The sequence below is a fragment of the Noviluteimonas lactosilytica genome (assembly GCF_020866925.1).
GTDB lineage: Bacteria > Pseudomonadota > Gammaproteobacteria > Xanthomonadales > Xanthomonadaceae > Noviluteimonas > Noviluteimonas lactosilytica.
In genome coordinates, this window is record NZ_JAJGAK010000001.1 from 1 (window position 1) to 55,895 (window position 55,895).

The following is a 55,895-nucleotide window of genomic DNA, read 5'->3' on the forward strand; positions in this document are numbered from 1 at the left end:
GCGTAAAAGACGCGCGGGTTCGCTTGTCCGCTTCAGCTCATCGCGAAAGGTCCCGCGGCCGCTCATAAGGCGCGCGCTCAAACGTCCCCTTCTGGCCGATAGCGGACATTCCGCTCGGCCTGCCTAACGTGCATCCGCACGGTCCCAAAAACTCCCGAGGCTTTCCAGTGCAGCGCGATCCCAAATCGCTTCTAGCTAAGTCCAGTCGGCTTCTCGGATGGGCGAGGCAAGAATTTCAGACAATGATCGTAGCGGGGGAGTCCCGCGACACTGAGTCGATGGAACGCGCATTCTTTTGCGAGCTGATGTTTATCAACTCCGCACGTGAGGCGCTACTTGAAGCGTCGACTTTAATCGACGGCGAATTCACCAGGAACCGCATTGAGGATGAGCGCAGTAGGGAAGGAACGCTACTTCACTACTTTTGGCGTGCACGAAACGCCGATATGCATGACGTGATTAAGTGGGACAGCAACACCGCCGCTCTCCATGTCGAGATTGTCGGGCAGCCAGCTCCGGGGATTTATTTGATGGGTGACGCAACGAACGAATTGGATGCGCGAGTCTTGTTCGCCTACAACGCCTGTTCGATAGACGAGGCGATGGCTCGGATTGCCAGAAAAGAAAGACCTGATCCGGCGCGTGAGGAAATTGCAGGGCTCAAAATCGCAATACCCCAGTACTCAATCGATCTCGAAACATTTTCTTATTTGGACGCGCGAAAGAAGCCACCTATGCAGCATGTGCCCGCTCCAACCGAACACTTCGGGATTCAAATGGAGCCGCTTGCACTAGAGGGATGTTTTTACGTCCTCAAGTTCTACAACGAATGCGAGCTTGCCCTCGGGAGCGCGATACACATGCACCTTCCTAGGCTTCGGTTCCCAAAAGAGTACGAAGAAACCACGCTAACTTCAGGCTGGCGACGCTCCGACATTCGCAGAAATTAAGCTGAAGCGGCTGAAGGATTCAGTCGTAAGAAGTGGGCGGAGGAATGCGCGACTGATTCCCTGGGCGATGGCCTACCAGCTCTGCGTGGTTGAGTTTCGCGCCGCACTGCAGGCATTCGACGACGCCTGATGGCGCATCCGTTCCGCGTGCGAGCATGAAGATTGTGCCGCCGCAATGGGGGCAGGCCAGACGCGCTTCGGGCGGCGGGCGATCCACGGGAATATGGTGCGCCGGTCACGTTGGCGTGTCATCCCGTGACTTTCGGTAACCACGCAGGTCGTCGAAGAGGATCGCGTTTCGCGAGAGCACGCGGGTTTGGGGCGGCCCCTAAACTACTCGCCGAATAATGCGCAAGCCCGTTGACAGCCTCCGGCGGCGGGGCGTAGCTTCGATTTTCGAAGGCCACAATATGTAGTGGTGGTGGCTTTCGCCGGAGGAGGTATTTGTGCTTTCCGGCGCCCTAAACGACACAGCCCCCGGTTGTCATCCCGGGGGCTGTGGAAGGCGGGGCCTTCTGTGTCGCTTTGCCCGTGTGGCGAAATTGGTAGACGCGCCGGACTGTCAATCCGGTGACCTCCTCGGGTTTTGCGGGTTCGAATCCCGCCGCGGGCATTCTCACTATCAAATTTGATGTCAACCCTTGTCAACCCCTGTTGACACCTTTTGGCGGGTTCAGGAGGGGTTTGTCTACCAGGTCCAAAAACAGTCGGGCCTGCCGCCACATGGTCAGGAGTACCGCGCAGGTGAACCTAGGCTAATGCGGGGACTGCGGCTCGGGCGGCGGCGCAGTGTCAGCGTCGTTGGCGGCTGGCCCATTGTTGCTAACCGGGGAGCGTCGCTGCCGCGACTTGAGTTGGTCCTCGCGCCAAACGCCGCCGCATAGCAGGCAGACGAAGCGCGGGCCGACGTGGAGGGTGCCACCGAACAGGCGGAAGCTCACGCCACTGCAGGCTGGACATGCCAGGGAGACGCTCGGGGAATCGTGATCGGTAGCCATGCTTGAATGCTGGCGAAGAACCCGTGGGACTGTCCACTGGTCGCCAGGGTACCTCTATGAAGCACTCAGGTCGCCACACCGGTAATCGGCCAACGGCACCACGACGACCTTGATGCGCGGCCCGTACTGCTGGGCGCGCTTGGCTTGTTCGGCGGCGCGGCGGCTGGCGAAACCGTCCAGACGCAGTTGCATGGCGTCGTGCCACAACAGGCCTTCGAGCCGCGTGCGGCTGATGCGCTGGCCATCCGGGGAAACGAGATGGCGGCCTCGCAGCCGCCATCCGTACCAGTCACCGTCGAAGTCGATCGGTTCGGTCATGTTCTTTCCTGCAGGCGAAAAGGCCAGCGTTGGGTGGCGGGGGTGCACAGCGCGAGAACGCCCAACCCCACCCACAACGTAAGATGCATTATGCGAAGTATCGGGTATGGCCGTTGAGGGGTCGACGACGCCTCCTCCAGGCCAGAACCCCGCTTCCCATGGGCGCTGGGAGCCCTGCGCGTCTTGCGTCAAAGATCCTTGCACTTGGCCCGCACCTTGTCGTCCAACGCACGCAGTTGTTCGAACGTGCGCGTCAGTCCGAGCGCTTCGAGTTTGCGATCGCGTTCCGCGCGCGCCGCTTTACAGGTTTCGCGTTGACGTGATCGGCCGTCGCGTTTCGCGCCGCCCGGTCTTCCAGACGAACTCCCGACCGAACTGCCGCTCGCCACGCGGCCTTTCGACTTCGCGTCCTTGGCCTTGGCCGGCGCCCCGGACGGCACGTCCGAGTCGCTGGCCGCCTCAGGCACCTCGAGCGTCTTCGTCAGCCGGCTGCCGGCGCCACACGGCGCGTCCTGCCAGGTCACGCCGCCTGCAGGATCGATGCAGCGGAACAACTCCGCACCCAGTCCCGACGGCGTCGCCGCAAACAACCCGAGAATCCACGCGACGCGTTGCATGAAGGCTTCCTTGCCGCCGCGCCCGGAAAGGAACCGGGCTTCCATTCGAAGTCGGCGGCGACGGCGCCCGGGGTGGAGCCGTCGTTGCTCCCAGGGGCACCTGAGCAGGGTTCCGGACGCGCCGTCGCCACCGGGGTCCAGATTGCCCGGGCCGCGCATCGTTGACTGTCAGGGAATTCCGGAACGCGTCGTAGGACTTCAGGCCGCGATCGTGACTTCGCCCGCCTCCACCCGCACCAGCGTCGCGACGCCGTGCCCCTGCTCGGCCAGGTATTGCACCCACTTGCCGAGGAACGTGTTCATGCGCAGCCGATGGCAGATCACCTCGGCCGGCGGCGGATACATGCCGATGACGTCCTGCCAGCGCCGCCCGACGTAACAATGCGTCGCCTCGACCTGCTTTGCATCGCGATACAGGCGCAGGTGCGCCGACGGATCGGGCTGTCCGGTCACCGGATCGTAGATCGCGTAACTCAGTCGCAGTTCGACGGTATACGCATGACGCTCGACGACATCGAGCACGACATCCAGGCCGTCGCCGACGCTGGAAACGTAGCGACCGACAGCGAGGTCCTGCGGTTCGAACAGGCGCACGAGGCGCACATGGTTCTCGGCGTACAGCCCCATGAGCCAGCCGAAGCGGCTCAATTTCGGGATGCGCGCGGCGCGTGGTGCGAGACTGCTCATGGCCCGATCCTACACGCGAAGAACCGATGCGGGCAGCATTGACGACACGCCCGCGCAGGCCTAACGTGATGCTTCCCCAACGACAGCCAACGCGCCCGAAAAATTGCGGCGCCGCTTCACGCTGTCCGAACATCCGGTTCCGACGATTTCGTCGGACACGCGCTCCGTCAGAACATCTCGCGATGGATGCCGAGGGTGGTCAGCACCTTGCTCGAGATTTCTTCGATCGACGTGTGCGTCGTGCTCAACGTCGTCAAACGCTCGTTGCGGAAGATGTGTTCGGCCTGCGCGACTTCACGCTTGCACGTGTCGAGCTGCGAGTACTTCGAATTCGGCCGGCGTTCCTGGCGGATCTGGTGCAGTCGAATCGGATCGATCGTCAGGCCGAACAACTTGTGTCGATGCGGACGCAATTTCGCGGGCAGTCGATCGGCTTCGAGGTCTTCTTCGGTCAGCGGATAGTTGGCCGCGCAGATGCCGTAATGCAGCGCGAGGTACACGCATGTCGGCGTCTTGCCCGCGCGCGACACGCCGACGAGGATGATCTCCGCGTCGTCGAAGTCCATGATCATGCCGTCGTCGTGCGTCAGCGCGTAGTTCATCGCGTTGATGCGGCGATGGTACGCCTCGAAGTCGACCATGCCGTGCGCCTGCCCCACGCGCAGCTTGCGCGTCTCGCCGAGTTCGCGTTCGAGCGGCTCGATGAAGGGCGCGAAGATGTCGAGCATCAGTCCCCCGCTCTCCGCGATGATCCGGTAGAGCTCGTTGTCGACGCAGGAATTGACCACGATCGGGCGCACGCCGGCCGCCTCCCCTGCTTCGCGGATGCGTTGTGAGGCTTCGCGGGCCTTGTCGGCGGTGTCGACGAAGGGGATGCGGTCGGTGGTGAACCGCGTGTCGGCGAACTGCGTGAGGAGGCTGTGGCCGATGGTTTCGGCCGTGATGCCGGTGCCGTCGGAGACGTAGAAGACGGGGCGTGTCGGGGTCATGTGCAGGCAGTGGCGACGCGGGGACTGTAAAATACCGCGCTTCGCGGCCGGCGCCGTCGCGCTGTTGCCGCGCCCCTTCCCCCTTCGATGTCCGGAGCTTCGCCTTGAGCCCCAATATCCTGTGGCTGCACGACCTGCGCCTGACCGACCTGGCCCAGGTCGGCGGCAAGAATTCCTCGCTCGGCGAGATGATCGGCAACCTCGCGAAGCTTGGCGTCTCGGTCCCCGGCGGCTACGCGACCACGGCCGACGCCTTCAAGGCCTTCATCGCCCACAACGACCTGCACCAGCGGATCTTCGACCGCCTGGCCACGCTCGATGTCGAGGACGTCCCTGCCCTCACCAAGGCCGGCGGCGAGATCCGCGGCTGGGTGATCGACGCCCCGCTGCAGCCGGACCTCGACCAGGACATCCGCGCCGCCTACGCCAAGCTCTGCGCGGAGAACGGTGGCGGTGATGTCGCCGTCGCCGTGCGCTCGTCCGCGACCGCCGAGGACCTGCCCGACGCCAGCTTCGCCGGCCAACAGGAAACCTTCCTCAACGTGGAGGGCGCCGACGACGTCGTGCGCAAGGTGAAGGAAGTCTTCGCCTCGCTCTACAACGACCGCGCGATCGCCTACCGCGTGCACCACGGCTTCAAGCACGAAGACGTGTTCCTCTCCGCCGGCGTGCAGCTGATGGTGCGTTCGGACGTCGGTTCGTCGGGTGTGCTGTTCACCCTCGACACCGAGTCCGGTTTCCGCGATGTCGTCTTCATCACCGCCAGCTACGGGCTCGGCGAGAACGTTGTGCAGGGTGCGGTGAACCCCGACGAGTTCTACGTCTTCAAGCCGACGCTGAAGCAAGGCAAGCCCGCGATCCTGCGCCGCTCGCTCGGCGCCAAGCAGATCCGCATGGTGTATTCGTCGCAGCCCGGCGAACGCGTTCGCAACGAAGACACGCCGGCGCAACTGCGCAACGCGTTCTCGGTCAGCGACGACGACGTGCACGAGCTCGCGCGCCAGGCGCTGATCATCGAACAGCATTACGGTCGTCCGATGGACATCGAGTGGGCGAAGGACGGAGTCAGCGGCAAGCTCTTCATCGTGCAGGCGCGCCCGGAAACGGTGAAGTCGCGCGGCCACGCCACGCAGATCGAGCGCTACACGCTCGGCCAGCGCGGCGATGTCGTCGCCGAAGGCCGCGCGATCGGCCAGAAGATCGGTTCGGGCGTCGCGCGCGTCGTGCGTTCGCTCGACGACATGGCGCGCGTGCAGCCCGGCGACGTGCTCGTCGCCGACATGACCGACCCCGACTGGGAACCGGTGATGAAGCGCGCGGCGGCCATCGTCACCAACCGCGGCGGCCGCACGTGCCACGCGGCGATCATCGCGCGCGAACTCGGCGTGCCCGCGGTCGTCGGCACCGGCAACGCGCTCGACACGATCCAGGACGGCGCGCAGGTCACCGTGAGCTGCGCCGAAGGCGACACCGGTTTCATCTACGCAGGCTCGCTGCCGTTCGAACGCACCACGACGGACCTGGCCAACATGCCGCCGGCGCCGCTGAAGATCATGATGAACGTGGCGAACCCCGACCGCGCGTTCGACTTCGGTATGCTGCCGAACGCGGGCATCGGCCTGGCGCGTCTTGAAATGATCATCGCCTCGCACATCGGCGTGCATCCGAAGGCGCTGCTCGAATACGACAAGCAGGACAACGCGACGAAGCAGAAGATCGACGCGAAGATGGCCGGCTACGCGAGCCCCGTCGACTTCTACGTCGATCGCCTCGCCGAAGGCATCGCGACGATCACCGCATCGGTCGCGCCGCACGCGGTGATCGTGCGCCTGTCCGACTTCAAGTCGAACGAATACGCGAACCTGATCGGCGGCTCGAAGTACGAACCGCACGAAGAGAACCCGATGATCGGCTTCCGCGGCGCGAGCCGTTACGTCGACGCGTCGTTCAAGGATTGCTTCGAACTCGAATGCCGCGCGGTGCGCAAGGTGCGCGACACGATGGGCCTCACCAACTGCTGGGTGATGATCCCGTTCGTGCGCACGCTCGACGAAGGCCGCAAGGTGCTCGAAGTGCTGAAGGAGTTCGGCCTGGAGCAAGGCAAGGACGGCCTGAAGATCATCATGATGTGCGAGGTGCCGTCGAACGCGCTGATGGCCGACGAATTCCTCGAACTCTTCGACGGCTTCTCGATCGGCTCCAACGACCTGACCCAGCTCACGCTCGGCCTGGACCGCGACTCGGCGATCGTCGCCGGCCTGTTCGACGAACGCGACCCGGCGGTGAAGAAGATGCTCTCGATGGCGATCTCCGCCGCGCGCGCCAAGGGCAAGTACGTCGGCATCTGCGGGCAGGGCCCGAGCGATCACCCGGATCTTGCGCTGTGGTTGATGGAGCAAGGGATCGAGAGTGTTTCGCTGAATCCGGATACGGTTGTCGATACGTGGTTGGCGCTCGCCAAGGCGAAGGCGTGAGTTAGGCGGGAAACGGGAAACAAGGAAAGGGAAACGGGAAACGAAGAGCGGGAAACGGGAAACCGGCCTTCACTTCGGCCGATAGTCTCTCGGCCGAAGCAGAGGTCCGTTTCCCGTTTCCCGCTCCTTGTTTCCCGTTTCCCTTTCCCTTCCCTTGCCTCACCCAACGATCCGATTCCGCCCCGCCCGCTTCGCCTCGTACAACAACTGATCCGCGCGCCGCACCAACCGCTCGTGGTGCGCGAATCCGGTGCGCTCGCACACGCCGCCGCTCAGCGTCATCCGCCAGCCGGGCGCGAATGCATCGCAGTCCATCGCTTCGATCGCTGCGCGTGCGGCTTCGCAACGGGCGCGTGCCTGTTCGAGTGTCGCGAACGGGAATAGCACCGCGAACTCCTCGCCGCCCCAGCGCGCCAGCATCGTGTCGTGGTCGAGCAGGCCGCGCAGCACGCGCGCGACTTCGCGCAGCGCTTCGTCGCCGGCCGCGTGCGAGTACTCGTCGTTGATGTGCTTGAAGTGGTCGATGTCGAGCAGCGCGAAACTCAGGGGCTGCTGCGTGCGCACCGCCGAATCGAACGCCTGCGCCAGGCGTTCGTCGAGGCTGCGCCGATTGTGCAGGCCGGTGAGTGCGTCCTCGCGCGCCTGGCGTTCGAACGCTTCCGATTTGTCGCGCAACTGGTGGACCAGGCGCGTCTTCTCTTCGTCGGCGACGAGCAGGCGCGACGTTTGATCACGCAGGTCCTGCGTGCGCGCTTCGACGGTGCGTTCGAGGTCGACCGCGCGTTGCCGCAGGCTGCGCGTGCGCCAACGCGTGTAGGCGACGATGAGCAATGCAAGCGCGAGCGCGGCGGCCGCGAGGAACCACGGGTGCTGCCAGAACTGCGGCTTGATCCTGATTTCGAGCGTCGTGACCTCGTCGTTCCAGCCCTGGCCAAGACCCGGCGCCGACGACGTGACGTGGAAGCGATACGTGCCCGGCCCGAGGTTCGTGTACTGCGCGACGCGCTGGTTGCCGCGTTCGATCCAGCCCGCGTCGATGCCTTCGAGTCGATAGCGATACCGCAGCAGGCGCGGCATCTGGAAACTCAACCCCGCGTAATGGAATTCGAGCTTGCGCGTGCCCGGCGGCAACTCGAGCTTCGCCTGCAGCGGCATCGCGCGATCATCGGCTAGCACCTGTTCGATCACCACTTGCGGCAACGTGCGGCGATAACTGTGCAGCACGGTCGGATCGACCATCGCCGCACCGCGCGCCGTCGCTACCCACAAGCGGCCCTGCGCATCGCGCATCGCGGCGGGGCCGGAACCGCCGTTGCACTGGCTGCTCGCAAGACCATCGGGTTCGCCGAATTGATCGGGGTTGAGCGTGCGTTGCCGGCCATCGAGCACCGCTTCCGCATCGCGACGCGACACGCGCACGACGCCGCGATTCGACGTGAGCCACAGCCCGCCCGCGTTGTCGTCGACGACCTGGAACAGCGTGTCGACCGGCAATCCCTGCTGCAATCCCAACGATGCCATGCGTCCGTTGCGCCAGCGCACGAGCCCGCGGTCGGTCGCGATCCACAACGTACCGTCGCTGTCTTCGTGGAAGCCGAACACGTCCTGCGCATCGTGCATGCCGTGCAGGTCGATCGGTTCGATGCGGTCCTGCACGACACGCGCCGCGCCGTTCGCCGTGCCCACCCAGACCGTGCCGTCCCGCGCGACGTGCAACGCGAGGATGAACTCGCGCGGCAAGCCGTCGTCCGCGCCGTACAACTTGAATGTGTCGCCGGTCTTGTGCACGAGGCCGCGTGAGGTGCCGATCCACAACGATCCATCGGGCCCATGCGCGAGTGCGCGCACCTGGTTGCTGCCGGGCATGTCGCCGTCGGTGTGGTGATGTTCGACGACCTTGCCGTCGCGCAGGCGAAGCAAGCCGCCGACGTACGTGCCGACCCACAGGCTGTCGTCGGATTCGGCGAGCAGGCTGAGGATCGAATCGCCCGGCAGACCCTGCGCACTCGTCAGCACATCGACGACCTTGCCGTCGCGCCAGCGATTGAGGCCGCGGCTCGTGCCGATCCAGATACTGCCGTCGCGGCCTTGCGTGATCGCGCGAACGTAGTCGTCGCTCAATCCCTGTTCGGTGTTGAACGTGGTGAACGGCGCATCGCGCAGGCGCAACAGGCCTGCGTTGGTGCCGGCCCACAGGCTGCCTTCGCGATCGGTGAACAACGCGGCGACGCGATTGTTCGGCAAGCCTTTCTGGCTGCTCAGCGTGTCGAGCCCGTCGGCGCCCAGGCGCAGCAGGCCGTGATTGACGGTGCCGACCCACAGATCGCCTGCAGCATCGCGCGCGATGCTCGGCACACCGTCGACGGGCAACTGCGACGACACGAGTTCGAAGCGCTCGCCGACGCGACGATAGGCGCCGCGTTCGGTGCCGACGTACAACGCGCCGTCGTTCATCTGCACGACGCGGAAGACCGGCGCCGCAGGCAAGCCATCCTTCGCATCGTACGTGCGCGGCGCGCGGCCTTCGACGAAATGCACGAGGCCCGCCGCGGTGGCGACCCAGACCGAATCGTCGCGATCGCGCAGCAGGCCGAAGGTGATGTTGGTCGGCAGGCCGTTGTCGTCTTCGAAGTGCTGGTGCGGGCCGGTCGGATCGATGCGCGTGAGACCCGCGCTCTCGGTGGCGACCCAGAGACGCCCGCGCTTATCCAGCACGGCGTCCATCACTTCATCCTGCTCGAGCCCCTGCTGCTTGCCGTACGTGCGCCACGCGCCGTCGCGCATCACGCTCACGCCGCCGCGCGAGGTGCCGATGACGAGCGCCCCGTCGGGTGCGACGCGGATCGAACGCACGCCGTTGTCGCGCAGTTCCGGCGTGTTGCGCCGGTCGATGACGTGGAATTCGAGGCCGTTGTAACGGACCAGTCCTTCCCACGTGCCGAACCAGAGATAGCCGTCGGGCGTCTGCGCGATCGCGTTGACCTGGTTGTGCGGCAGGCCTTCGCGCGTGGTCCAGGTTTCGCGGAAATAGGCATTGACGGGCTTGCCGGCCGCGAACGCGGCCGGGGCGATCAGCAGCAGCGCTACCAGTGCAAGGAACCGGCCCACCCTACCCCGTCGGCAGGCCCGACAAGGGGCCCATGTGCTTCCGATAGTAGGCCAACTCTGCAATCGAATCGCGCACGTCGGACAGGGCCGTATGTGCGGCCTGCTTGCGCACGCCCGACAGGACCGACGGCGCCCAGCGGCGGGCGAGTTCCTTGACCGTGCTGACGTCGAGGTTGCGGTAATGGAAGTGGCTTTCGAGCGCCGGCATCATCCGGTGCAGGAAGCGGCGGTCCTGGCAGATCGAGTTGCCGCACATCGGCGAAGCGTTGGCCGGCACCCACTGCGACAGGAAGGCCATCGTCCGGGCTTCGGCTTCCTCGATGGTGACGTGGCTTTCGATCACGCGCTGCCACAGGCCGGACTTGCGGTGCTGGGTGCGGTTCCACTCGTCCATCGCCTCGAGTACCGCCAGCGGGTGCGCGATGGCGAGCTCGGGACCTTCGGCGAGGACCTGCAGGTTGGAGTCGGTGACGACGGTGGCGATCTCGAGGATCGAATCGCGGCCGGTGTCGAGCCCGGTCATTTCCAGGTCGATCCAGATCAGGCGGCCTTCTTCCATGCTGTTCGCCATGCGTCGCGGGTTCCGCCATCGAGTGTTGGTGCCGCATCATAGCCCAGCCCCCTCGCCGAGCTTCCGCCGCCGCCGATGCCCCAGTTCCAGTCCGCCCTCGCCCACTACGCCATCCTGACCGCGATGCTCGCGCCCGCGTTGCTCATGGCCGCGACCGCCTCGTTGCTGGTGTCGGCGAACGCGCGGCTGGCGCGCGTGGTCGACCGCCTGCGCGCGCTGATGATCAGCTGGGAATTCGATGCGCCCGACCGGCAGGAACGCGAGGACCAGATCCAGCGGCACCGCCGCCGCGCGCACCTCGTGCTGCGTGCGTGCCAGTTGCTCTACGGCGCGCTGGGTGCGTTCGTCGGCACGAGCCTCGGACTCGCGGTGGATGCGTTCACCGGCTTCAAGCTCGGCGTGGTGCCGACCGCGCTCGCGGTGATCGGCGTGTTGTTCCTGCTCGCGGCGAGCATCGTGATGGGCAGCGAGGTGAGCCTGTCGGTGAGCAGCTTCGACCTGGAGATGGAGCAGGAGATGAAGCGGAAGATGCCGGCGGATCGCCCGACGAACGAATAGCAAAACAGGGGTCAGAGCACTATTTCCCCTCCCCCGGTTGGCGACGACCCAGATCTACCGTTCGTCGTAAACATTGCGCGCGATGTCGATCTGGCGCCCGCTCGTTCGTCGTCGAAGGTAAGGGCCAGGGCGGCCCGACAACGAGGAGACGAAACAATGCGCGTCATGGTGTTCGCGAAAGCAGACGAAAACAGCAACGCAATCGACTTCACCGCGCCGCCGACGCCAGACGCGCTGGAAGCATTCGCTGCGATGGATCGATTCAACGAAGAGTTGGTCGCGGCCGGCGTGCTCGTCGCTGCTGCAGGACTCAAGCCGACGGCCGAAGGCAAGCGCATCGTCGCCGATGGTTCCGAGCGGTTGATCTTCGACGGTCCGTTTACGGAAGCGCGCGAAGTGATCGCGGGCTTCTCGATCTGGGAAGTGAAGGACATGGACGAAGCGCTCGCGTGGGCGAAGCGCGCGCCCAATCCGATGCCGGGCACGAAGGCGACGATCGAGATTCGGCCGTTCTTCGAAACCGCGGACTTGGGTGAGTTCGTGTCGGCGGAAGATCTCGCAGCGCCGCGCGAAGGTGAGCGCGGGAAGCTGGGTGTCGCGTGATGCCTGGCGGGCGCTGTCGATGCAGAGGCAGCGCCCGATCAGGAGCGTCCGCCTCAACGCAGCCGCGTCACGTTGCCGTTGGAGTCGACTTCCACCATGTCGCCGACGCGGAGCTCGCTCGCATCGTCCACGCTGACGTTGATGAAACTGCCGCGCCCCAAGTTGACGCGCACCGTCGACCTGGTGGGTTGATTGGCGCTGGACGCCTGGTTGCCGATCGCGCCGCCGGCGGCCACGCCCGCCACGGTGGCGGCCCTGCGGCCGCGGCCACCGCCGACACGATTGCCGACCAGGCCGCCCACGACCGAGCCGGCGATGGTCGCACCGGCGCTGCCGCCGCTCTGGGCGCCGACGTTCTGCGTGATGCTCTCGATGGTGCCGCACATCGCACAGCGGAGATAAACGCCGTCGTCGCGTTCGAGCAGGCCGTTGTTGGCGGTCTGGGCATTCGCGACGCCAGTGCCGGCGAGCGCCAGCGAACTCATCACGATCACTTTGTACAAGGAGATGCTCTTCATTGTCGGGGCCTCGGTTTGGCCGAAAGTGAAAGGCACTGTCGCCAACAAGGTCGCTTCGCGCGTCCGCAATGTTTCGCGCTTTCGCTACAGTAGATTTACTGGTGCTGCGCTCGATCGACGCAGCGAATGCCAACGGATGAGCTTCGGGAGGCGCCATGTGCAGGAACATCCGCACGCTTTACAACTTCGAGCCACCGGCAACGCAAGACGAGATTCGCGCCTCGGCCGTGCAGTTCGTCCGCAAGCTCAGCGGATTCAACGCGCCTTCTAAGGCCAACGAGGCTGCATTCAACCTGGCGGTGCAGCAGGTCAGTGAGGCTGCGACGACGCTCATCAATTCGCTGACCACGTTCAGTCCTCCGAAGAGCCGCGAAGCCGAGCGCAGCAAGGCGGCGATGCTTTCGGCGAAGCGGTTCGGCAAGGCCGTTACGGAGTGACCGTTCACCGCCCTCTGGCCAGGTTGCTATCGCGTGTCACACCGCCAATCCGGCATCGCCTTCCAGGACCATCTGCCGCATCTGTGGTGATTCGCCCGCCCGCCACAGCGACACCTCGTGGCGAACGCGATAACGCAACGGCCCACCATCGACGCCCGCGCTGCGCTCGATCGGCCGCGGAATGCAGACGAAGTCCGTCACCATCGACGTGGCATCGACGCGCACCGTCGCGTAGCCGTGCCCGCCCATGTCGACGAACGACAAATGCGGCGACATCTCCGCATTACGCACGGCGTGCGCCTTCGCGAGGTCGCCACTGCTTGCGTACTCCAGCGCCGAACGCACGCCGTGATGCATCAGCAAGTTGACGGTCGGCTGCGGCGGACCGCCGCCGGGATTGGCGACGAACAGCGGGCGCAGCGGATCGTCCGGCTTCATGTTGTGCTCGTTCGCTTCGGCCGCGCCGACCGACGAGATCGAACCGACGACGAAGGTGACGCCCACGGGTTCGAACGCCGCGGGCGGCAGCGTCTTCGCGGCCACGCCCGCCCAGAAGCTGTGGCGATCGCCCGCCACGATCGCGAATCCGGTGATGCCCGCGTCGCGCACCGCATCGAAGATCTCGGCGCGCTCGTGATACGTGCCACCCCAGTCGTAGTTTGCGAGGATCGCGTAGCCGTCGGACCACTTCCCCATCGCGGCCGGCATGTTTTGTGGGTCGAGGCGCCAATCGGGCGTGCCGAGCGAACTGCCCCAGATCTTCCATGTGGCGGTTGCATTGCGCAGGCGTTCGAGGAACCACGCCTTCTGCTTCGCGCCGAGCATCGACTGCGGGGGTTCGTTCGCGCGGAAGTTGGCGATGGACTTGTCGCCGAAGGACAGCTTCGCCGGCGGGTGGCCGTTCGCGAAGTCGCGGCCGCTGTCGATGTGCATCGCCAGCGCTTCGGGGAAGAAGCTGAAAGGCGCGTCCTCGAACAACGGTCCGAGCTCATCGCGGTTCGACGGATCGGGCGAACGGAAGCTGCGCTGGTCGGTGATCACCAGGTCGATGTGCCGGCCCCAACGCAACGCGCGATACGCGATCAGGCTGTCGATTGCGGCGAGGTTGTTGGGCTCGAGTCCCAAGCCGTCGTCATCGAACTCGGTCACCTTGGTGTCGACCACGTGCGGCGCGTCGAAACTCGCGAGTGAGCCGCCCTGCGGCGTGACGCGCGCCGGCTGATATTCGAACCACGCCTGGTTCGCCGCGACCTTCAAGGTCTGCGCAGGCACCGGGCCTTCGCCGTATCCCGCGATCGATTGCCAGCCTTGCCACGAGAACTCGTGGTTGTCCCACATCGCCACGAACGGAAAGCGTGCGCGTGCATCCTGGATGTCGGGATCGAGCAGATACGCGTGGTAGAGCGCGCGATAGTCGTTCAACGACCCCGGCGCCGTGAAGCGATTGTTGGCGACGGCCCTGCCGTGTTCGAACTTGATCGGGAACGTGACAGTGCGGTCGTAGCGTTTGCCGTTCTTCACCTGCTCCGGGTATTGCACGACTTCGTAAACGAAGTCGCCCAGGTGCAGCACGAAGCCGAGCCGTTCGTCCGGCGCCGCGCGTTCGTCTTCGAAGATCATCTTGCGCCAGGCGTTCTGCGCGCCCTCGCAGATGGTCTGGCAACTGACGAACGCGAAGCGCGCCGGACGCGGATCGTCGGGCGCAGGCGCCGTCAACGTGCGACCGATCCGGCTGCCGTTGCCCTCCTCGTCGACGAAGCGATACCAGTATTCGCCGGCCGGCGGCAGATCGCCGACGAGCACGCGGCAGGTCCAGTCGGCCTGCGCCAGGATCGGCACCGCGGTGCTCGCGATCACGCGCGTGAACGCCGGATCCTCCGCCACTTCGACGATCAGCGTGGCGCGGTCGCGGCCATCGGCATACGGGCGGCGCGACCACAGCAGCACGCTGTGGTCGTCGGGATCGCCCGACGCGACGCCCTGCGGAAACAGGTCGCGCCGCTCGCGCCAAGCCGTGGAGGAAGGACGCACTGTCGAGCAACCCCATGCGAGGGTCGCGCCCAGCGCGGCGGCGAGCTTCAGGAACTCGCGGCGGTGAAGCGTTGGCATATCGGACCACCGTTTGCGGTTGTCGATGCGCCGCAACGCTAGACCTCGGAGATCGGCCCGTGAGCGTGCCGGAAGTAGTGCAAGAAGCAGGGGCTAAAAACAGGGGTCAGAGCACTATTTCGCGGAAATGGTGCTCTGACCCCTGTTTTTCAGCTCTGTTTTCCGCTTACACGGGCGGCTTGCCGCGCTTCTTCCGGAAGTAGTTCGTCAGCCGCGTACCCGACTCATCGGCGAGCACGCCACCGACGACTTCCACGCGATGGTTGTGCCGCGGGTCGGTCAGCAGGTCGAACACACTGCCTGCCGCGCCCGTCTTCGGATCACTCGCGCCGAACACCACGCGCGCAATGCGTGCATGCACCATCGCCATCGCGCACATCGCGCACGGTTCGAGCGTCACGTACAGCGTACTGCCGAGCAGGCGATGGTTGCCGACGCGCGCACCGGCCTGGCGCAGCGCGACGATTTCGGCGTGCGCCGACGGATCGCGTTCGGTGATGTTGCGGTTCCAGCCCTCGCCGATCACCTCGCCTTCCGCCGACACGAGCAACGCGCCGACGGGGATCTCGTCGTCTTCGTGCTCCGCGCGCTCGGCCAGTGCGAGCGCGCGTTGCATCCACGCGATGTCGGTGTCGGTCGCGTCCGTCATTCCCACTCGATCGTCGCCGGCGGCTTGCCGGAGATGTCGTACACCACGCGCGAGACGCCGCGCAGTTCGTTGATGATGCGGTTACTCACCTTGCCGAGGAACTCGTGCGGCAGGTGCGCCCAGTGCGCGGTCATGAAGTCGATGGTTTCCACCGCGCGCAACGCGATGACCCATTCGTAGGCACGCGCGTCGCCGACAACGCCCACCGACTTCACTGGCAGGAAGACTGCAAATGCCTGGCTCACCTTGTCGTACAGGTCGGCCTGGCGCAGTTCGTCGATGAAGATGTGGTCGGCCTTCGCGAGCAGGTCGGCGTACTCGGGCTTCACTTCGCCAAGGATGCGCACGCCCAGGCCCGGGCCCGGGAACGGGTGGCGATACACCATCGCGTGCGGCAGGCCGAGTTCGACGCCCAGGCGGCGCACTTCGTCCTTGAACAGTTCGCGCAGCGGTTCGACCAGGCCGAGCTTCATGTGCTCCGGCAGGCCGCCGACGTTGTGGTGGCTCTTGATGACATGCGCCTTGCCGGTCTTGCTGCCGGCCGATTCGATCACGTCGGGATAGATGGTGCCCTGCGCGAGCCACTTCGCGTTTTTGAGCTTGGTCGACTCTTCGTCGAAGATGTCGACGAACAGGTTGCCGATGATCTTGCGCTTGGCTTCGGGATCGCCGACGCCTTCGAGCTTGGCGAAGTAACGCGGCGCCGCATCGACGCGGATCACCTTGACGCCCATGTGCTCGGCGAACATCGCCATCACCTGGTCGCCTTCCTCGAAACGCAACAAACCGGTGTCGACGAACACGCACGTCAGCTGGTCGCCGATCGCGCGATGCAGCAACGCCGCAACGACCGACGAATCAACGCCGCCCGACAACCCGAGGATCACTTCATCGCTGCCGACCTGCGCGCGCACGCGCTCGACGAGGTCGTCGATGATGTTGGCCGCCGTCCACAGCGTGTCGCAGCCGCAGATGTCGACGACGAAGCGGCGCAGCAGCGCCTGGCCCTGGCGCGTGTGCGTGACTTCGGGATGGAACTGCACGCCGTACCAGCGCTTCGACTCGTCGGCCATCGCGGCGACGGGAATGCGATCGGTGCGCGCGGTGACGACGAAGCCCGGCGGCGCCTTCGCGACGTGGTCGCCGTGGCTCATCCAGACATCGAGGCGCGGCGGCGAACCGGGGTGGTCCTTCAAACCGTCGAACAACGCATCGTGCGCGACGATCTCGACCTGCGCATGACCGAACTCGCGCTGGTCCGCGGCTTCCGTCGCACCGCCGAGTTGCGCGGCCATCGTCTGCATTCCGTAGCAGATGCCGAGCAGCGGCAGACCCGCATCCCAGACTTGCTGCGGCGCGCTCGGCGCACCCGGCTCCGTCGTCGATTCCGGACCGCCCGAGAGGATGATGCCCTTCGCGCCGAACGTCGCGATCTCCGCCGGGTCGTGGTCCCACGCCCAGACTTCGCAGTAGACGCCGAGTTCGCGGATGCGGCGTGCGATCAGCTGCGTGTACTGCGCGCCGAAATCGAGGATGAGGATCTTGTCGCGATGGATGTCGTGGGTCGTCATGGGGGCTCGATACGAAAGCGCCGGCACGAAGCCGGCGCGTTGTGGATCAGGAAGCGCGGTAGTTCGGCGGTTCCTTCGTGATCTGCACGTCGTGCACGTGCGACTCGCGCGTGCCGGCGGCGGTGACCTTCACGAAGGACGGCTTGGTGCGCATTTCGTCGATCGTCGCGCAGCCGACGTAACCCATCGTCGCGCGCAGACCGCCGGCGAGCTGGTGCACCACGCCGCTGAGCGGGCCGCGATACGGCACGCGGCCTTCGATGCCTTCGGGCACGAGCTTGTCGGCGTCGCTGGCGTCCTGGAAGTAGCGGTCCTTCGACCCCTTCTCCATCGCGCCCAGCGAGCCCATGCCGCGATAGCTCTTGTAGCTGCGGCCCTGGAAGAGTTCGGTTTCGCCCGGCGATTCCTCGGTGCCGGCGAACAGGCCGCCGATCATCACGCTGGATGCGCCGGCGACGATCGCCTTGCCGATGTCGCCCGAGTAGCGGATGCCGCCGTCGGCGATCAGCGGGATGCGGTTCTGCAACGCCTCGGCGACCATGTCGACCGCGGTGATCTGCGGCACGCCGACGCCTGCCACTATCCGCGTGGTGCAGATCGAACCGGGGCCGACGCCGACCTTCACCGCGTCCGCGCCAGCGTCCATCAACGCGAGCGCCGCGTCGCCGGTGACGATGTTGCCGCCGATGACTTCGAGCTTCGGGAACGTCTTCTTCGCCCACGCCACGCGATCGAGCACGCCCTGCGAATGACCATGCGCGGTGTCGACGATGATCACGTCCACGCCCGCGGCGACGAGCGCTTCGATGCGCTGCTCCGTGTCGCCGCCGACGCCGACCGCGGCGCCGACGAGCAGGCGTTCGCTCGGGTCGTACGCGGCGTTCGGGTTGTCCTGCTTCTTCTGGATGTCCTTGACGGTGATCAGGCCGCGCAATTCGAAGCCGTCATTGACCACGAGCACTTTCTCGATGCGGTGCTTGTGCAGCAGCTGCAGCACTTCGTCATCGCTCGCGCCCTCGCGCACCGTCACGAGCCGATCCTTCTTGGTCATGATGTGGCGGACCGGATCGTCGAGCTTCTTCTCGAAGCGCATGTCGCGCCCGGTGACGATGCCCATCAGCTGGCCGTTCTCGACCACCGGCACGCCGGAGATGTTGCGTGCGCGCGTGAGTCGCAGCACTTCGCCGATCGTGGCCTCGGGGCCGACGGTGAAGGGTTCCTTGATCACGCCGGCTTCGAACTTCTTCACCCGCGCGACTTCCGCCGCCTGGCGTTCGACCGACATGTTCTTGTGCAGGATGCCGATGCCGCCGAGTTGCGCCATGGTGACGGCGAGGCGTGCTTCGGTGACGGTGTCCATCGCGGCCGAAACGATCGGCAGGTTCAGGCGCAGGTTGCGCGTGAGTCGCGTGGAGAGGGAGACGTCCTTCGGGAGGACCGTGGAATGCGCGGGGACGAGGGAGACGTCGTCGAAGGTAAGCGCTTCGGCCTGGATGCGGAGCATTGGGCTGCCCGTGTGCGGGAAGCGCGACATTCTAACCCGTTTCAGGCGTCCACTGATGCCTCTGCTGCCTCCAGTGTGTTCTGCATGAGCGTCGCAACGGTCATCGGCCCTACCCCACCCGGCACCGGCGTGATCCAGCTGGCCCGCTGCGCGGCCGCTTCGAAGCCGACGTCGCCGACCAGGCGCCCGTCGTCGAGGCGGTTGATGCCCACGTCGATCACGACCGCGCCGTCCTTCACCCATTCGCCGGGGATGAGGCAGGGGCGGCCGACCGCGACGACGAGGATGTCGGCGTTGCGGACCGAGGCCTCGAGCACCTGCGGGGGCGTGAACTTGTGGCAGGTCGTGACCGTGCAGCCGGCGATGAGCAGCTCCAGCGCCATCGGGCGGCCGACGTGGTTGGAGACGCCCACGATCGTCGCGCTTGCCCCGCGCACGGGGCGGTCGGTGTAGGCCAGCAGGGTCGTGATCCCGCGTGGCGTGCACGGGCGCAGGCCGAACTGGCGCAGGGCCAGGTGGCCGACGTTCTCGGGATGGAAGCCGTCGACGTCCTTGCGCGGGTCGATGCGATGGATCAGCTGGGTGGCGTCGCGGCGGTCCGGCAGGGGCAGCTGGACGAGGATGCCGTGGACCTCGGGGTCGGCGTTGAGCCTGTCGATGAGGTCGAGCAACTGCGCGTCGGTCGTGTCGGCAGGCAGGTCGTAGTCGATCGCGCGGATCCCGACCTTCTCCGCGGCGCGGCGCTTGTTGCGCACGTAGACCGCCGAGGCCGGGTCGTTGCCGACCAGCACCACGGCCAGCCCGGGCCGGGGCTTGCCCGCTTCCACGCGCGCGGCGACCCGCGCGGCCAGCGAATCGAGGAGGTCTTCGGCGATCCGCTTGCCGTCGAGGATGCGGGCGGGGGGCATCGTCATGCGCTGGCGACCGGCCATATGGTGGATTAGGGCCGGACATTATTGCCGACCCGTTGTAGCCTCGCGACATATCGTCCGGGCCCCGACATGACAGACCAGGATTTCGAGTCCACCCAGATCGAGGCTGCGGCCTTCCGCCGTCTCGTCGAACACCTCGTGCACGAACGTGCCGACGTGCAGAACATCGAGTTGATGACCCTCGCCGGCTTCTGCCGCAATTGCCTCGCCGACTGGTATCGCGAAGCCGCCGAACAGCGCGGCATCTCGATGACGAAGGATGAAGCGCGCGAAGCGATCTACGGCGAGCCGTTCGCACAATGGAAAGACAAGCACCAGCGCGAAGCGACCGCGGAACAACTCGCGGCCTTCGAAGCCGCGCAACGCAAGGGAGTGCAGCCATGACTCGCAAGAAGCTACTCACCGTCGCATTGCTCGCCACCCCTGCCCTCGCCTATGCGGGCCTGTGCGGATGGATGTACGCCAAGCAGCGCGAGTTGCTGTACTTGCCGCACATGACGAAGGTCGACGCGGCGCAGACCGATTTCGGCATCGCGCGCAACGGCGTGATGCTCAACGGCTGGCTGGTGAACATCGGGCAGCCTGGCGCGATCCTGTATTTCGGCGGCAACGCCGAACGCGTCGAAGATCGCCGCAAGGAGTTCGCGCGGTTGTTCCCGCACGCGAGCACGTACCTCGTGCCCTATCGCGGTTACGGCGCGAGCGAAGGCACGCCGACGGAAGCCGACATCCTCGAAGACGCACTCGCGGTCTACGACCAGGTGCAGGCGCGCCAACCCGGCGCGAAGATCGTGGTGATCGGACGCAGCCTCGGCAGCGCGGTCGCCAGTTACGTCGCGTCGAAGCGCCCGGTGGCCAAGCTCGTGCTGGTCACGCCGTTCGACAGCATGGCCAACGTCGCGCAATCGCACTATCCGTGGCTGCCGGTGCGCTGGCTGCTGCAGGATCGCTACGAACAGGCGACGTACCTGCACGCCTACAAGGGGCCGCTGATGATCGTGCGTGCGGGCCGCGATGACGTCGTGCCGGCGGAGAGCACCAACCAACTCATCGCGTCGCTCGGTCGCAAGGCGCGCGTGCTCGACCTGCCGCAAGCCGATCACTCGTCCGTCGCCACCGACGCGACGTATGCGCGCGCGCTGACTTCGTTCGTCGGCGCGCCGCGATGATCAACCAGGGCCAGTGTCCGAAGTGCGGGCAACGCGTGCTGCACGTGCGCATCGAATCGGCGGTCGCGACCGTCGACGAAACGGCGAAGGGCCGCGTGATGACCTTCTCGTGCATCCACTGCCACACCGTGCTCGGCGTGCAGATGGATCCGCGCGCGAAGCCGCGGTCTAAGCGCCAGGCGCCGGCGGAGGAGTAAGCGGCGCAGGTTGCGTCGCGGGCGCTTGCGGCGTCAGCGGCGTCGGCTGCGCCGGGCAACGTCTCATGTCGGGCGGCATCGGCAACGGACACAACGTGCAGCAGTTCTGCACGGGCGGCGGCACCGGCGTCTTCGGTTGGAGCTTGATCAGCGCGACCCAATCCTGTCGATTGAACGTGCACGCCGCGGATGAACCCGGCCGGCACAGCGCCGGCGCGCCCGTCTTGTGCGGCAGGTTCCAGAGCGTGCCCTGGCGATTGACGTGCAGCGTGCGCATCGTGACGCCCTGCAGCACGTTGCCGCCGACCGCGTAGAGCTTGCCGTCGTCGATCGACACGACGATGTCGCAATGCATCGCGAGCATGTCGGCGTTGCGTTCGACATACGCGCGCAGACCCGCGGGCCCGATCGGCATCGATTGCCCACGCGTGAAGCACAGCAGGTCGCCCACCGCGGGCACCTCGCGCTCGGGATCGGCCAGGCGCAACGGCGCGCCGGGTCCGCCGCGCATCGCTTGCCGCACGAAATCGAAATGGCTCGCCGAGGGCGCGAAGCCCGGCACGCCCGCGCGCATGTACGCGAAGGAGACGAACACCGCCGACCAAGGCGTGTCGACGACGAACGCACGACACGCCGCCGACCCCGGCCACGCATCGAGTCCGACGCCGCATTCGCTCGCGCCGGGGCGACCGCTCATGCCGTACAGCAGGCCGGTGCCTTTCCAGTAATCGACGACGCGCCGCCAGGCCGGCGTCGTGCGGTCGTTCAATCGGCTGTTCTCCGCTTCGGCGATGCTGATGCTCGCCAGGCGTCCGTTCTCGTCGAGGAACGGCGAGTACCAGAGGCGATGCTCGCCGCAGGCGATCGCGGCCACGCGCTGGCCCCAGGTCGTGGCCGGGGGTGTTGCGATGTCGCAGGGTTCGGCGGCACGCGCCGCGTTGCATGCAACGAATCCGAGCGCCGCCAGCAGCAGCGCCATCCCCCACTTCGATCGACCGCGGACAACGCCTTCCATGCCTTCCCCTGCTCCAGTGGCGGGGACCGACCGTCAGCCCCCGCTGCAAAACCTCGCATAGTCGATGTAACCGGGAAAATCACGCCCGGGAGGACAGACGGGGCAATCGGGGTCCGGCGACAGGCGCGTTTCGCGGAAGCGCAGGCCCAGTGCATCGATGTGCAGCAGGCGGCCCGTCATCGGCGTGCCGAGGCCGAGCAGCAGCTTGATCGTTTCGGTCGCCTGCAGCAGGCCCACGATGCCGGGCACGACGCCGAGCACGCCGGCCTCGGCGCAATTGGGCGCGGCTTCCGGCGGCGGCGGTTCGGGGAACAGGCAGCGATAGCACGGCGCGCTGCCGCGATGACGGCCCGCATCGAACACGCCGACCTGCCCTTCGAAGCGATGCACCGCGCCGTAGACCAGCGGCTTGCCCAGTTTCACGCAGGCGTCGTTGAGCAGATAGCGCGCGGCGAAGTTGTCGGCGCCGTCGAGGACGACATCGACGCCTTCGAGGAGGCGTTCGACATTGTCCGACGTCACGCGTTCGTTGACCGCCTCGATGCGCACGCGCGGATTGAGCGCGGCGAGCGTGTCGCGTGCGCTGTCCACCTTCGCCACGCCGATGCGCGCATCCGCGTGCAGGATCTGGCGTTGCAGGTTGCTGCGATCGACGATGTCGTCGTCGGCGATGCGCAGCGTGCCCACGCCCGCGGCCGCGAGGTAATACGCAGCAGGCGAACCGAGGCCGCCCGCGCCGATCACGAGCACGGTCGCCGCTTCGAGTTTCTTCTGCCCCGCGAGGCCGACTTCGGGCAAGCGCAGGTGGCGCGAATAACGATCGCTGAAATCGTCGTCGAGCTCGGGCGCATCCATCGGCAGGCCCGCGGCAGACCACGCGAGCGTGCCGCCGACGACCGATGCGAGATTCGTGTAACCGCGCGCGGCCAGTGCGTCGGCCGCGAATTGCGAACGTCGACCGCTCTGGCAGATCAGCAGGATTTCGGCGTCGAGCGCGGGGAGATGCGTGGCAGGGTCGGCTTCCAGTTCGCCGCGCGCGACGCCCAATGCACCGCGCGCGGTGCCCAGTGCGCGTTCGTGCGCGTCGCGGACGTCGACCAGGAGGGCGCCGGCTTGCTGTCGCGCAAGCGCGTCGGCGGGAGTCAGTTCGTGCACGGCCATTTGCAGATTATGCGCCTATTGAAGTGGGCGCCTATCGAAGCCGGCGCCTGTTGAAGCCCGGCGCCTCTCAGTAGGGCAGCACGTCGACGACATCGCCGACGGCCAACGATTGCGGGCCATCGGGCACGACGATCAGCACATCCGCCATTGCCGCGGCGCGCAGGCGATGCGAACCGGTGGCGGCGTCGGGCGTGACGCGCAGCGTGCCGTCCTCGCCTGCTTCGAGCGTGCCGCGCATGAACTCGCGGCGCGCATGTGGCTTGTCGATCGCGGCGGCCAGGCGTGCGCGGAATTGGCGGCGCGGTTCGGTGCGCCCCTGCAGGCCATCGAGCAGACGGCGGCCGAGCGTCGCATACGTCGCGAACACCGACACCGGATTGCCCGGCAAACCGAGGAACCGCGCGCGATCGAGTTCGCCGAACAACAACGGCATGCCCGGCTTCATGCGGACTTTCCAGAAATGCACGCGGCCGTGCTCGGCGAGCAGCGCGGGCACGTGGTCCTTCTCGCCCGCCGACACCGCGCCGCAGGTGATCACGACATCGAAGCTCGACGCCGCATCGCGCAGCATCGATTCGATGCGCACGGGATCGTCGGGCAGCGTGGGCCACGCGGTGGGTTCGAGGCCGTCGGCGCGCAGCAGGCCCATCAACAACTCGCGGTTGCTGTCGTGGATCTGGCCGGGGTCGAGCGGCATGCCGGGCGGCACGAGTTCGTCGCCGGTGGTGAAGACCGCGACGGTCGGGCGCGCGGAAACGGTCAGTTGATCGATGCCGAGCGATGCGGTGGTGGCCACGCGCGCGGGCGTGAGCACCTGGCCCGGCGCGAGGATCGCATCGCCGGTGCGGACGTCTTCGCCCGCGCGTCGCACGTTGGCGTGCGCGCGGATGCCGGCGGGGATCGCGATGTTCTCGCCATCGACGCGAACGACTTCGCGGATGACGACGGTGTCCGCGCCCTCCGGCATCGGTGCGCCGGTGGTGATGCGCACGCATTCGCCTTCGCCGACGCGCAGGCCGAGCGCGCGGCCGGCGAATTGTTCGCCGACCAGGCGCAGCGTCGTTTCACCCGCGGCGACATCCGCGTGGCGCACTGCGTAGCCGTCCATCGCGCTGTTGTCGAACGGCGGCAGCGGCATCGGTGCGATCACGTCCTGCGCGAGGATGCGCTGGTGCGTGCGCGCTATCGCGAGTCGTTCGGTCGGAAGGCGGTTCGCCGCGGCGATCGTGTCGACGATCGACCGGGCTTCGTCGAACGTGAGTTGGGTCGGGAAGGTGTTGTCGCGCATGGGGTCGTCGCGCATGTCAGGGCAGCGTGGCGCCGGCGGCCGCGAGGTCGTCGGGCGTGTTGAGGTTGCCGAAGCGCACGCCTTGGAGGCGGATGCGCGGCATCGACATCGTGTGTTGCAGGGATTGGATGGCCAGGTCGTCCGCGTCGCGCGAAGCCAGCGCCTTGCGCAGCGCTTCGACGTTCCAGAGCGCGACCAGCGGTTGCACGCCATCGTCGTCCTCGATGCTCGCGCCCTGCCCGCCGGCGCTTTCGAGCGTCGCGACCAGGCAATCGTTGACGAAGACGAGATCGACGGGAACGGTGAGCATCCACGGCGTCGTGCACGCGGCGGCGAGCGCATCGAGACCACCGATGGGGCCGAGGTCCGGCGTGCGATCCGGCACCGCGATGTAACCGAGGGATTCGAATCGCGCGAGATCGCGGTTCGCGCTGACCAGCACCTGCGACACGTCGCGTTCGAATCGCTGCGCGAGCCGCTGCACCTGCGGCACGCCGCCACGCACGATCCACGCCTTGTCGCATCCGCCGAGCCGCGTGCCGCGACCACCGGCGAGGATCCCGAGCGCGATGTCGCGCGGGGCGATCACCGTGGCGCGCTCGCTTGCACGGCGATCACTTGCCGCGTTTGACGTGCCGCATCAGGCGGCGCTTCTTCGCGACCTGGCGCTGGCTCAGCGGGCCCTTCGGCTTGTCCTTGTACGGGTTCTCGCCTTCCTTGAAGACGAAACGCACCGGCGTGCCCACGAGCTTGAAGCGCTTGCGGAAGAAGTTCTCGAGATACCGGCGATACGAATCCGACAGCGTGCGCAGGCGCGTGCCATGCACGATGAAGGTCGGCGGGTTCTCGCCACCCGGATGCGCGAAGCGCAGCTTGGCGACGTGGCCGCGCACGACCGGCGGCGGATTGGTTTCGTAGGCGACTTCCAGCGCGCGCGTGATCTCGGCGGTGCTGAACTGGCGCGTCGCCGAGGCGTGCGCGCGATGCACCGCCTTGAACAACTCGCGCAGGCCCGAACCGTGCAGCGCGGAGATGCGCACCGCTTCGGCCCAGTCGACGAACGAGAGCTTGCGCGCCAGCAGCGCTTCGGTCTGCTGGCGCTGGTAATCGGTCTGGTGGTCCCACTTGTTGACCGCGACGACGAGCGCGCGGCCGGAGTCGAGCACCGCGCCGAGCACGCTTGCGTCCTGCTCGGTCACGCCTTCGCTGGCGTCGAGCATGATCACCGCGACCTGGCACTGTTCGATCGCCTGCAGCGTCTTGACGATGGAGAACTTCTCCACCGCTTCCTCCACGCGCCCCTTGCGACGCAGGCCGGCGGTGTCGATCAGGCGGTACTTGCGACCGTCGCGCTCGAGGTCGACGGCGATCGAATCGCGCGTCGTGCCCGGCACGTCGGAGGCGATCATCCGTTCTTCGCCGAGGATGCGATTGACCAGCGTCGACTTGCCGACGTTCGGGCGGCCGACGAACGCCAGGCGCATGCGCTCCGGATCGTCGTCGAGGATCTCGGCGTCGCCGTCCTTCGGCAACACGGCGAGCGTGCGCGCGAGCAGCGTGTCGATGCCGGTCTTGTGCGACGACGACACCGCGAGCACGTCCTTGAAGCCGTAGCGCGCGAAGTCGTTGAGCGCGGCCTGGACGTCGAGGCCGTCGATCTTGTTGACGACCAGGAACGTGGGCGTGTCGATCTTGCGCAGCCACGCGAGGATCTCGTCGTCGAGCGCGGACGCGCCTTCGCGACCATCCACGATGAAGAGGACCACATCCGCTTCTTCGGCGGCCGCGCGCGACTGGCGCGCGGTGGCGCCGGCGAGGCCTTCTTCGATGCCGGCGATGCCGCCGGTGTCGACGAGCACGAACGGGCGCTCGGGATCCAGGCGGCACACGCCGTAGTTGCGATCGCGGGTGACGCCGGGTTCGTCGTGCACGAGTGCATCGCGCGTGCGCGTCAGTCCGTTGAACAGCGTCGACTTGCCGACGTTCGGGCGGCCCACCAGGGCAACGAGAGGAAGCATGCTGGGTTCGCCCGTTTGCCTTTATTGGAGGCGGAAGGCGCTGACCTCGCCGTCGATGTTCTGCACGAGCAGCACGCCGTCGGCGACGACCGGCGCGGCCTTGACCGCTTCGCCGCCCACGCGCATGCGCGCGGCGAACTGGCCGTTGTCCAGGCGCAGCCAATGCACGTAGCCGTCGAAGTCGCCGACGACGGCGTAATCGCCCTGCACCGCCACGCCCGTCAGGCTGCGACGCGCCAGGCCCGGCTGCGACCACAGCGAACCGCCGGTGGCCTTGTCGATCGCCCACACGGTGCCGGCCGGATCGGCGACGACGACGCGATCGCCCGCGCTGCCGACGCGGCCCGCGCCGCCGTTCTCGCGCTGCCAGATCGGACGGCCGGTCGGGCCGTCGATCGCCATCGTCTGGTTCTTGAAGCTCGAGGCGAAGATCGTCGTGCCGTCGAGCACGGGCGCGCCGTCGATGTCGGCCATGCGATCGAGTTCGCTGCGGCCTTCGGGCTGCGCGACGGCCTGTTCCCACAGCAGGCGGCCGTCCTGTTCGGACAGCGCGACGAGCGTGCCGTCGTCGTTGCCGACGAACACGAAGCCCGGGCCCACCAGGACCGAATCGTTGCCGCGCACGGTGAGCGACGGCAGGTCGCGCGACCAGAACCAGCGACGCTGGCCCGATGCGGCGTCGAACGCGGTGACGCGGCCGTCGTTGCTGCGCACGAACACGAGACCATCGGCGATGACCGGCGCTGCGATCACTTCGGCGCCGACCCGGCCCTTCCACTTCTCGGCGCCGCTCGCGGCGTCGAGCACGATCACTTCGCCGTCGAGCCCGCCGACCGCGACCAGGCCGCTGCCCGCGCCGGGACCGCCGGACAGGCGCACGCGCGGCTTGTCTTCGATTTCTTCGGGTTCGTAGACCCACTGCTGCGCACCGGTCTGGAGGTCGAAGGCGCGCACGCCGCCATCGATCGCGGCGACGAAGACGCGGCCGTCGGACACGACAGGCCCCTGGCGGACGCCGGTGTTGCCTTCGCCGTCGCCGGCATCGACCGACCACATCTTCGACACGTTGACGGTGGGCGTGAGGTCGACGAGTTCGGCGGGTTCGGCCGCCTTCTTGTCGTCCTTCGCGCCGAACCAGCCCTTGATCGTGGTGCAGCCGCCGAGGACGACGACGCAGGCGAGCACCAGCGCGACGCGCTGGATCGTGTGACGGTTGCGCATCAGCTACGGGCCTCCGGACCGGCCGGAGTGCCACCGACCTGGATAAGCTTGAGTTCGACGAGGCGCCGCGCAGGCGTCGCAACGTCCAGTTTCACCAGCGCCTGCGCGTATGCCGCGCGCGCTTCTTCGATCTTGCCGAGCGCGTAAAGCGCATCGCCGCGCGCTTCGATCGCGGCGGCGCCTTCGGGCTTGTCGCCGAGCAGCGCCAGCGCTTCCTGCGCCTTGCCCGCGTCGAGCAACAGGCGCGCGGTGCGCGAACGCACGACCGACATGATCGCCGCGTCCTTCGACTGCACGCCACGGAGCGTCGCGATGGCGGCGTCGCGGTCGCCCGCGTCGACCTGCGCACGCGCGAGCTGCATGCCCGCAAGCGCTGCGTAGTCGGAATCCTGTTTTGCGAACTTCGCGTATTCCGCGCTCGCCTTCTTGACGTCGTTCGCGCCGAGCGCGGCGACGACCGATGCGTACTGCTGGCCCATCTGGGCGCGCTGGCCTGCCTGGTGCTGCTGCCACCAGTTCCAGCCGCCGATCACGGCCAGGCCCAGTGCGATGCCGGCGATCAGGCCGGCGCCGTTCTGGCGCAGCCAACCGCGGACGCGTTCGCTTTGTTCGTGCTCGTCGAGCAAATGGTCGACCATGCTGCCTCTTGGGCTAAGGGGGACGAAGTGCGATGGACCGCACGCGAGCGCGTGCGTTGCACTACGCCGCAGCCCGGCTCGCGGACTACCCGCGCGTCAGTCGCGGACCGGCGCCAGGGAGCCGTCAGAGGATACCGTAAAGCGCGCGACGTTCGCTCGGCGGAACGGCGCCGTGTCCAGTGCGCGATCGCCGCGCTGGACCATCACCGCCGAGGCATTGCCCAGCGTGATGCGGCCTACTTCGCTGGACTTGAAGGTCCGGACCTGCCCCGCGGAGAGGAGGCCTTTTTCGAGCGTGCGGCCATCGGTCGCGAGGACCTGCACCCAGCTGTCGCCCGTGAGGCGCAGCACCAGTGCGTCGCCTGCGGCGGCCTGGCGCGGCGACAGCGTCGGCGTCATCGAGGCGACGACGGTGGGTTCCTGCGCGACGGGCGCGTCGTTCTGTCCCGGCGCATCGACGGCCACCGCCGCGCTGGGCGCCGGTGCGTCGAGCGACTGCACCGTCGCCTCGTCGTTGCGGCCCATGAGGTGCGGCTTGGTCGCCAGCCACACGGGCACGACGATCGCGGCGGTCAGCACGATGTAGACGAGGCGACGCGTGCCCTGCTCCACCAGGCGCTTCGTGCGCGGCGTGTAGCTGCGCGCCACGATGGGCGTGGGTTCGATGGGCGCGATGCCCGATGCGGCGATCGTGGTCGAGGTCACCAGGCCGAGCAGGCGCGAATAGCTGCGCAACTGGCCGCGCACGAAGACCGGCGCACCGAGGCGACTCCACTCTTCGGCTTCGAGCGCCTGCACGACGCGCACCGGCATCTTCAGGCGTTCGGACACGTCTTCGATCGACAGGCCCGCGGCCTCGCGCGCCTTGCGCAGACGCGCGCCGACACCCGGCTCGCCGCCGTGCGCGTAGGCGTCTTGCGCGTTTTTATCGGGTGCGTGCTCGTGTTCGCTTTTCATGGCGACTTCGATCCCCCTGCGTTCCCCAACGCAGCACCGGGGAACTCCTCCCTCAGGCGGCGACCGTAACGCGACGCCGCGGCGCTGTCGCCGAGTTTGTCTTCGATTTGTGACGCAAGTAGGAGCGCCTCGGCGCTCGCGGGTGCAGCGGACAAACGGCGCTCGGAGAACGCGCGCGCTTCCATGTAACGACCACCCTGGAAATTCAGTCGCGCGAGCGCGTCGAGCGCCACGGCATTCGTCGGATCCGCGTCGATCGCCATGCGCAGGTCGCGCTCGGCGCGCGTGCTGTCGCCGGCGTCGAGCGCGCAGCGGCCCGCGTTCGCCATTGCCGCGGCGGGCGTCGTGTAAGTCGGGTCCTGCAGCGCGCGGTCGAACCAGTCGAGCGATTCCTTCGCACGACCGTTCGCGCACAGCCAGGTGCCGTAGTTGTTGAGCGCGCGACCGTCTTTCGGTGCGATCTCGGTGGCGCGCAGGTAGTAACCGCCGGCTTCCTGCGCACGGCCCTGCGCGTCCACCGCGACGGCGACCATCGTGTTGGCCGCGGCGGAATTCGGATCGACAGCGAGCCCCTTGCGCGCGTACTTTTCGGCGGCGGCGAAGTCGCCGGTGCGCAGGCGTTCCTCGGACAGCGTCAGCGAATTGCGCGCGGTCTGGCGCTGCTTGCCCTCGGCGGTTTCGTGCACGACGACCGGTTCGGACGTGCGCTCGAAATCCCCGCGGGACGGGTCGGTCTTGATGAAAGCGACGCGCGAACAACCGGCCCCGGCAAGGGCCACCAGGACTGCGAGCGCGACGGCGTCACGCCGCCGCATCGCCGATCCCCTGTTCGGCAAGGCGCTTGCGGAAATCCGCCTGGCGCCTGGTGCGATCGAGCACCTGCCCCTTGAGCTGGCCGCACGCAGCGTCGATGTCGTCGCCGCGGGTGCGTCGCACCGTCGCCAGCACGCGCGCTTCCTGCAAGGTTTTCTGGAACGCGCGGATGTCTTCTTCCGGCGAACGCTCGAAGCGCGTGCCCGGGAAGGGATTGAAGGGAATCAGGTTGACCTTGGCCGCGTCCTTCATCTGCACGGCATTGTCGAACTTGTGCATCAACCGCGCCAGCTGCTTCGCATGCTGCGGCTGGTCGTTGACGCCCTTCATCAACGTGTATTCGAAGGTGATCGACGTGCCCTTCTTGCGCGCGGCGTAGCGCACGCACGAGTCCATGAGCTCGGCGATCGGGTACTTCTTGTTCAGCGGGACGAGCTCGCTGCGCAACTCGTCGTTGGGCGCATGCAGCGAGACGGCGAGCGAGACGTCGCAGACTTCACCGAGCTTGTCGATCATCGGCACCATGCCGGCGGTCGACAGCGTCACGCGCTTGTTGGCCAGGCCGAAGCCCAGGTCGTCGCGCATCACGTTCATCGCGCGCACGACGTTGTCGAAGTTGGCCAGCGGCTCGCCCATTCCCATCATCACGACGTTGGTGAGCTTGCGCTGGTGGTGCGGCACGTTGCCGAGGTGGCGCGCGGCCACCCAGACCTGGCCGATGATCTCGGCCGTCGACAGGTTGCGGTTGAAGCCCTGCGTCGCGGTCGAGCAGAACGTGCAGTTGAGCGCGCAGCCCACCTGCGAGGACACGCACAGCGTGCCGCGCCCCTTGTCGGGAATGAACACCGTCTCGATGGCGTTGCCGCCATCCATGCCGAGCAGCCACTTGTGCGTGCCGTCGGCGGAAGGCTTCTCGAACTGCACCTTCGGCACCACGATCTCCGCCGCCTCTTCGAGCTTGGCGCGCAGCGCCTTGCCCAGGTCGGTCATTTCGGCGAAGTCGGTGACGTAGCGGTGATGGATCCACTTCATCACCTGGTGCGCGCGGAAACGCTTCTCGCCGAGAGTCTCGGCGAAGAAGCGCTCCAGGCCCTCGCGATCGAGGTCGAGCAGGTTCTGCTTCTTGGCGATCGCGTCGTTCACTTAGCGGGCGTAGACGTCGGTGGCGGGGAAGAAGTACGAGACTTCGATCGCCGCGTTCTCGAGCGAGTCCGAACCGTGCACGGCGTTGGCGTCGATCGAGTCGGCGAAGTCGGCGCGGATCGTGCCGGCAGCCGCGTCCTTCGGGTTGGTGGCGCCCATCAGGTCGCGGTTCTTCAGCACCGCGCTCTCGCCTTCGAGCACCTGGATCATCACCGGACCGGAGATCATGAAGTTCACCAGCGCGCCGAAGAACGGACGCTCGCGGTGGACCGCATAGAAACCTTCGGCTTCCTGCTTCGACAGTTGCTTCATCTTCGCGGCGACGACCTTCAGGCCGGCCTTCTCGAAGCGGGAATAGATTTCGCCGACGACGTTCTTGGCAACGGCATCGGGCTTGATGATCGACAGGGTGCGCTCCAGCGCCATGTGGAAACTCTCCGGGCAAGGCGGGCCGCGACGGTATTCGCGCGGGCCCGAGGATAACAGAAAAACCCGCGACGGAACGCGGGTTTAGCCGATATGGCTGGCGGCAATTCTAGCCAATGCATGCGCGTCATGCACGCGTGGAACGCAACGTCGCGTGACCGACGGTTTGACGATACTCCTGCGTACGGACTAGGATCGAACACGCGTTTGAACCAACTGTTTGAACTCTTTCGAAAAATGACGACGACCGCGCACTTTTCCACCAAGGACCGCATCCTCGGCGCCGCCGAGGAGCTCTTCGCCCAATACGGTTTCGCCGGTACATCCCTGCGTCAGGTCACGAGCCGCGCGGACGTGAACATCGCGGCGGTCAACTACCACTTCGGCAGCAAGGAGAACCTCGTCAACGAGGTCTTCCGCCGCCGCATGGACGACATGAGCGAACACCGCCTCCGCGCGCTCAAGGCCGCGGTAAAGGAACATCCGGGCGAACTTGAACCGATCCTCGCCGCGTTCGTCGAACCGGCGCTGGCGATGGCGCAGGACCGTCACGGCGGCGGCGCGTTCATCCGCGTGATCGCGCGCGCCTACGCCGAGAAGAACGACGGCCTGCGCAAGTTCCTCTCCGATCAATACGGGCATGTCCTGCGCGATTTCGCCAAGGCGATCGCCGGCTGCATGCCGGGCCTGACCAAGGAAGCGCTGTACTGGCGCCTGGACTTCCTGTCCGGCGCGCTGACTTACGCGATGGCCGACTTCGGCCTGATCAAGCGGCCGTCGGGCGTCTCCGAGGCCGCGCATCGCGAACACGCGGCGAAGGAGCTGATCCGCTTCGCCGCGGCGGGTTTCAAGAGCTGATCCCGCACCGAGTTAACGCAACCCTTTAAGTTCCCCCTCTTTCGTTTTCCCTTTCAAGGGCTTACGCAACATGTCGAAGAAACTGCTTGTACGCCGGGCCGCCGTGCTCGGCGCTGGCGTGATGGGCGCGCAGATCGCCGCGCACCTGACCAATGCCGGCGTGGATACGGTGCTGTTCGATTTGCCGTCGAAGGAAGGTCCGCCCGACGGCATCGCGATGAAAGCCATCGCCAACCTCGCGAAGCTCTCCCCCGCTCCGCTCGCCGACAAGGCGCTCGCCGATCGCATCACCCCGGCGAATTACGACACCGGCCTCGAGTTGCTGCGCGACTGCGACCTGGTGATCGAAGCGATCGCCGAGCGCATGGACTGGAAGCAGGACCTCTACCGCAAGATCGCCGACTTCGTGCCCGACCACGCCGTGCTTGCGAGCAACACCTCGGGCCTGGGCATCAACGCGCTCGCAGGCGTTCTGCCCGAAGCACTGCGCCATCGCTTCTGCGGCGTGCACTTCTTCAATCCGCCGCGTTACATGCACCTGGCCGAGCTCATCCCGGCGACGACCACCGACGCCGACATCCTCGAAGGCCTGGAATCGTTCCTCGTCACCACGCTCGGCAAGGGCGTCGTGTACGCGAAGGACACGCCGAACTTCATCGGCAACCGCATCGGTGTGTTCTCGATGCTCGCGGCGATGCACCACACGCAGCGGCTCGGCCTTGGCTTCGACACGGTCGATGCGCTGACCGGCCCCGCGATCGGCCGACCGAAGTCGGCGACCTATCGCACCGCCGACGTCGTCGGTCTCGACACGATGGCGCACGTCATCAAGACGATGGCGGATACGCTGCCGAACGATCCGTGGCACGCGTACTTCGCCGCGCCCGAGTGGCTGCAGGCGCTCGTGGCCAAGGGCGCGCTCGGCGCGAAGACCGGCGCGGGTTTCTACACCAAGCGCGGCAAGGACATCCTCGTCGTCGACATCGCGCAGCAGGACTATCGCGCGAGCGCGGGCGACCTCGATGCCTCCGTCGCCGAACTGCTGAAGGAACGCGACCCGGCGAAGAAGTTCGCCGCCCTGCGCGCGAGCGAGCATCCGCAGGCGCAGTTCCTGTGGAGCTGCTTCCGCGACACGTTCCATTACAGCGCGTATCACCTGGCCGACATCGCCGACACCGCGCGCGACGTCGACCTCGCGATCCGCTGGGGTTACGGCTGGTCGCTCGGCCCGTTCGAAACCTGGCAGGCCGCGGGCTGGAAGCAGGTCGCCGACTGGATCGCCGAAGACATCGTCGCCGACAAGGCGATGAGCAACGCACCGCTGCCCGACTGGGTGTTCGATGGTCGCGAAGGCGTGCATGGCGCCGCGGGCAGCTTCAGCCCCGCGCGCAATGCAATGGTGCCGCGCTCGTCGAACCCGGTGTATGCGCGCCAGCGCTTCCCCGATCCGGTGCTCGGCGAGAAGTTCTCGCAGGGCCGCACCGTGTTCGAGAACGACGGCGTGCGCATGTGGGTCGACGAAGGCGACGACATCGCGGTGGTCGGCTTCAAGACCAAGCTGCAGACCGTCAACGATCACGTGCTCAACGGGTTGCAGGAAGCGATCGCGATCGCCGAACGCGATTTCCGCGGTCTCGTGATCTGGCAGCCGAAGGAGCCCTTCTCTGCCGGTGCGGATCTCGCCGGCGCGCTCGGCCTGTTGCAGGCCGGCGATGTCGCGGGCTTCGAAGGCATGGTCGCGAACTTCCAGCGCACCAGCCAGCGCATCAAGTACGCGCTCGTGCCGGTCGTCGCCGCGGTGCGCGGGCTGGCGCTCGGTGGTGGCTGCGAGTTCCAGATGCACGCGGCCCGCTCGGTGTTCTCGCTCGAAAGCTATGTCGGCCTCGTCGAAGCCGGCGTCGGCTTGCTGCCCGCGGGCGGCGGCTTGAAGGAATTCGCGGTGCGTGCCTCCGAGGCCGCAGGCCCCGGCGGCGATGTGTTCGCGCAATTGAAGACGGCGTTCGAATCGGTCGCGATGGGCAAGGTGTCGACCTCGGCGCTCGAAGCAAAGCAGTTGCAGCTCGCGCGCGCAGGCGATGGCGTCGTGTTCAACGCGTTCGAACTGCTGCACGTCGCACGCGCGCAGGCGCGCGCCCTGGCCGATGCGGGGTATCGCCCGCCGCTGCCGGCGCGCCGCATCCAGGTCGCGGGCGATGTCGGCATCGCGACGTTCAAGATGATGCTGGTCAACATGCTGGAAGGCCGCTTCATTTCGCCGCACGACTACGAGATCGCCACTCGCATCGCCACCGTGCTGTGCGGCGGCGCGGTCGATCGCGGCACGCTGGTCGACGAGGAATGGTTGTTGCGCCTGGAGCGCGAACATTTCGTGGCGCTTGCGCAGATGCCGAAGTCGCAGGAACGCATCGCGCACATGCTCAAGACCGGCAAGCCGCTGAGGAACTGACAAACATGAGCAAGCAAGTACAAGAGGCCTACATCGTCGCCGCCACCCGCACGCCGGTCGGCAAGGCGCCGCGCGGCATGTTCCGCAACACCCGCCCCGACGACATGCTCGCGCACGTGCTGCGCAGCGTCGTCGCGCAGGCGCCGGGGATCGATGCTTCGCGCATCGGCGACGTCATCGTCGGCTGCGCGATGCCCGAAGGCGAGCAAGGCATGAACGTCGCGCGCATCGGCGCGCTGCTCGCCGGCCTGCCGAACACGATCGCCGCGCAGACCATCAATCGCTTCTGCTCGTCGGGCCTGCAGGCCGTCGCGCTCGCGGCGGACCAGATCCGCCTCGGCCACGCGGACCTGATGCTCGCCGGCGGCACCGAATCGATGTCGATGGTGCCGATGATGGGCAACAAGGTGGCGTTGAGCCCCTCCGTGTTCGCCAACGACAACGAACACATCGCGATCGCCTACGGCATGGGCATCACCGCCGAGAAGGTCGCCGAGGAATGGAAGGTCTCGCGCGAAGACCAGGACGCGTTCGCGCTGGCCTCGCACCAGAAGGCGATCGCCGCGATGCAGGCGGGCGAGTTCGATGCGGAGATCTCGCCGTACGAGATCGTCTCGCACATTCCCGACGGCAACGTCATCAGGGAAGTGCGCCGCATCGTGAAGCTCGACGAAGGCCCGCGCCCCGACACGTCGCTGGAAGGCCTGGGCAAGCTCAAGCCGGTGTTCCGCAACGGCCAGTTCGGCGGAACGGTCACCGCAGGCACCAGTTCGCAGATGAGCGATGGCGCGGCGGCGGTGCTGCTCGCGTCCGAACAGGCGATCAAGGATTACGGGCTGACGCCGCTGGCGAAGTTCCGCAGCTTCTCGGTCGCCGGCGTGCGCCCCGAAGTGATGGGCATCGGCCCGATCGCCGCGATTCCGAAGGCGTTGCAGCAGGCGGGCATCACTATCGACCAGCTGGACTGGATCGAGCTCAACGAAGCGTTCGCCGCGCAGGCGCTGGCGGTGATTCGCGACAGCAAACTCGATCCCGCGAAGGTCAACCCGCTCGGCGGCGCGATCGCGCTCGGCCATCCGCTCGGTGCCACGGGCGCGGTGCGTACGGCGACGATCGTGCACGGCCTGCGTCGTCGCCAGCAGAAGTTCGGCATGGTGACGATGTGCATCGGCACCGGCATGGGCGCCGCGGGCATCTTCGAAGCGGTGTAACCGGGCTGACGGGCGGACTGGACAGGACGCCCGCCCCACGGTGAGATGGCGCGATGGAAATCCATCGCGCCGATCGTTCGTATCGCAACCGCAGCGCACTGCTGCTCGCAGTCGTCGTCGTGCTCTGCGCGGCGCTGCTTTGGCAATTGCAGGTGTGGCTGGGGAGCCTGTCGACGGCGCTGGCGGGCAGCGATGCCGTGACGCTCGCGCGATGGTTGCGCATCTTGTTCGTTGCGCTGGGCATCGGGCTCGCCGTGCCCGCCGCTGCACTCGGCGTGTCGCTGCGCCGGCTCGCGCATTCGAGCCGCATCGAAGGCCGCTTCCCGCCGCGTGCGCTCAAGACCTGGCGCGACGTGCGCGTGTTGCGCGACCGCCCTGCCCTCGAATGGGCGCGTCGCGTCGAAATCGCGGCGAACGTTGCGTTGCTGCTGTCCGCCGTGTTGTTCGCATGGTCGGCGTGGGCGTGGTGGCGGTTCTCGTAGGCGCCGAATCGTAGCGCCCGCCTCTCCCGCGCGTCAGTCGATCCGCGCCATGCGCGCCAGCAACACCAGGAAGATCGCCAGCACCAGCACCGAGGCGAGCAGCAACGCGACGATGCAGCCGGCGTACACCGCCACGAGCGCATCGCCCCATCCGCCCAGCGCGCCGATCGCGGCCGCGACCGCGGACAGCGCCATCAGCGACACGAGCACGAACGGGAAGAACGACACGCGCGGCGGATAGCCGTTGCGCGTGAGGCGACGTCCCGCGCGCGCCAGCACGCCGCCGAGGACGAAGGTGTAGATCGCGAGGATCGCGCTCGCCAGTCGATAAACGCGCGCATCGGACCAGTCGAACAACGACAGCCACATCGGCAGCAACGCGAGCATCAACGCGCCCATGCTCGTGCCGAGCATCCATGCGAGCGACCAGATGTCGCGCGGATGCCAGCCTTCCGGCGATGCGGTGCGAATGGCCGCGATCAATCCCGAGAAGCCGGCCAGCGCGACGCCGACCTGCGCGGTCGTGACGAGGAACTCGGTGACCGCCTGGGACATCGCGCCTCCCCGGCCCGCCTGCGCGTTACTTGAGCTCGACCACTCCGAGTTCGTCGAGCGCGTTCTGCATCGTGCGCGCGGCGGCTTCGCTCAGCTTCTCGTGGTCGAGCGCGTAGCGGATCGTGGCTTCGATCAGGCCGATGTGCGTGCCGCAATCGAAGCGCGTGCCGCGGAAGCGATACGCATCGACGGTCTGCTCCTTCAGCAGCGCGGCGATGGCGTCGGTGAGCTGGATCTCGCCGCCGGCGCCGGGCCGCACTTCCTCGAGCAACGCGAAGATGCGCGGATCGAGCACGTAACGGCCGACGACGGCCAGCGTGCTTGGCGCGTCTTTCGGGTCGGGCTTCTCGACGATCGCATCGATGCGGCCGTTGCGACCGGTGAAGTCCTGCGTCGCGACGATGCCGTAGCTCCCCGTCTTGTCCTTCGGCACGTCCTGCACGGCGAGGACGCTCGCGCCGGTGTCGAAGGCGTGGTCGGTCATCTGCTTCAGCGCGCCGGGGCCGCGATTCCAGATCAGGTCGTCGGGCAGCAACACGGCGAATGGTTCGTCGCCGATCACTTCCTTCGCGCACAACACGGCGTGTCCGAGCCCGAGCGCTTCGGCCTGGGTGACGAACACCGCGCGCACGCCTTCGGGCAGCACGTTGCGAACGAGTTCGAGCTGTTCCTGCTTGCCTGCGCGCTCCAGCTTGTGTTCGAGCTCGTAGGCCTTGTCGAAGTAATCGGCGACCGCGTGCTTGTAGCGATTGGTGATGAACACCAGGGTGTCGCAGCCGGCTTCGATGGCTTCATCGACGGCGTACTGGATCAGCGGCTTGTCGATGATCGGCAGCATTTCCTTCGGCACCGTCTTGGTCGCCGGGAGGAAGCGCGTGCCGAGGCCGGCAACGGGAAACACCGCCTTGCGCACGCGGCGCGGCGCGGCGGAAGACGTGGAGGCATTCGGGGTCATCAGATCCTGCGGGAGTGACGGGCGGGAAAGGCCACCACAGTGGCCGCGCGCGCGTGCACGGCGGGTGCAGGCGCGAATTCCGGCACCGCTTCGCGCAGCTGCTCGGACATCGCATCGAGGTCGTAGCGCGCACAGGCCTCGCGCAGTTGCGCGATCGAAATGCGCACGGCTTCGGCCGGCACCGCGCGCGGTTCGGCCTGGAGGATCTTCGGATGCGACGTCGGGCGATATCGCTCGTCGGCGTGGAAGAGCGTTTCGTGCAGCTTCTCGCCGGGGCGCAGGCCCGAGTACACGATGGCGATGTCGCGGCCCGGCTGCTTGCCCGCAAGGCGGATCATCTGCTCGGCGAGCAGGCGGATCGCGATCGGGTCGCCCATGTCGAGCGTGTACACCGCTTCGTGCGAGCCGATCGCCGAGGCCTGCAGGATCAATTGGCAGGCTTCCGGGATCGTCATGAAGAAGCGCGTGACTTCGGGATCGGTGACCGTCACCGGGCCGCCCTTGCGGATCTGTTCGCGGAACAGCGGCACGACGCTGCCCGCCGAATCCAGCACGTTGCCGAAGCGCACCGTGACGAAGCGCGTCGCACGGCGATCGACCAGCGATTGGCACACCATCTCGGCCAGGCGCTTGGTCGCGCCGAGCACGTTGACCGGATCGACCGCCTTGTCGGTGGAGATCAGCACGAAGGTGCCGACGCCCGCGTTCTGGCACGCCGACGAAACGGTGTCGGTGGCGAGGACGTTGTTGCGCACCGCTTCGCGCAGTTGTTCCTCGAGCAGCGGCACCTGCTTGTACGCGGCGGCGTGGAAGACCGCATCGGGTTCCGACAGGCGCAGCGCATGCGCGATGACCGCCGGATCGCCGCAGTCGCCGAGCAACTGCACGCAGTCCAGATCGGGGAAGTCGCGTTGCAGCGCGGCGACGGTGGTGGTGAGCGCGAGTTCGTCGATCTCGACGATCGCCACGCGGCGTGCGCCGTGCTTCGCGCACTGACGGCACAGTTCGGCGCCGATCGAACCGCCGCCGCCGGTGACCAGCACCGAGCGTCCACCGAGCCAGCCGCGGATCGCTTTCCAGTCGGGCATCACCGGGCTGCGGCCGAGCAGGTCCTCGATCGCGACTTCCTTCAGCTCGCCGGGCTGCGAACGGCCTTCGAGCATGTCGTCCAGGCGCGGCACCATGCGGAACGGCAGGCCGGTGTTCTCGCATGCGGCGACGACGCGCTGCAGCAGCGTGGCGTGCACGGACGGCATCGCGATGACGATCAGGCGCGCCGCGGTTTCGCGCGCGACTTCTTCGACCTTGTCGATTTCGCCGAGCACCGGCACGCCCTGCACCTTGCTGCCGCGCAGTTGCGCGGCATCGTCGAGGAAGCCGACGGGATCGTAGGCGCCGGTGCGACGCAGGTCGCGCACGAGCGCTTCGCCCGCACGACCCGCGCCGAGGATCAGCACGCGCACGCCCGCGGCACGATTGCGCGCGAGCGTGTGTTCCTTCCAGATGCGATACAGCAACCGCGGCGCGCCGAGCAGCGCGATCAACGCGAGCGGATACAGGAACAGCACCGTGCGCGGAACGGTGGCGAGTCGGTTGTAGAGGAACAGGCCGAGCGCGATGGCGATGACGCCGAGCACCGCGGCTTTCGTCAGGTTGTACAGGTCGGGCACGCTCGCGAAGCGCCACAGGCCGCGATACAGCCCCACGCGCCAGAGCACCAGGCCCTGCGCGATGAGCACGAGCAGCATCTCCGGCGACCACAGCGACGGAATCTCGACGGGCGTGCCGGCAAGGCCGTGGCGGACGAGCCGCAGGCCGTTCCAGCTCAGCCAGACCATGGCGAGGTCGTGCACCAACACGGCGGTGCGCGGAACGACCGACGCCCAATTGGGTCGCCAGCTCGTCATTCGGTGCTTTCCTTCACCCGCGGCACTCCTTTCCCCTGCAGTGACAGCCAGATCCCCGCACCGGCGATATACCACGCCGCGATGAATCCAGACACCTGCGCCGTGTCCCGGTCGCGACTGCCGAGCCAGGCCATCAACACGATCGAGGCGATGGTCCACCCCGCATAAGCGCACGTCACCGGCACGTGCGAGCCGAGCCGCCGGGCCCACGCCTGGTAGGCGTGTTGCGAGTGCGGCTCCCAGAAACGTTCACCGCGCACCACGCGGCGGCCGAGCGTCAACCCGGCATCGACGAGGAAGGCCGAAGGCGGCAAGGCCCACAGCCATGCATGCGTCAACGGCGCATCCGCGAGCCCATGGACGAGCAACGCGGCGAGCGCGAAGCCTAGTGTACCGCTGCCGACATCCCCCAGGAAAATCCGCGCCTTGGGGAAGTTGAACGGGAGGAAGCCGAGCGTCGCCGCCGCGAGCGCGGCAGCCCACCACGACCACGCATCGGCCTCGAGCACGACGATCGGCAATGCGACCAGGAGGGCCTGGCTGGTCGCGATCCCGTCGATCCCGTCCATGAAGTTCCAGATGTTGGTCAGCGCCATCGCCAGCACGAATGCCCCGCCGGCGAGGATCGGTTCACGGGTCGCGTGCCACGTGCCGGCGGCCAGCAGGGCCGCGGCGACGACCTGCACGCCCAGGCGCAGGAACGGGGAAAGCGGACGGTGATCGTCGATCAGCCCGACTCCGGCCACCATCACGAGGCCGGCGAGCATCGCGGCGAGTTCGACCCGGTCGACGACGACGCCCAGCAACCACACCCCCGCCAGCACAAGCACGACGACGATCCCGATGCCGCCGCCGCGCGGGGTCGGCACGGTATGGGCGCGACGTTCGCCCGGCGCATCCAGCAACTGGCGGCGCAGCGCGTAACGACGCGCGAGCCACGTGAGGCTTGCACTGACGAGCAGACTGGCGAACAACCACGCGCCGATCATCACACCACCGCGTAGTTCAGCAGCGGCTTGATCGATCCCCACTCCTTGCAGCTCGGGCACTGCCAGTGGTGCGCGCGTGCGCCGAAGCCGCAGCGATTGCAGCGGTAGCTCGGATTGCGCACGAGCAACTGGTCGGTGATGTGCTTGAGGTCTTCGAGCGTCGCGGCGGGATCGCCGCCGTCGGCGAGCGTCAGGTCGATCAGCGCCGCTTCGCCGCGCACCGACGGACGATCCTTGAGTTGCTGCGCGAGATACGCGCGCGCCGCGGACACGCCTTCGTCGGATTCCACCATGCGCGTCAGCGCGAGCACGGGGGCGACGCCGCGATAGTGTTCGATCATCTCGCTCAGGAAGCTGCGCGCACCGGACAGGTCGCCCACGTGTTCGTAGGCCGGCAGCAACTGCGGGAGGATCTCGGGGAGATAGTCGGGATCGATGCGCGCGACGCGTTCGAAGGCGCGGATCGCGGCGGCTTCGTTGCCGCCGTCGAGTTCGATGCGGCCTTCGAGGATGCCCGCGCGGACGGAGTTCGCGTCGGCTTCGTAGGCGCGCGCGACAGCGGCGCGCGCGGCTTCGTTCTCGCCCGCCGCGCGATGGCGGTCGGCGAGTTCGCATTCGAATTGCGCGACCAGCTTGCCCATCGGCTCGCCGGTGATGTCCTCGAAGCGCGTGGCGTTCTCGATCGCCTTCGACCAGTCGCGTTCGGCCTGGTAGATGCCGATCAGGTGCTTGAGCGCCTGCGGTGCGCGCATGTCGAGCCGAACGAGATCGCTGAAGACCGTTTCGGCGCGATCGAGCAGGCCCGACTTCATGTAGTCCTCGCCGAGCGCGAGCAGCGCCTGCACCTTCTGCTGGTCGGACAGGTCGGGACGCTGCACGAGCGCCTGGTGCAATCGGATCGCGCGGTCGACTTCACCGCGGCGACGGAACAGGTGGCCCAGCGCGACCTGCGTTTCGAACGTGTCCTTGTCGAGCTCGGCGATGCGCAGGAAGACTTCGATCGCCTTGTCGGGCTGTTCGTTGAGCAGGTAATTGAGGCCGCGGAAGTACGTCGTCGACAGGCGGCTGACCTGCGTGTCGCTGTGGCGTTCGCCACCGCGTCGGCCGATCAGCCAGCCGCTCGCCGCGGCCAGCGGCAGCAGCAGGAAGAACCAGAACCACTGGTCGACGAACTGGAGCATGCGTCAGGGGCCCTGTCGATCGGAAGGCGGGCGCGGCGCATCGACGCGCTCGGCGCGGCGCAGGCGATTGCGCAACGGAATGACGACGCTCGCCGCCAACGCGAGCCCGCCGGCGACGACGCCGATCAGCAACGACACGATCACGATCACGCCCAGCGAACTCGTCGCCTGCGCGAAGCCGAAGTCGAGTACGGCGGCTTGCGGATTGAGCGCGCCCACGACGACGCCTGCCGCTAGGCATGCGAGTGCGATCAACAATCGGATCAGGCGGATCATTCGGCTCTGCGGCTCCTTCGCGGGGTCGAACTTGCGTCCGGGACGGGCCCCAGCTTAGCCGAGAGTCATGCGTCCGGTTCTACCGGGACCACGCCGCTGACGCGTTCGCGCAGTTCCTTGCCCGGTTTGAAGTGCGGGACGTGCTTGCCCGGAAGCGCGACGGAGTCGCCGGTCTTCGGGTTGCGCCCCAGGCGCGGCGGGCGATAGTGCAGCGAGAAGCTGCCGAAGCCGCGGATTTCGATGCGTTCGCCGCCGGAGAGCGACGCCCCCATCATTTCCAGCAAGGACTTCACCGCGAGATCGACGTCGTCCGCCTTCAGGTGTCCCTGGCGCGCGGAGAGGATCTCGATCAGTTCGGACTTGGTCATGCGGGCTCGCGGGGTTCGCAGGCGGGTTGTGCGAAGGGCGGCCCGGAACCCGGGCCGCCCTCGCGGTACTGCATTACTCGGACTTGCTGTTCAGCTGTTCGCGCAGCAGCGCGCCAAGCTTCGTCGTGCCGCTGGCGGCATCCGAAGTCTTGTTGTACTCGGCCAGGGCTTCGGCGGTGTCCGCCTCGTCCTTCGCCTTGATCGACAGCTGCAGCGTGCGGCCCTTGCGGTCCATGCCGATGAACTTGGCTTCGACCTGGTCGCCGGCCTTCAGGTGCTGGCTGGCGTCGTCGATACGCTCGTGCGCGATGTCGCGGGCCGAGACGTAACCTTCCACGCCGTCGCCGAGGTCGATGGTCGCGCCCTTGGCGTCCACTTCCTTGACGGTGCCCTTGACCTTCGAGCCCTTCGGGTTCGCCGCCATGTACTGGCCGAACGGATCCTGCTCGAGCTGCTTGACGCCCAGCGAGATGCGCTCGCGTTCCGGGTCGACGGCGAGCACGACGGCTTCAAGGGTGTCGCCCTTCTTGAAGTTGCGCGCGACGTCTTCGCCGGTCGAGTTCCAGCTGATGTCCGACAGGTGGATCAGGCCATCGATACCGCCGTCCAGGCCGATGAAGATGCCGAAGTCGGTGATCGACTTGATCTGGCCCGACACCTTGTCGTTCTTCTTGTGGATCGCGGCGAAGGTCTCCCACGGATTGCTGGTGACCTGCTTCATGCCGAGCGAGATGCGGCGACGCTCTTCATCCACGTCGAGCACCATGACCTGCACTTCGTCGCCGACCTGCACGACCTTCGACGGATTGACGTTCTTGTTCGTCCAATCCATTTCCGACACGTGCACGAGGCCTTCGACGCCCGGCTCGATCTCGACGAACGCACCGTAATCGGTGACGTTGGAGACCTTGCCGAACACGCGGGTGTTGGCCGGGTAACGACGGGCGATGTTGTCCCACGGATCCTCGCCCAGCTGCTTCAGGCCGAGGCTGACGCGGTTGCGCTCGCGGTCGTACTTGAGCACGCGGACGTCGAGTTCCTGGCCGACTTCCACCACTTCGGACGGATGGCGCACGCGCTTCCACGCCATGTCGGTGATGTGCAGCAGGCCGTCGATGCCGCCGAGGTCGACGAACGCACCGTAATCGGTGAGGTTCTTGACGACGCCCTTGAGCACGGCGCCTTCGACCAGCTTCTCGAGCAGCTGCTCGCGCTCTTCCGAGTGTTCGCTCTCGACGACGGCGCGGCGCGAAACAACGACGTTGTTGCGCTTGCGATCGAGCTTGATGAGCTTGAACTCGAGTTCCTTGCCCTCGAGGTACACCGGGTCGCGGACCGGGCGCACGTCGACCAGCGAGCCCGGCAGGAACGCGCGGACATCCTTGATGTCGACGGTGAAACCGCCCTTGACCTTGCCGCTGATGCGGCCGGTGATCGTTTCGTTCTTCTCGAGCGCCTGCTCGAGTTCGTCCCACACCATCGCGCGCTTGGCCTTCTCACGCGACAGCACGGTTTCGCCGAAGCCATTCTCGAGCGAGTCGAGGGCGACCTTCACTTCGTCGCCCACGCCAACGTCGATTTCGCCGGCGTCGTTGCGGAACTGTTCGATCGGCACGATGCCTTCGGACTTGAGGCCGGCGTTGATCACGACGACGTCGGTACGCACCTCGACGACGACGCCGGTGACGATGGCGCCCGGCTTGAGCTTGGCGAGGTTGGCCTGGCTCTGTTCGAACAGTTCGGCAAAAGATTCTGTCATTGCAGCGGACATGGAGATTCTCTGGGGGAGCTTCGGGATGAAGCGCCTGGGGTTGGAGGAATGAACCGCGCGGCGCACGATGCGCCGCTCGGGCTGTTCTGTCTGCGAGATCGCCTGCTCAGCGCGCCGGCAACAAGGCCAGCACGCGCTCGACGACGGCTTCGATCGAAAGGCCGGTGGTGTCGATCCGGACGGCGTCTTCGGCCGGCCGCAAGGGCGCCACTGCCCGGGTCGCATCGCGGGCGTCGCGGGCGAGGATCTCGCGCAACAGACCGGGCAATGTAACGGAAATGCCTTTTTCGCTCAACTGTTTATGGCGCCTTTCGGCCCGCTCTTCCGCACTGGCCGTCAGGAAGACCTTGTACGGCGCGTCGGGGAAGATCACCGTCCCCATGTCCCGTCCGTCGGCCACCAGGCCCGGCGGCTGGCGATATGCCCGCTGGCGGTCCTTCAGCGCGGCGCGGACCTCCGGGATCGCGGCGATGGCCGAAGCGGCCGCACCGGCGGTCTCGGTGCGCAGCTCGTCGGTCGCGTCCTTCCCGTTCACGATGATGTGCGGCTCCCCGCCGCCGTTCTCCAGGAACTGGATCTGCGTGTCGAAGGTGCAGCGGACCAGCGCCGAGGCGTCGGATAGGTCGATGTCGCCCCAGGCGGCGGCCAGGCCCACGCCCCGGTACAGTGCGCCGGAATCGAGGAAATGCCAGCCCACGCGCTGGGCGACGAGGCGGCTGATGGTGCCCTTGCCGGAACCGGAAGGGCCGTCGATCGCGAGGACGGGAATGGAGCTCGCTGCGGGGTTGGCGTCGGTCATGGGGCACGAGTGTAGTGCAACCACTTGAGCCGCCGAAGAAAACCCGTCAGAATGCGCGGCTTCGCGTCACACCCATCAATCTTTGCCGAGGTTTTCCATGAAGGTCCTGTCCTCTTTGAAGTCGGCGAAGGCCCGTCACCGCGACTGCAAGGTGGTCCGCCGTCGTGGCAAGGTCTTCGTGATCTGCAAGTCCAACCCGCGTTTCAAGGCGCGCCAGCGCTGAGCCACGGGCACTTGCCTGAGCGATGAAAGCCGCCGCGAGGCGGCTTTCTCGTTTCCGGGGCATGCGTCTTCGAGGCATGCGTCGTGCGAAAGGTGACGCACGCGTCATCCCGGCGCCCGCATCCTTGTGCTTACAATCCGGCCACTGCATTCAGGTGAATGCGCTGGGGAGAGAGCTCGCATGATCGTTCGCATCGTGGTTTCGTCGTTCGCCCTCGCCTTCTCGGGCATGGCGTTCGCGCAGGACAGCGCGCCGCAGGCGCAGGACGCGCAGCCGGCGCAGGAAGCGCGGGTCGTGGAGGGCGACACCCTCCTGATCGAGCGCGTGCAGCAGGAAAACAAGTCGGCGATGCCCGCCCGCGGCATGACCATGCAGCAGGTCGAGGCGCAGTTCGGCGCGCCGGCCAGCAAGCTCGATCCGCGCGGCGGCCAGAAGAAGCAGTGGCCGACCATCAACCGTTGGACCTATCCGACGTTCACCGTCTACTTCGAGAAGAGCCGCGTCGTCGACGCCGTCGCCATCAAGGCCGACGCAAACGAAGTGGGCCCGAAACCCGCCATCCGCTGATGACCGAACGCTTTCCCGCGGAATGGGAACCCCAGTCCGCGGTTCTCATTGCCTGGCCGCACGCCGACACCGACTGGGCCGACCGCCTGGGCGACGTCGAGGACACCTACATCGCCCTCGTCAAGGCACTCGTGCGTTACACGCGCGTGGTGATCTGCGTCGCCGATGAAGACCTGCAGACGTACGCCGAGGCGCGATTGCGCTCCAATCGCGTCGACCTGTCGCGCGTGCGATTCGTCGAAGTCGAATACGACGACACGTGGTGCCGCGACAGCGGCCCGATCACGCTGCGCACGGACGACGGCTTCAACCTGCTCGATTTCCGCTTCACCGGCTGGGGCGGCAAGTTCGAAGCCAGTCGCGACGACCGGTTGATCGAGAACCTCGAAGCGCACGGCGTCTTCGATCGCGCGCATCGCACGCCGATCGACTTCGCACTCGAAGGCGGCGCGATCGAAACCGACGGCGCCGGCACGCTGCTCACGACGTGGAAGTGCCTGCACGAACGCCATCCCGACGCCGACCGTGCGTCGCTCGAAACGCGCCTGAAGGACTGGCTGCGCCAGGACCGCGTGCTGTGGCTCGACCACGGCTACCTCGAAGGCGACGACACCGACGCGCACATCGACACCCTCGCCCGCCTCGCGCCGAACGACGCGATCGTCTTCCAGGCCTGCGACGATCCGTCGGATTCGCACTACGCCGAACTGCGCGCGATGTCCGACGACATCGCCGCGCTGCGCACGCGCGACGGCAAGCCGTACACGCTGTATCCGCTGCCGTGGGCGCAGCCGGTGCTGGACGAAGGCCGGCGCCTGGCCGCGTCGTACGCGAACTTCCTGATCGTCGATGGCGCCGTGCTGATGCCCGCGTACGGCGATCCCGCCGATGCACAGGCCGCCGCGGTGCTTGAAAAGGCCTTCCCCGGTCGCGACATCGTGCAGGTCCCGTGCCGCTCGCTGATCTGGCAGAACGGCAGCCTCCACTGCATCACGATGCAATTGCCGCAAGGACTCGTGCGATGACCCGCAAGACCACGTTGCCCGTCGCGCTCATCCAGGAGCGCAACCATGGTTCGGCCGACGACAACCTGGCGGTGATCGAATCGCGCGTGGCCGAAGCCGCCAGGCGCGGCGCGAAGCTCGTGCTGCTGCAGGAGCTGCACAACGGTCCGTACTTCTGCCAGCACGAAAGCGTCGGCGAGTTCGACCTCGCGGAAACCATTCCCGGCCCGAGCACCGAACGCCTCGGCAAGCTCGCGAAGCAACACAACCTCGTGCTGGTGAGTTCGCTGTTCGAGAAGCGTGCGACCGGCCTGTACCACAACACCGCGGTCGTGTTCGAAAACGACGGCCGTGTCGCGGGCAAGTACCGCAAGATGCACATCCCCGACGACCCGGGCTTCTACGAGAAGTTCTACTTCACGCCGGGCGACATCGGGTTCGAGCCGATCGACACGTCGGTCGGTCGCCTCGGGCTGATGGTCTGCTGGGACCAGTGGTACCCCGAAGGCGCGCGCCTGATGGCGCTCGCCGGCGCGGAACTGCTGCTCTACCCGACCGCGATCGGCTGGGATCCCGATGACGAGCAGGCCGAAAAGGATCGACAGCGCAACGCATGGATCCTCAGCCACCGCGGCCATTCGGTCGCCAACGGTCTGCCGGTGCTGAGCTGCAATCGCGTCGGTCACGAGGCTTCGCCGCTGGGGACCTCGGGCATTCGGTTCTGGGGCTCGAGCCACGTGCTCGGTCCGCAGGGCGAGTTCCTCGCCGAGGCCAACCAGGACGAACCCGAGATCCTGATGGCCGAGGTCGACATGGAGCGCAGCGAGCATGTGCGGCGGATCTGGCCGTTCCTGCGCGATCGCCGCATCGATGCGTATCAGGATTTGCTGAAGCGCTATCGCGATTGATCAGTTCGCCTCACGGGCGTACCGACGAGCGGTCGGATAAAAACGAACGATCGTGCTATCGTCCGCTCCCATGACCACCCAGACCGCCACGACCAAAGGCGCCGCGACCCGCGAGTCCATCGTCGCGCGGGCCTACGACATCGCCCGCGCCTCGGGCGTCGAAGGCTTGTCGATCGGGCCGCTCGCCGCCGCGGTGGGCATGTCGAAGAGCGGCGTGTTCGCGCACTTCGGTTCGCGCGAAGACCTGCAGCTCGCGGTGCTCGAAGAAGCGGCGCTGCGTTTCGGCAACGCCGTGCTGATGCCGGCGCTGTCGCAACCGCGTGGCCTGCCGCGTTTGCGCGCGATCATGGAGCACTGGTTCGAATGGGTGCGCAGCACTGCCGGCGGCGGTTGCGTGTTGATGGCATCGGTCATGGAATACGACGATCGCCCCGGCGCATTGCACGACCAGGTCATGCACAACGAACGTCGCTGGCGCAGCGAACTCGCGCGCGCCGTGCAACTCGCGATCGATGCGGGCCACCTGGTGCCCGCCGACGTCGCGCAATACGTGTTCGAGCTTTACGCCATTCCGCTGACCGTCCACCACGAAGCCGGCTTGTTCGGCTACGACGTGGCGCGACGCCACGGCGACGCCGCCGTCGAGCGGTGGATCGCCGCCAACTCCCCCCAACGCTGATCGCACTTCGGAGGCCCCCCATGGCATCGCCTGTCTCCAGAATTAGCACGACCGTTCGCTCCTCGCTGCAGCTTGGCGCGGTGCGCCTTCGCTTCCAGGTCCTCGGTGCATTGAATCCGCGCACGACGTTGCGCGCCGCGGGCAAGTTGTTCGCGACACCGTTCCGTTCGAGCCGGGCGCGCGCCATCGCCGCGCCGATCGGCGATGCGCGAACGAGCAGCTTCACCGTCAACGGCCAGGACATCGCGACCTACGTGTGGGGCAATCCCGCGCGCCAGCCGTACGTGCTGTTCGCGCACGGCTGGTCGAGCCACGGCACGCGTTTCCTGCCGTGGGTGCCGAAGTTGCGCGAAGCTGGTTACGCGGTGGTCGCATTCGACCAGCCGGCGCACGGCCGCAGCTCGGGCGAACAGGCGACCCTGCCGTGCTTCGCGAACACGCTGCTCGAAGTCGGCCGTCGCTTCGGCCCTGCGGCGCTGCTCGTCGGGCATTCGCTCGGGGGCGCCGCGGCGAGCGTCGCGCTCGCGCATGGCCTGCAGGCCGAACGCGTGCTGCTGATCGCACCCGCGGCGGACCCGGAGGCGGCGACCGAACGCTTCGCGCAGATGGTCGCGCTGCCGCAGCGGCTGTTCCGCGCGCTGATCTGCTCGTTCGAACGCCACGTCGGTGTCGCCTTCGACGACCTGCAGGCGCATCACAACGCGCCGCTGATCGCGCGGCCGGCACTGATCGTGCACGACCTCGAGGATCGCGAAGTGCCGTGGTCGGAAGGCGAGCGATATGCGCGCTACTGGGCCGATTCGCGCCTGGTGACGACCCGCGGCCTCGGCCACAACCGCATCGCCGGCGACGCGGGCACGATCGCGGCGGCCCTGCGCTTCCTGCGCGGGGAAACGGTCGGCGAACGCGTCGTGTCCTCGCCGAACCTGCCGTACGGTTTCGCCTGATCTGCGCGAGCGTCTATGCTGCGCGACCGCAGCGACGTTCTCCCAGATGACCGATTCCCCGACGCAAAGCACCGCCCTCGCCGACCAGCCGCACGTTCGCGTCGATCGCGACGGCGTCGCCTACACGCTGCTGGGCACCGCGCATGTCTCGCGCGCGAGCGTCGATGCCGTGCGCGCGGCGATCGCAAGCGGCGATTACGACACCATCGCGGTCGAACTCGATCCGCAGCGCCTCGCGGCGCTCTCGGATCCCGACGCCCTCGCCCGCCTCGACCTGGTCAAGGTGTTGCGCGAAGGCAAGACTGCGTTGTTCGCGGCGAACCTCGGGCTCGCCGCCTACCAGCGTCGCCTCGCCGAACAGCTCGGCATCGAGCCCGGCGCCGAGCTCAAGGCCGCGGTCGTCGACGGCCGCGAGCGCAACCTCGCCGTGCACCTGATCGATCGCGATGTCGGCCTGACGTTCAAGCGCGCGTCGCAACGCCTGGGCTGGTGGGGACGCGCGAAGCTCGGCGGCGGTCTCGTCGCGTCGTTGTTCGCCGACGAAGACGTCGGCCACGACGAGATCGAAAAACTGAAGCAAGGCGACCTGCTCGAATCCAGCTTCGGCGAATTCGCGGAAGACAGCCCCGCGTTGTTCGACACGGTGATCTCCGAACGCGACCGCTACATGGCCGCGCGCCTGCGCGAGAGCGCGAACGCCGAAAGCGGCGCGCGGCACGTGCTCGCGGTCGTCGGCGCGGGCCACCTGCAGGGCCTGGCGAACCACCTGCGCGAAGAAACGCGCGCGCCCGCCGACATCCGCACCGAGCTCGAAGCGGTGAAGGAGAAGTCGGGCTTCCCGTGGTTCACGATGATCCTCGCGGCCTTCGTGCTCGGCGGTTTCGCGTGGGGCTTCTGGCGCGGCGGCCTGGACGTCGGCGCCGAGCTGATGATGTATTGGGTGTTCATCACCGGCACGCTTGGCGCGATCGGTTGCGCCGCGGCGGGCGGTCATCCGCTCAGCATCATCGCCGCGTTCATCGCATCGCCGGTGACGCCGCTGCATCCGGCACTCGCATCCGGCACCGTCAGTGCGCTGGTCGAAGCGTGGGTGCGCAAGCCGACCTACGCGGACTTCATGGCGTTGCGCGACGACGTGCAGAGCGTGCGCGGCTGGTATCGCAACCGCGTCGCGCGGGTGTTGCTCAACTTCTTCCTCACGAGCCTGGGCACCGCGATCGGTGTTTGGCTGGGGGGCGCGAAGATGCTTGGGAAGTTGCTCGGGTAGGAGCAAAACAGGGGTCAGAGCACAATTTCCGGTGGAAATTGCGATCTGACCCCCGTCGCTTCGATCAGGTCGCGCGTCGTCAGATCCGCGTCGCTTCGAGCAAGTCGCGTTGGCGGATCAGTCGACGTTGAGGGCGGTGACGGTCGCCGCCGCGGGCGACGCCTGCTTGCCGCGCGCACGCGCGATGGTGCGGGCCGTGCCCAGGCGCAGGTCGTCGAGCATCGCGTAGATCGTCGGCAGGAACAGCAGGCTCACCACCGTCGAGAACGCGAGGCCGCCGGCGATCGCGCGCGCCATCGGGTAGTACGCGGGACCGTCGCCGGCCATCTGGGTGTTGCCGACCGCGATCGGCACCATCGCCAGGATCGCCGTGCCCATCGTCATCAGGATCGGGCGCAGGCGCTCCTTGCTGCCTTCCACCAACGCATCCGTGCGGGACAGTCCTCGTCGACGCAGGTTGTTGATGTGTTCGACCATCACGATGCCGTTGTTCACCACCACGCCCATCAGCACCAGGATGCCGATGAAGGCCATGATGTTGAACTCGGTGCCGGTCAGCCAGAACAGCCAGTACACGCCGAAGATCGAGAACAGCACGCCGCTCATGATCGCCGAGGGGAACAGCAGCGATTCGAACACCGCGGCCATCACCACGTAGATCATCACCAGCGCGAGCACGAGGTTCATCATCATCTGCTTGACGGCCTCCTCGTCGCTCATGAACTCCGGCCGTTCGAACGAGTAGCTGTAGCCCGGCGGGAAGCCTTCCCGCGCCTTGCCCAGCGTTTCGTCGATGGCCTTGCGCGAATCCGGCTGCGTGACCTTATCCGCGATGCCTGCCGTGATCGTGAGCGTGGTCTGGCGGTTGGTGCGCTCGATCGACGACGCGGACGGGCGCACCGCCACGTTGACCATCGCGAGCAGCGGCACGCTGCGGCCATCCGCCGCACGCACGGTGAAGCTGGCCAGGTCCTCGGTGCCGTAATCGTCGGCGCCCGCGAAACGCACCCACACGGGCACTTCGATGTCGCCGCGACGGAACTCGCGCAACGGCGCGCCGCGCAACGCCAGGCCGACGAAGGTCGCCACGTCGTTCGCGGTGAAGCCGAAGGCCGCCGCGCGTTCGCGGTCCACCTGCACGGTGAGTTCGCTGTTCTGGTCGCCGCTGTCGATGCGCACGTCGCGCAGTTCCGGGCGGCGCGCGAGCAACGGCACGACATCCTGCGCGATCTCGTTGAGCGTCTGCGTCGAGTCGCCCACCAGCATCACCTGGATTTCCTTGCCGTCGTTGCCGCCTTCCATGCCGCCCTGGTTGCCGATGCCGATGGTGGCGCGCGCCGACTTCGGCATCTCCTTGCGCATCGTCTCGGTGATCTTCGCGATCTCTTCCCCGTCCTTGGTCGACAGCTTGACGTTGGTGCCCGCCCAGCCCTGCTCGCGGTAGCGCGAGAAGACCTGGTCGATGTGGAAGTCCTTGCGGTGCGCGTCGAGGTACTGTTCGACCTTGAGGATCTCGGCCGACATCTGCTCCTTCGTGTAGGCGCCCTTCCACTGGTAGTAGATGTCGATCTCGCCGAGGTCGTCGCCGCCGAACATGTTCGACTTCGTCCACATCATCGGGCCGATGCTCACCACCACGATCATCAGGATGCCGAGCACGCTCAGGCCGCGGTGTTCCAGCGTCCAGCGCAGCAGGCCGGCGTAGCGGCGCTGCAGGCGCGAGATCACGCCGTTCTCGTTGCGCACCGCCGGCGGCGTCTTCATGCGCGCCGACAGCATCGGGATCAGGCTCACGGCCACCAGCCACGAAGCGAGCAGCGATACGCAGATAGTGATGGCGATCTGGCCCATGTAGATGCTGATCATGTTCTTTTCGCCGAACAGGTTCGGCACGAACACGATGCAGTGGCACAGCGTGCCCGCCGACAGCGCGATGGCGACGTGGCGCGTGCCGATGATCGAGGCGAGCACGGGCTGTCCGCCGAGGCGTTCGCGCTCCTGGTAGATGCTCTCCACCACCACGACCGCGTTGTCGACCAGCATGCCGATCGCCAGCAGCAGGCCCATCATCGTCAGCACGTTCAGCGTGATGCCGACGAAGTACATGAAGCCCAGCGTCATGATGAAGCAGATCGGGATCGCGAGCGTCACCATCAGCGTCGACGGCCAGTGGCGCAGGAAGAAGTACAGCACCGCGATCGACAGCAGCAGGCCGATGCCGCCGGCTTCGGCGAGGCCGAGCAGCGAACCGGTGACGCTTTCGCCGGCGTCCCATTGCACGAGCATGTCGAGGTCGGGAACGCCGCCTTCCTGCTCGATCAACGCGAGTTCGGCGCGCACGCGGCGCGAGACGTCGACGAGATTGGCGTCGCGTTCCTTGTACACGTCGATGCCGACCGCCGGGCGTCCGTCGAGGCGACGGCCGTAGGGCATCTTCTCCGGCTTCAGGCGCACCTCGGCGACATCCGACAACCGCACGCCGGGCCCGAGTACGACATCGCGCAACTGCTGCAGGTCGGCGAGTTCGCCGATCGGCTGCACGCGCAGGCGTTGCACGCCGTCGTCGATCTGGCCCGCGGACACCGAGAAGTTGATCGCGCGCAGCGTCGCGTCGAGTTCGTTGAGCGCCAGGCCGTGTGCGTTGAGGCGGTCCTGGTCGATCGCGATCTCGACTTCGTTCTGCGGCGCGCCTTCGACTTCGACCTTCGCCACGCCCGGGATGCGCTCCAGGCGCCGCTTGTAGATGCGGTCGATGCGGTCGAATTCCTTGGTCAGGTCCAGCGTCCTGCTGGTCAGGCGCAGTTCGAGCGCGGGCTCGTCGCTGGTCGACCACTTCCACACGTAGTAACGCTGCAGATCGTCGGGCAGGTCGTTGCGGATCGCGTCGATGCGTTCGCGCGCTTCGGCCGCGGCGATCTCGATGTCGCGGTCCCAGTCGGAGAACATCAGGAACACGCTGCCCTGCTCCGACGTCGCCTCGCTCTGCATCGACTTGACGTCGGTCATGGTCGAGAGCGTTTCCTCGACCGGGCGCAGGATCGTGCGTTCCACTTCTTCCGGCGTGGAGCCCGCGTACGGCATCTGCACGAAGAGGAACGGCGCCGACACGTCGGGCATCGCCTCCAGCGGCAGGCGCACCGCCGCGATCAGGCCGACGACCACCATCGACACGAACAGCATGATGGTGGTGACGGGCCGCTTGATGCTGAGCTCGGCGATGCTCACGAGTGGGCCTCCGGCGCCGCGTCGCCACCGCTGCCGTTGAGGGGATCCTGGTCGTGCTCGATCAGCGTCTTCGCGGCCTTCGCATCGGCGCGCTGCTTGCGCAGTTTCTGCGCGTAGTACTCGTCCGAGCGGCGATCCAGCAGGTCGTACACGACCGGGATCACGACCAGCGTCAGCATCGTGGAGACCATCAGGCCGCCGATCACGGTGATCGCCATCGGCGAGCGCACTTCCGCGCCTTCGCCGAAGGCGAGCGCCAGCGGCAGGAAGCCGAACAGCGTGCACAACGTGGTCATCGCGATCGGACGCAGGCGCGAGCGCGCACCCTGGATCAGGGCCTCGTGCTTCGGCACGCCTTCCTCGCGCAGCTGGTTCACCTTGTCGATGAGGATGATCGCGTTCTTCACCACCAGGCCGACCAGCAGGATCAGGCCGATGAACACCACCACCGAGATCGCCGAGTTGGTGATCAGCAGCGCGAGCACCGCACCCACCAGCGCGAGCGGGATGGTGAACAGGATGACGAACGGGTGCAGCAGCGATTCGAACTGCGAGGCCATCACCAGGTAGACGAGGAACACCGCGAGGCCGAACGCGAACATCAGCGACTTCACCGAGCGCGTCAGTTCCTCGCCCTGGCCGCCGATGTGCATGCCGACGTCGGCGCCGAGCGGCGACTCGCGCACCATCGTCTCGACTTCCTGCACCGCCGTGCCGAGGTCGATGTCGCGCAGGTTCGCCGACACGATCGCCACGCGCACCTGGTCGGCGCGGTGGATCTCGCTCGGGCCCGTGCCCGCGACGACTTCGGCCACCGACGACAGGCGCACCGGCGTGCTGCTGTTCGGATTGACGATCAGGTTGCGGATGTCGTCGACCGACCTGCGATCGGTTTCCTGCGCGCGCACCAGCACGTCGATCTTGCGATCGCGGAAGGAGTAGCGCGTGGCGACTTCGCCGCGCACCTTCTTCACCACGACGTCGGCGATCTGGCGCGTGGTCAGGCCCAGCGACGCGGCGCGGTCCTGGTCGAAGCGGATCTGGATCTCGGGGAAGCCCTGCTCCACCGTCGAGGTCACGTCGGCGTAGTGCGGGTTCGCGCGCAGCATCGTCGCGAGTTTGCGACCCGCGGCTTCGATCTGCGGCAGGTCCGCGCCCTGCAGTTCGATTTCCAGCGGCGTCGAAAGGCTGAAGAGTTCCGGACGGCTGAAGTCGAGCTGCGCGTCGGTGCGGCCCTGCATGCTGTCGCGGAGTTTCTCGGTGAGTTGCGCTTCGATCTTCTCGCTGCCGCCGTCCTTCATCACCGCGGTGAGCTTGGCGATGTTCTCGCCGCTCTCGGTCGGGCTCGCATCCAGGCGCGTGCCGGTGCCGCTCACGCCGTACAGTGCGTTGAGATGCTCGTCCTTGCCGTGTTCGCGCTGCAACCCCTGCACGACGCGATCGGTGTCGCGCAGCGGCGTACCGGGCGGCAGCTTCACGGTCATCTCGAAACGATCCTGCGCGAGCTGCGGGATCAGGTCCGCGCCGAGCAGCGGCACGCACAGCAGCGTGGCGAGGAACGCACCGGTGGCGATCGCGACGACCTTGCGCGGATGCGCGAGGGCGTTGGGCAGCGTGCGCAGGTACAGCGCTTCGAGG

At 67.0% G+C, this 55,895-nt stretch carries 53 protein-coding genes and 1 tRNA gene (1 of these 54 running past the window's edge); 20 read left to right on the plus strand and 34 right to left on the minus strand.

Features of this window, described 5'->3' with window-relative positions; genetic code table 11:
- The first annotated feature begins 278 nt into the window (after positions 1-278).
- Together LK996_RS00005 and LK996_RS00010 are read left to right on the plus strand one after the other, a co-directional pair.
- Positions 279-950, plus strand: a complete 672-nt coding sequence (locus LK996_RS00005) for a hypothetical protein (protein ID WP_230525129.1) — start codon at positions 279-281, stop codon at positions 948-950.
- Positions 951-1,477: 527 nt separating this feature from the next.
- Positions 1,478-1,563, plus strand: a tRNA-Asp gene (locus LK996_RS00010).
- Between the two features lie 439 nt (positions 1,564-2,002).
- On the opposite strand, the gene LK996_RS00015 is transcribed toward LK996_RS00010, so the two are convergent.
- From LK996_RS00015 to ppsR, 4 genes are all read right to left on the minus strand, one after another.
- Complete coding sequence (locus LK996_RS00015; protein ID WP_230525130.1) at positions 2,003-2,266, minus strand: DUF3653 domain-containing protein; 264 nt, start codon at positions 2,264-2,266, stop codon at positions 2,003-2,005.
- Positions 2,267-2,454: 188 nt separating this feature from the next.
- Entirely contained in the window at positions 2,455-3,042 is a 588-nt protein-coding gene (locus LK996_RS00020; RefSeq protein WP_230525131.1) for a DUF4124 domain-containing protein, read from the minus strand.
- Positions 3,043-3,081: 39 nt separating this feature from the next.
- Entirely contained in the window at positions 3,082-3,570 is a 489-nt protein-coding gene (locus LK996_RS00025) for a DUF1249 domain-containing protein (protein ID WP_230525132.1), read from the minus strand.
- A gap of 167 nt (positions 3,571-3,737) precedes the next feature.
- Positions 3,738-4,559, minus strand: a complete 822-nt coding sequence (gene ppsR / locus LK996_RS00030; protein ID WP_230525133.1) for a posphoenolpyruvate synthetase regulatory kinase/phosphorylase PpsR — start codon at positions 4,557-4,559, stop codon at positions 3,738-3,740.
- Between the two features lie 104 nt (positions 4,560-4,663).
- On the opposite strand from ppsR, the gene ppsA reads away from it, so the two are divergent.
- Positions 4,664-7,033 (plus strand): phosphoenolpyruvate synthase, encoded by a 2,370-nt coding sequence (ppsA, locus tag LK996_RS00035; protein ID WP_230525134.1) that lies wholly within the window; start codon positions 4,664-4,666, stop codon positions 7,031-7,033.
- A gap of 159 nt (positions 7,034-7,192) precedes the next feature.
- On the opposite strand, the gene LK996_RS16645 is transcribed toward ppsA, so the two are convergent.
- Together LK996_RS16645 and orn are read right to left on the minus strand one after the other, a co-directional pair.
- On the minus strand, positions 7,193-10,141 hold the full coding sequence (locus LK996_RS16645) for a two-component regulator propeller domain-containing protein (protein WP_230525135.1): 2,949 nt from the start codon (positions 10,139-10,141) through the stop codon (positions 7,193-7,195).
- A gap of 1 nt (position 10,142) precedes the next feature.
- Positions 10,143-10,712 carry an oligoribonuclease gene (orn, locus tag LK996_RS00045; protein WP_230525136.1) on the minus strand — a complete coding sequence of 190 codons (570 nt, stop codon included), beginning with the start codon at positions 10,710-10,712 and terminating at the stop codon, positions 10,143-10,145.
- A 75-nt stretch (positions 10,713-10,787) separates the two neighbouring features.
- Between orn and LK996_RS00050 the strand changes: the two genes are divergently transcribed.
- Positions 10,788-11,270: a DUF2721 domain-containing protein gene (locus tag LK996_RS00050; RefSeq protein ID WP_230525137.1), complete on the plus strand. Its 483-nt coding sequence runs from the start codon at positions 10,788-10,790 to the stop codon at positions 11,268-11,270.
- 156 nt (positions 11,271-11,426) lie between these two features.
- A complete protein-coding gene (locus tag LK996_RS00055; RefSeq protein ID WP_230525138.1) occupies positions 11,427-11,873 on the plus strand; it encodes a YciI family protein in 447 nt (148 codons plus the stop codon).
- Between the two features lie 53 nt (positions 11,874-11,926).
- Here LK996_RS00055 and LK996_RS00060 read toward each other — a convergent pair whose 3' ends face one another.
- Positions 11,927-12,391 (minus strand): glycine zipper 2TM domain-containing protein, encoded by a 465-nt coding sequence (locus LK996_RS00060; RefSeq protein WP_230525139.1) that lies wholly within the window; start codon positions 12,389-12,391, stop codon positions 11,927-11,929.
- 155 nt (positions 12,392-12,546) lie between these two features.
- On the opposite strand from LK996_RS00060, the gene LK996_RS00065 reads away from it, so the two are divergent.
- Positions 12,547-12,828, plus strand: coding sequence for a DUF2277 domain-containing protein (locus LK996_RS00065; RefSeq protein ID WP_230525140.1), 282 nt, complete (start codon positions 12,547-12,549; stop codon positions 12,826-12,828).
- A 36-nt stretch (positions 12,829-12,864) separates the two neighbouring features.
- Here the strand turns inward: LK996_RS00065 and LK996_RS00070 are convergent, their stop codons facing one another.
- From LK996_RS00070 to folD, 5 genes are all read right to left on the minus strand, one after another.
- Positions 12,865-14,937 carry an alkaline phosphatase D family protein gene (locus LK996_RS00070; RefSeq protein WP_230525141.1) on the minus strand — a complete coding sequence of 691 codons (2,073 nt, stop codon included), beginning with the start codon at positions 14,935-14,937 and terminating at the stop codon, positions 12,865-12,867.
- A 166-nt stretch (positions 14,938-15,103) separates the two neighbouring features.
- Positions 15,104-15,586 (minus strand): tRNA adenosine(34) deaminase TadA, encoded by a 483-nt coding sequence (gene tadA / locus LK996_RS00075; RefSeq protein ID WP_230525142.1) that lies wholly within the window; start codon positions 15,584-15,586, stop codon positions 15,104-15,106.
- A complete protein-coding gene (guaA, locus tag LK996_RS00080) occupies positions 15,583-17,157 on the minus strand; it encodes a glutamine-hydrolyzing GMP synthase (RefSeq protein ID WP_230525143.1) in 1,575 nt (524 codons plus the stop codon). Before guaA ends, tadA begins: the two co-directional genes overlap by 4 nt.
- A 46-nt stretch (positions 17,158-17,203) precedes the next feature.
- Entirely contained in the window at positions 17,204-18,661 is a 1,458-nt protein-coding gene (gene guaB, locus LK996_RS00085; protein ID WP_230525144.1) for an IMP dehydrogenase, read from the minus strand.
- Positions 18,662-18,702: 41 nt separating this feature from the next.
- Positions 18,703-19,575: a bifunctional methylenetetrahydrofolate dehydrogenase/methenyltetrahydrofolate cyclohydrolase FolD gene (gene folD / locus LK996_RS00090; RefSeq protein WP_230525145.1), complete on the minus strand. Its 873-nt coding sequence runs from the start codon at positions 19,573-19,575 to the stop codon at positions 18,703-18,705.
- An 87-nt stretch (positions 19,576-19,662) separates the two neighbouring features.
- Here folD and LK996_RS00095 point away from each other — a divergent pair, with 87 nt between their 5' ends.
- From LK996_RS00095 to LK996_RS00105, 3 genes are read left to right on the plus strand one after another with little or no spacing between them, the layout of a single operon-like run.
- On the plus strand, positions 19,663-19,977 hold the full coding sequence (locus LK996_RS00095; protein WP_230525146.1) for a DUF1244 domain-containing protein: 315 nt from the start codon (positions 19,663-19,665) through the stop codon (positions 19,975-19,977).
- A complete protein-coding gene (locus LK996_RS00100) occupies positions 19,974-20,762 on the plus strand; it encodes an alpha/beta hydrolase (protein WP_230525147.1) in 789 nt (262 codons plus the stop codon). The genes LK996_RS00095 and LK996_RS00100 overlap by 4 nt, the downstream gene beginning before the upstream one ends.
- Positions 20,759-20,959, plus strand: coding sequence for a hypothetical protein (locus LK996_RS00105; RefSeq protein WP_230525148.1), 201 nt, complete (start codon positions 20,759-20,761; stop codon positions 20,957-20,959). Before LK996_RS00100 ends, LK996_RS00105 begins: the two co-directional genes overlap by 4 nt.
- Here the strand turns inward: LK996_RS00105 and LK996_RS00110 are convergent.
- The 11 genes from LK996_RS00110 to ndk all read right to left on the minus strand — a co-directional run bounded on the left by LK996_RS00110 (position 20,931) and on the right by ndk (position 31,639).
- Positions 20,931-21,974, minus strand: a complete 1,044-nt coding sequence (locus LK996_RS00110) for a DUF2272 domain-containing protein (protein WP_230525149.1) — start codon at positions 21,972-21,974, stop codon at positions 20,931-20,933. The two genes, LK996_RS00105 and LK996_RS00110, sit on opposite strands and share 29 nt — an antisense overlap.
- A 33-nt stretch (positions 21,975-22,007) precedes the next feature.
- Positions 22,008-23,135: a molybdopterin-synthase adenylyltransferase MoeB gene (gene moeB / locus LK996_RS00115; protein ID WP_230525150.1), complete on the minus strand. Its 1,128-nt coding sequence runs from the start codon at positions 23,133-23,135 to the stop codon at positions 22,008-22,010.
- Positions 23,136-23,202: 67 nt separating this feature from the next.
- On the minus strand, positions 23,203-24,438 hold the full coding sequence (locus tag LK996_RS00120) for a molybdopterin molybdotransferase MoeA (RefSeq protein WP_425493686.1): 1,236 nt from the start codon (positions 24,436-24,438) through the stop codon (positions 23,203-23,205).
- A gap of 1 nt (position 24,439) precedes the next feature.
- Positions 24,440-25,012, minus strand: a complete 573-nt coding sequence (mobA, locus tag LK996_RS00125) for a molybdenum cofactor guanylyltransferase (RefSeq protein ID WP_230525151.1) — start codon at positions 25,010-25,012, stop codon at positions 24,440-24,442.
- Between the two features lie 25 nt (positions 25,013-25,037).
- Positions 25,038-26,441, minus strand: a complete 1,404-nt coding sequence (gene der / locus LK996_RS00130) for a ribosome biogenesis GTPase Der (RefSeq protein WP_230525152.1) — start codon at positions 26,439-26,441, stop codon at positions 25,038-25,040.
- Positions 26,442-26,462: 21 nt separating this feature from the next.
- Positions 26,463-27,662 carry an outer membrane protein assembly factor BamB gene (bamB, locus tag LK996_RS00135; protein WP_230525153.1) on the minus strand — a complete coding sequence of 400 codons (1,200 nt, stop codon included), beginning with the start codon at positions 27,660-27,662 and terminating at the stop codon, positions 26,463-26,465.
- Positions 27,662-28,300 carry a YfgM family protein gene (locus LK996_RS00140; RefSeq protein ID WP_230525154.1) on the minus strand — a complete coding sequence of 213 codons (639 nt, stop codon included), beginning with the start codon at positions 28,298-28,300 and terminating at the stop codon, positions 27,662-27,664. Before LK996_RS00140 ends, bamB begins: the two co-directional genes overlap by 1 nt.
- Positions 28,301-28,396: 96 nt before the next feature.
- Positions 28,397-29,257 carry a helix-turn-helix domain-containing protein gene (locus LK996_RS00145; protein ID WP_230525155.1) on the minus strand — a complete coding sequence of 287 codons (861 nt, stop codon included), beginning with the start codon at positions 29,255-29,257 and terminating at the stop codon, positions 28,397-28,399.
- Entirely contained in the window at positions 29,254-30,036 is a 783-nt protein-coding gene (gene pilW / locus LK996_RS00150) for a type IV pilus biogenesis/stability protein PilW (RefSeq protein WP_230525156.1), read from the minus strand. The genes LK996_RS00145 and pilW overlap by 4 nt, the downstream gene beginning before the upstream one ends.
- Before the next feature lie 22 nt (positions 30,037-30,058).
- Positions 30,059-31,213, minus strand: a complete 1,155-nt coding sequence (gene rlmN / locus LK996_RS00155) for a dual-specificity RNA methyltransferase RlmN (protein ID WP_230525157.1) — start codon at positions 31,211-31,213, stop codon at positions 30,059-30,061.
- Positions 31,214-31,639 (minus strand): nucleoside-diphosphate kinase, encoded by a 426-nt coding sequence (gene ndk, locus LK996_RS00160; protein ID WP_230525158.1) that lies wholly within the window; start codon positions 31,637-31,639, stop codon positions 31,214-31,216.
- A 237-nt stretch (positions 31,640-31,876) separates the two neighbouring features.
- Between ndk and LK996_RS00165 the strand changes: the two genes are divergently transcribed.
- From LK996_RS00165 to LK996_RS00180, 4 genes are all read left to right on the plus strand, one after another.
- Complete coding sequence (locus tag LK996_RS00165) at positions 31,877-32,497, plus strand: TetR/AcrR family transcriptional regulator (protein ID WP_230526796.1); 621 nt, start codon at positions 31,877-31,879, stop codon at positions 32,495-32,497.
- 70 nt (positions 32,498-32,567) lie between these two features.
- Positions 32,568-34,943: a 3-hydroxyacyl-CoA dehydrogenase/enoyl-CoA hydratase family protein gene (locus LK996_RS00170; protein ID WP_230525159.1), complete on the plus strand. Its 2,376-nt coding sequence runs from the start codon at positions 32,568-32,570 to the stop codon at positions 34,941-34,943.
- 5 nt (positions 34,944-34,948) lie between these two features.
- Positions 34,949-36,154 (plus strand): acetyl-CoA C-acyltransferase, encoded by a 1,206-nt coding sequence (locus tag LK996_RS00175; RefSeq protein WP_230525160.1) that lies wholly within the window; start codon positions 34,949-34,951, stop codon positions 36,152-36,154.
- 53 nt (positions 36,155-36,207) lie between these two features.
- Positions 36,208-36,636 carry a hypothetical protein gene (locus LK996_RS00180; protein ID WP_230525161.1) on the plus strand — a complete coding sequence of 143 codons (429 nt, stop codon included), beginning with the start codon at positions 36,208-36,210 and terminating at the stop codon, positions 36,634-36,636.
- A gap of 33 nt (positions 36,637-36,669) precedes the next feature.
- On the opposite strand, the gene LK996_RS00185 is transcribed toward LK996_RS00180, so the two are convergent.
- The 9 genes from LK996_RS00185 to cmk all read right to left on the minus strand — a co-directional run bounded on the left by LK996_RS00185 (position 36,670) and on the right by cmk (position 45,437).
- Positions 36,670-37,191, minus strand: coding sequence for a hypothetical protein (locus LK996_RS00185; RefSeq protein ID WP_230525162.1), 522 nt, complete (start codon positions 37,189-37,191; stop codon positions 36,670-36,672).
- Positions 37,192-37,216: 25 nt separating this feature from the next.
- The gene (gene galU / locus LK996_RS00190) at positions 37,217-38,146 is read right to left on the minus strand and encodes a UTP--glucose-1-phosphate uridylyltransferase GalU (protein ID WP_230525163.1); all 930 of its coding nucleotides are present in this window, start codon (positions 38,144-38,146) and stop codon (positions 37,217-37,219) included.
- On the minus strand, positions 38,146-40,053 hold the full coding sequence (locus LK996_RS00195) for a nucleoside-diphosphate sugar epimerase/dehydratase (RefSeq protein ID WP_230525164.1): 1,908 nt from the start codon (positions 40,051-40,053) through the stop codon (positions 38,146-38,148). The genes galU and LK996_RS00195 overlap by 1 nt, the downstream gene beginning before the upstream one ends.
- Entirely contained in the window at positions 40,050-41,042 is a 993-nt protein-coding gene (locus tag LK996_RS00200; RefSeq protein ID WP_425493726.1) for an MraY family glycosyltransferase, read from the minus strand. Before LK996_RS00200 ends, LK996_RS00195 begins: the two co-directional genes overlap by 4 nt.
- Positions 41,042-42,223: a lipopolysaccharide assembly protein LapB gene (gene lapB / locus LK996_RS00205; protein ID WP_230525166.1), complete on the minus strand. Its 1,182-nt coding sequence runs from the start codon at positions 42,221-42,223 to the stop codon at positions 41,042-41,044. The genes LK996_RS00200 and lapB overlap by 1 nt, the downstream gene beginning before the upstream one ends.
- Before the next feature lie 3 nt (positions 42,224-42,226).
- Complete coding sequence (locus LK996_RS00210; protein WP_230525167.1) at positions 42,227-42,499, minus strand: LapA family protein; 273 nt, start codon at positions 42,497-42,499, stop codon at positions 42,227-42,229.
- Positions 42,500-42,564: 65 nt separating this feature from the next.
- Positions 42,565-42,867 (minus strand): integration host factor subunit beta, encoded by a 303-nt coding sequence (locus LK996_RS00215; protein ID WP_036168855.1) that lies wholly within the window; start codon positions 42,865-42,867, stop codon positions 42,565-42,567.
- Between the two features lie 73 nt (positions 42,868-42,940).
- Positions 42,941-44,638, minus strand: a complete 1,698-nt coding sequence (gene rpsA, locus LK996_RS00220) for a 30S ribosomal protein S1 (RefSeq protein WP_255656129.1) — start codon at positions 44,636-44,638, stop codon at positions 42,941-42,943.
- Between the two features lie 106 nt (positions 44,639-44,744).
- Positions 44,745-45,437 carry a (d)CMP kinase gene (cmk, locus tag LK996_RS00225; RefSeq protein WP_230525169.1) on the minus strand — a complete coding sequence of 231 codons (693 nt, stop codon included), beginning with the start codon at positions 45,435-45,437 and terminating at the stop codon, positions 44,745-44,747.
- 97 nt (positions 45,438-45,534) lie between these two features.
- Between cmk and ykgO the strand changes: the two genes are divergently transcribed.
- The 7 genes from ykgO to LK996_RS00260 all read left to right on the plus strand — a co-directional run bounded on the left by ykgO (position 45,535) and on the right by LK996_RS00260 (position 51,032).
- Entirely contained in the window at positions 45,535-45,660 is a 126-nt protein-coding gene (gene ykgO, locus LK996_RS00230; RefSeq protein ID WP_010342887.1) for a type B 50S ribosomal protein L36, read from the plus strand.
- A gap of 180 nt (positions 45,661-45,840) precedes the next feature.
- Positions 45,841-46,227: a hypothetical protein gene (locus tag LK996_RS00235; protein WP_425493687.1), complete on the plus strand. Its 387-nt coding sequence runs from the start codon at positions 45,841-45,843 to the stop codon at positions 46,225-46,227.
- Positions 46,227-47,252 carry an agmatine deiminase family protein gene (locus tag LK996_RS00240; protein WP_230525170.1) on the plus strand — a complete coding sequence of 342 codons (1,026 nt, stop codon included), beginning with the start codon at positions 46,227-46,229 and terminating at the stop codon, positions 47,250-47,252. Before LK996_RS00235 ends, LK996_RS00240 begins: the two co-directional genes overlap by 1 nt.
- On the plus strand, positions 47,249-48,139 hold the full coding sequence (locus LK996_RS00245; protein WP_230525171.1) for a carbon-nitrogen hydrolase: 891 nt from the start codon (positions 47,249-47,251) through the stop codon (positions 48,137-48,139). The genes LK996_RS00240 and LK996_RS00245 overlap by 4 nt, the downstream gene beginning before the upstream one ends.
- 70 nt (positions 48,140-48,209) lie before the next feature.
- On the plus strand, positions 48,210-48,818 hold the full coding sequence (locus LK996_RS00250) for a TetR/AcrR family transcriptional regulator (RefSeq protein WP_230525172.1): 609 nt from the start codon (positions 48,210-48,212) through the stop codon (positions 48,816-48,818).
- Positions 48,819-48,838: 20 nt separating this feature from the next.
- The gene (locus LK996_RS00255) at positions 48,839-49,765 is read left to right on the plus strand and encodes an alpha/beta hydrolase (protein WP_230525173.1); all 927 of its coding nucleotides are present in this window, start codon (positions 48,839-48,841) and stop codon (positions 49,763-49,765) included.
- A 46-nt stretch (positions 49,766-49,811) separates the two neighbouring features.
- Positions 49,812-51,032, plus strand: a complete 1,221-nt coding sequence (locus LK996_RS00260) for a TraB/GumN family protein (protein ID WP_230525174.1) — start codon at positions 49,812-49,814, stop codon at positions 51,030-51,032.
- Positions 51,033-51,149: 117 nt separating this feature from the next.
- Here the strand turns inward: LK996_RS00260 and LK996_RS00265 are convergent, their stop codons facing one another.
- Entirely contained in the window at positions 51,150-54,257 is a 3,108-nt protein-coding gene (locus LK996_RS00265) for an efflux RND transporter permease subunit (RefSeq protein WP_230525175.1), read from the minus strand.
- Positions 54,254-55,895, minus strand: partial view of an efflux RND transporter permease subunit gene (locus LK996_RS00270; protein WP_230525176.1) — the final stretch only. The gene runs 1,856 nt beyond the window's last position; 1,642 of the gene's 3,498 nt are visible here — the last part of the coding sequence; its start codon lies beyond the right edge, outside the window; it ends in the stop codon at positions 54,254-54,256. Before LK996_RS00270 ends, LK996_RS00265 begins: the two co-directional genes overlap by 4 nt.

What these genes read in the sequence shown, in the direction of transcription:
- LK996_RS00005 (WP_230525129.1), top strand. Translation starts at nt 279, where the DNA reads ATGGAACGCGCATTCTTTTGCGAGCTGATGTTTATCAACTCCGCACGT.
- LK996_RS00015 (WP_230525130.1), bottom strand. Translation starts at nt 2,266, where the DNA reads ATGACCGAACCGATCGACTTCGACGGTGACTGGTACGGATGGCGGCTG.
- LK996_RS00020 (WP_230525131.1), bottom strand. Translation starts at nt 3,042, where the DNA reads ATGCGCGGCCCGGGCAATCTGGACCCCGGTGGCGACGGCGCGTCCGGA.
- LK996_RS00025 (WP_230525132.1), bottom strand. Translation starts at nt 3,570, where the DNA reads ATGAGCAGTCTCGCACCACGCGCCGCGCGCATCCCGAAATTGAGCCGC.
- ppsR (WP_230525133.1), bottom strand. Translation starts at nt 4,559, where the DNA reads ATGACCCCGACACGCCCCGTCTTCTACGTCTCCGACGGCACCGGCATC.
- orn (WP_230525136.1), bottom strand. Translation starts at nt 10,712, where the DNA reads ATGGCGAACAGCATGGAAGAAGGCCGCCTGATCTGGATCGACCTGGAA.
- LK996_RS00050 (WP_230525137.1), top strand. Translation starts at nt 10,788, where the DNA reads ATGCCCCAGTTCCAGTCCGCCCTCGCCCACTACGCCATCCTGACCGCG.
- LK996_RS00055 (WP_230525138.1), top strand. Translation starts at nt 11,427, where the DNA reads ATGCGCGTCATGGTGTTCGCGAAAGCAGACGAAAACAGCAACGCAATC.
- LK996_RS00060 (WP_230525139.1), bottom strand. Translation starts at nt 12,391, where the DNA reads ATGAAGAGCATCTCCTTGTACAAAGTGATCGTGATGAGTTCGCTGGCG.
- LK996_RS00065 (WP_230525140.1), top strand. Translation starts at nt 12,547, where the DNA reads ATGTGCAGGAACATCCGCACGCTTTACAACTTCGAGCCACCGGCAACG.
- LK996_RS00070 (WP_230525141.1), bottom strand. Translation starts at nt 14,937, where the DNA reads ATGCCAACGCTTCACCGCCGCGAGTTCCTGAAGCTCGCCGCCGCGCTG.
- tadA (WP_230525142.1), bottom strand. Translation starts at nt 15,586, where the DNA reads ATGACGGACGCGACCGACACCGACATCGCGTGGATGCAACGCGCGCTC.
- guaA (WP_230525143.1), bottom strand. Translation starts at nt 17,157, where the DNA reads ATGACGACCCACGACATCCATCGCGACAAGATCCTCATCCTCGATTTC.
- guaB (WP_230525144.1), bottom strand. Translation starts at nt 18,661, where the DNA reads ATGCTCCGCATCCAGGCCGAAGCGCTTACCTTCGACGACGTCTCCCTC.
- folD (WP_230525145.1), bottom strand. Translation starts at nt 19,575, where the DNA reads ATGACGATGCCCCCCGCCCGCATCCTCGACGGCAAGCGGATCGCCGAA.
- LK996_RS00095 (WP_230525146.1), top strand. Translation starts at nt 19,663, where the DNA reads ATGACAGACCAGGATTTCGAGTCCACCCAGATCGAGGCTGCGGCCTTC.
- LK996_RS00100 (WP_230525147.1), top strand. Translation starts at nt 19,974, where the DNA reads ATGACTCGCAAGAAGCTACTCACCGTCGCATTGCTCGCCACCCCTGCC.
- LK996_RS00105 (WP_230525148.1), top strand. Translation starts at nt 20,759, where the DNA reads ATGATCAACCAGGGCCAGTGTCCGAAGTGCGGGCAACGCGTGCTGCAC.
- LK996_RS00110 (WP_230525149.1), bottom strand. Translation starts at nt 21,974, where the DNA reads ATGGAAGGCGTTGTCCGCGGTCGATCGAAGTGGGGGATGGCGCTGCTG.
- moeB (WP_230525150.1), bottom strand. Translation starts at nt 23,135, where the DNA reads ATGGCCGTGCACGAACTGACTCCCGCCGACGCGCTTGCGCGACAGCAA.
- LK996_RS00120 (WP_425493686.1), bottom strand. Translation starts at nt 24,438, where the DNA reads ATGCGCGACGACCCCATGCGCGACAACACCTTCCCGACCCAACTCACG.
- der (WP_230525152.1), bottom strand. Translation starts at nt 26,441, where the DNA reads ATGCTTCCTCTCGTTGCCCTGGTGGGCCGCCCGAACGTCGGCAAGTCG.
- bamB (WP_230525153.1), bottom strand. Translation starts at nt 27,662, where the DNA reads ATGCGCAACCGTCACACGATCCAGCGCGTCGCGCTGGTGCTCGCCTGC.
- LK996_RS00140 (WP_230525154.1), bottom strand. Translation starts at nt 28,300, where the DNA reads ATGGTCGACCATTTGCTCGACGAGCACGAACAAAGCGAACGCGTCCGC.
- LK996_RS00145 (WP_230525155.1), bottom strand. Translation starts at nt 29,257, where the DNA reads ATGAAAAGCGAACACGAGCACGCACCCGATAAAAACGCGCAAGACGCC.
- ndk (WP_230525158.1), bottom strand. Translation starts at nt 31,639, where the DNA reads ATGGCGCTGGAGCGCACCCTGTCGATCATCAAGCCCGATGCCGTTGCC.
- LK996_RS00165 (WP_230526796.1), top strand. Translation starts at nt 31,877, where the DNA reads ATGACGACGACCGCGCACTTTTCCACCAAGGACCGCATCCTCGGCGCC.
- LK996_RS00170 (WP_230525159.1), top strand. Translation starts at nt 32,568, where the DNA reads ATGTCGAAGAAACTGCTTGTACGCCGGGCCGCCGTGCTCGGCGCTGGC.
- LK996_RS00175 (WP_230525160.1), top strand. Translation starts at nt 34,949, where the DNA reads ATGAGCAAGCAAGTACAAGAGGCCTACATCGTCGCCGCCACCCGCACG.
- LK996_RS00180 (WP_230525161.1), top strand. Translation starts at nt 36,208, where the DNA reads ATGGAAATCCATCGCGCCGATCGTTCGTATCGCAACCGCAGCGCACTG.
- LK996_RS00185 (WP_230525162.1), bottom strand. Translation starts at nt 37,191, where the DNA reads ATGTCCCAGGCGGTCACCGAGTTCCTCGTCACGACCGCGCAGGTCGGC.
- galU (WP_230525163.1), bottom strand. Translation starts at nt 38,146, where the DNA reads ATGACCCCGAATGCCTCCACGTCTTCCGCCGCGCCGCGCCGCGTGCGC.
- LK996_RS00195 (WP_230525164.1), bottom strand. Translation starts at nt 40,053, where the DNA reads ATGACGAGCTGGCGACCCAATTGGGCGTCGGTCGTTCCGCGCACCGCC.
- LK996_RS00200 (WP_425493726.1), bottom strand. Translation starts at nt 41,042, where the DNA reads ATGATCGGCGCGTGGTTGTTCGCCAGTCTGCTCGTCAGTGCAAGCCTC.
- lapB (WP_230525166.1), bottom strand. Translation starts at nt 42,223, where the DNA reads ATGCTCCAGTTCGTCGACCAGTGGTTCTGGTTCTTCCTGCTGCTGCCG.
- LK996_RS00210 (WP_230525167.1), bottom strand. Translation starts at nt 42,499, where the DNA reads ATGATCCGCCTGATCCGATTGTTGATCGCACTCGCATGCCTAGCGGCA.
- LK996_RS00215 (WP_036168855.1), bottom strand. Translation starts at nt 42,867, where the DNA reads ATGACCAAGTCCGAACTGATCGAGATCCTCTCCGCGCGCCAGGGACAC.
- rpsA (WP_255656129.1), bottom strand. Translation starts at nt 44,638, where the DNA reads ATGTCCGCTGCAATGACAGAATCTTTTGCCGAACTGTTCGAACAGAGC.
- cmk (WP_230525169.1), bottom strand. Translation starts at nt 45,437, where the DNA reads ATGACCGACGCCAACCCCGCAGCGAGCTCCATTCCCGTCCTCGCGATC.
- ykgO (WP_010342887.1), top strand. Translation starts at nt 45,535, where the DNA reads ATGAAGGTCCTGTCCTCTTTGAAGTCGGCGAAGGCCCGTCACCGCGAC.
- LK996_RS00235 (WP_425493687.1), top strand. Translation starts at nt 45,841, where the DNA reads ATGATCGTTCGCATCGTGGTTTCGTCGTTCGCCCTCGCCTTCTCGGGC.
- LK996_RS00240 (WP_230525170.1), top strand. Translation starts at nt 46,227, where the DNA reads ATGACCGAACGCTTTCCCGCGGAATGGGAACCCCAGTCCGCGGTTCTC.
- LK996_RS00245 (WP_230525171.1), top strand. Translation starts at nt 47,249, where the DNA reads ATGACCCGCAAGACCACGTTGCCCGTCGCGCTCATCCAGGAGCGCAAC.
- LK996_RS00250 (WP_230525172.1), top strand. Translation starts at nt 48,210, where the DNA reads ATGACCACCCAGACCGCCACGACCAAAGGCGCCGCGACCCGCGAGTCC.
- LK996_RS00255 (WP_230525173.1), top strand. Translation starts at nt 48,839, where the DNA reads ATGGCATCGCCTGTCTCCAGAATTAGCACGACCGTTCGCTCCTCGCTG.
- LK996_RS00260 (WP_230525174.1), top strand. Translation starts at nt 49,812, where the DNA reads ATGACCGATTCCCCGACGCAAAGCACCGCCCTCGCCGACCAGCCGCAC.